The organism is Patescibacteria group bacterium, from assembly GCA_041667185.1.
Lineage (GTDB): Bacteria > Patescibacteriota > Patescibacteriia > SG8-24 > SG8-24 > JBAYFM01.
The window spans coordinates 1-56,691 of sequence record JBAYFM010000001.1 but is presented as its reverse complement, the minus strand read 5'-3'; the positions used below and the strand labels follow the sequence as shown (position 1 = coordinate 56,691).

Here is a 56,691-nt window from a genome sequence, read left to right as displayed (position 1 = left end):
TTTCAAAATCCGCAACACCCAGGACATCGAATTTTGCGCTCTGGGAGACCAAGACATCTATCCGTACGTGAAGCCCGGCCAACTCTGGCTGGAGCGGTATTTTCTGCCGGAAAAGGATTTTCTGCTGCATGTCTACAGGATCAAGAAGCGGCTCGTGAAAAAATTCGGCTGGGAAAAAGCCAAAGCCTTGCTGCGTCCGGATAAATTCAATCGCGACCTGCCGCAACGCTGCCGCCTCGAGCTTTTGGCCCGACACGGCCAGCTCAAGATCTATCTCGCGGACGGCCCGGCCGTACGCCGCCACCTGGACCCGGATTTTTTCTTCGGCGGACACAACCTGGTTTACAAGTACGTCCCGAAAAACGAGATCTGGCTCGATTCAGCGGCGGCCGGACCGGAACTGAAATACATCGCGGTCCACGAGCTGTTCGAGTATGCGCTCATGAAACGCGGCAAGTGCTACAACGACGCTCACGAATACGCCAACGCCGCCGAAAAAGAAGCCCGCCGCAAAGACGGTCTCACCGCTTACCCTAAAGACTGATATTATGCTGCTCCCCAAGCGCCTGACGCCCGACAGCCAGATCAATCTCGTGCATACTTCGTCCCCGGTCGGACGCAGCGATCTTCATGGTTTCGAGGCGGCGGTGAAAAGACTGACCAAGTCCTACCCGAAGACCAAGGTCTACGACGTCGAGCGGCACGAACTCGACCCGCGCTATCTCGCGGCCTCCGAACGCGAACGCCTCAAGCAATTCCGCGCGGCTTCGAAGAACGCCAACTGGCTCCTGCCGATCTACGGCGGCACCGGCTGCGGCGACATCGTCCGGCATCTCTCCGAAGAGGATCTGAAGGTCATCAAGAAGCAGGCGCCGATCGTGAACGGCTTCAGCGACACGACTTTCCTCATCAATCATCTTTATTTCGAGATTGACCTGCTGACGTTCCATTACGCCAACGCCGGCGGTATCTTCTCGCACGACAACCACCAGCTCTTCTTCGACGTCATCGAGGGCCGGACCCAGAATTTCTCCTTCAACGAACCCGGCAGCCGCTGGCTGACCTGTCCCCCGCCGACGAAACCGATCGAAGGCATCGCCATCGGCGGCAATCTGGAGACTTTCCGCGACATGCTCGACGTCTGCCGCTACGGCTCGGCCTCCTGGAAACCATTCATCCTGTTCATGGAGGACGTTGATCTCGACGCCGAGGATTTCCATCGCATCGTCATCGCGCTCGACCAGCGCCGCGTCTTCCGGCAACTCCGAGCGATCGTCATCGGCCGTATGGACGACAAGGACTACGCCAGCGCCGAACGCAAATATGACCAGATCTTCGGCCAGCCTCCGGCGCCCGCCGTGCCAGGAGCCGCGCCGGCGGCGAACCCCGCGCCGGTAACGCCGAACGCCGCCAACTGCGGCGAATTCACCACCGAATCGGCGCCGCATTACATCCAATATCTGCTGAGCGAGGTCCTGGAGGATCGCATCGAAAGCAACGACCCGCTGCCCGTACTCATGGTCACGAACTTCGGCCACGGCGTGACGAAGAATCCGCTGCTCATCCCTATCGGCGGCAAGACGATCATCAAGCCGGACGCAAGCATCGAGTTCGTGGGGCCGTTCGTGCAGTAGGCAGAAGATGCGAAGTCAGGGAGAGACGAAGTAAATTTAAAAAGAGCGGGATAATATCCCGCTCTTTTTTATGCGCTTTGAAGTTCTAATGACTCCGTCACTCCCTGACTCCGTCACTCCCAGCCAAATATTCGAACAACAGCGCCACCACGGCATCCTTCTTTTCCTGAGGCAGCCGCCCCGGCACTTCGGCGGTGATGATCTTGCCCGACGCCAAACGGTTGAACCCGACATACCCTTCGACCGTGCCATCGAGAACGCCGTTCGGGCGCCGCGATGTGCGGCTGAAAAAATATCCGCGTTTGATGTCATTGCCGAGCACCGGATCGTCGTCATCCAGACCCTCGTACAGGCCGATGCCGAGCGCGGCGAGTCCGGCGTACAGGCGCGCGAACTCCGGCGTCGCCGAATTATCGTCCTGCTCGTACAGATAAAATTTATCCGTGGTCAGATCCTCGTGGGCCGACAAAAAATGACGGAAGCTCCGGCCGGCAAGCAGACGCAGATTAGCCCGCACCTCGGGCTCTTCCGCATCGTCATAGAAGACCCGGTTCAAATTCACGTCCCGCGCATTCAGGCGCGTCCCGCGCGCGACCGCCGACGGACTTGTCTCCGGCACCCAGATCAGATCCGGCAAGACCCCGGCGCGCGAACGCAAATAACGCCCGACGGAATCAATGACCGCTTGCTCATCGCCGTGCGTGCCGGTATGAATGAGCCAGACCGGCTCCTCCCCTTGCTGAAGATATCTCAGCCGACAGCCGGATTGTTCGACAAACTTTTCTTGCATAACAGCGCAGGTCCGCGAATAGCGCTTTTCATATTAACACACTCCCGCAGCCGTGCCAGATACCAAACAGCCCCGCGATACGCCTCACGGGGCTGCTATTTATTCAACGGGCTGATGCCGCTCAGCGGCGCCTCCGAGCCCCGCCACTGCGTCCGAAAGTCGGCCGGCCGCCGGAAGGACGTCCGCCGAAAGGCCGCCGGGCCCGATTGCCGCCGGGGCGATGGCTGGGACGGCTGGGTTCACCCTCGTAGAAAGTATAACCGCCGGCATCCGGGCGATGGCCGCCGGACGAATGCCCGCGATCGCGGTCGTGGCCGAAACGGCGGCCTGAACCGCCATCCGAATCATGCTCCGCATGCCGGCGCGGCGGCAGGTCGGGCAGCGCGTCCGGAACATTGTTCACCGGCAGGTAGATGCCGGCCAAGTGTTCGATGTCGCGCACTTCGCCGCCCTGGTCCGGCATCGCCATGGTGATGGCTTTGCCCTTCTGGCCGGCCCGGCCAGTGCGGCCGATACGATGGATGTAATCCTCCGGGTTCTCCGGAGTGTCGTAATTGATCACGAGTTCGATGCCGAAAACGTCAATGCCGCGCGCCGCGATGTCGGTCGCGACGAGGATGCGGTATTTGCCAGATTTGAAACCATCGAGAGCTTCCTTACGCTGGATCTGCGAGCGATCGGAGTGGATCTCCGCCGCGGTGTGTCCCATGTCGCGGACGACGCCGCACACGCGCTTGGCGGCGTAACGGGTGCGCGTGAAGACCAGCGCCGTTCCTTTATATTGGTCCAGGAGCCAGCGCAACAGCCGCAGCTTCTGATCCGGCCGGACGACGTAAAGCTGATGTTCGACGAGTTCGGCGGGAGTACCGGCTGGCGCCACCTCGATGCGCTGCGGATTCTTCATCCAGCGCTCGGCGATGCGGGTCACGGCCTCGGGCATCGTGGCGGAGAACAGCAAAGTCTGGCGGTCGGACGGGACGGACTGCAGGATACGCTTGATCTGCGGCAGGAAGCCCATGTCGAGCATGCGGTCGGCCTCGTCGAGCACGAGCACTTTGACCTTGGTGAGATCGAGCGTCCGCTGTTCCAGGTGATCGATGATGCGGCCCGGCGTGCCCACGATGACGTGCGGATTGGCGAACAAGGCTTTCTTCTGCGGACCGATGGCGGCGCCGCCGATGAGCACGGCGGTGCGCAGGCCGATCGACTTGCCGAAACACATGAGCATCTCCTCGATCTGCTGGGCGAGTTCGCGCGTCGGCGCCACGACCAAGGCCCGCGCCTTGAGCTGCGCGATGCGCTGGACCATCGGCAGACCGAACGCCAGCGTCTTGCCGGTGCCGGTCTGGGCGATGCCGATGAGATCGTGCCCTTCGAGAGCGAGCGGGATCGCCTTGAGCTGAATCGGCGTCGGCTTGGTGAAACCCAAACAACTGATCGCCGCCTGCAATTTGGGCGCGATCGCGAGCTCGGTGAATAATGGTCCGGTTGACCCGATTTCTTTATCCTCGGTCATACGAAATATGCGACCCGAAGCCTTCAGGGTCGCATCTTAATTCGATGACACTCCAGAGGATCGAGTCCGGCTCCGCCGAATAGCGGAGTAATAACGTGCCTGAGCTTATACCAAGATCGCGCCCTTGTCAACCAGCCGCGCCAGTCGGCCGAGAAATCCGCCTTAAACGACGGCGCTGCCGGCCCGTCCGGTCCGCAGCCGGAGGCCATGCTTCTGCTGCCACCATTTGACCGCCTCGATGAACATGATCATGGCGGCTATGCCCAAAAACAGCAGCCCCCAATGAGCGGCTCCGAGCGGCGCCAGCTTCAAGAAATTACGCGTATACGGCACATAGGTCACGACTATCTGGAGGGTCAGATTGATGGCTACGGCGGCGAGCAGCCAGGGATTCTTCCAGAAATTGCCGTAGCGCCAGAAAGGCTTGCGGAAGCTGCGGCTGGGAATGATAAACAGGATCGAACCGAGCGTGGCCGCCGTGAGCGCCATGGTCCGCCCGAGTTCCATATCGGCCAGGCGCAAGCCGAAATACCAGAACAGCGACAGGGCGAAAGCGGCTGAGAGGAACGACGTACTGAAGATCAGGAACAATCTGGTCCGGTCCAGGATCGGCTCACTGAGCCGTTTGGGGCCTTCACCCAAGATCTCCTCTTCCTTAGGTTCGAGTCCCAGAGTGATGTCCTGCGGCCCGTCGCAGATCAGGTGGATCCAGAGGATCTGGGCGACGGAGAGCGGCATCGGCCAGCCGAAGATGATCGCTCCCGACGTGATCATGACCGCGCTGAAAGAATTGGCCAGCATGTAGAAGATGGCTTTGCGGATATTCTCGAACACGACCCGCCCCTCTTCCACGGCGGCCACGATGGTCTTGAAATTGCTGTCCAAAAGAATGACGTCGGCGGTTTCCTTGGCCACTTCGGAAGCGGTGCCGACCACGATGCCGATATTAGCCTTCTTCAGGGCCGGCGCGTCGTTCACGCCGTCGCCGGTCATGGCCACGATCTCGCCCAGGGACTGCAGGGCGTTCACGATCCTGAGCTTGTGCCGCGGCATGACCCGCGTGAACAGCACAGCCTCGGTCACCCGGGATCTCAGAGCCTCGTCGCTGAGTCCGTCGATCTCGCGCCCCTCGAGCAGACCGTTCGGACCGATCGCCAGCCCCAGATGATCCATGATCTTCACGGCCGTGTGCCGGTAGTCACCCGTGATCACTTTGATCTTGATGCCGGCTTCCCGGGCCGTCCGCAGCGCTTCCTTGACTTCCTGGCGCGGCGGATCCCACAAACCGACGAGACCGATGAATTTGAGCGTCGGCATCGAACCGACCGCGACGGAATCGAGCTCTTCCCGGGCCAGCGCGCGCCGCGCGAGCGCCAGGACCCGCAGACCTTCGCCGCCCCATTTTTCGACCTTCTTCAAGATGACCGCCTGTTCCTCCGCCGCGAGCTCGGTCATAGCCAAGACCACTTCAGGTGCGCCCTTGACCGACAGCGAACATTCGGTTGACGCGGCCGCGCAGTTGGCGGCAGCCATGAACTTATGTTCGCTATTGAAAGGTATTTCCAGGATTCGCGGCGACCGATCGTAAGTGGCCTGAGGATCGAAATTTTCCTGCCGGGCCAGATAATCCCACAGCGCGATCTCCGTGGCGTCGGAAATATTATTACAGAGACAGATCACGTCCAATCCGGACTGCCGATCGACGAATTCAGCCTCGGTCACCCGCATCTTGCCCTCGGTCAGGGTGCCGGTCTTGTCGGTGCAGATCGTGGTCACGGAACCGAGAGTCTCGACAGCCAGGAGTTTCCGGATGAGGGCTTTGCGCTTCAGGATCTTCTGCATGGCGATGGCCAGGATCAGGGTCACGGCCATGAGCAGCGCCTCGGGGATCATAGCGATGAGCAGCACGGTCGATACCCGGAACATCTGCGCCGGACCGACGCCGGTCGCGGAACCGATGATGAAGAGCAGGATGCTGATGCCGACGGCGATCGCGATCAGAGTCCGGGTGTATTTCTCCAGTCGGACCTGCAGGGTCGTCGGCGGCTGGACGGTCTCTTTGATCGAAGCGGCGATCTCACCGATCTTGGTGGCCGAACCGATCTTGGAGATCCTGATCGTCGCTGTGCCCCAGGAGATCACCGACCCCATATAAACCTCGTCGCCGGCGCGCTTGGCGACCGGTTCGGATTCGCCGGTCAGGAACGACTCGTCGGCGAAAAAGGACGCCGCTTCCAGGACCGCAGCATCGGCCGGTACGCGATCGCCGACGGTCAGAAAGACAATGTCGCCGGGCACCAATTCAGAAGCGACGATCTCCTGGCGCACGCCGTCGCGGATGACCTTGGCGGTCGGCTGGACCATCCTTTTCAGGGCGGTCAGGGTCTTTTGTGCCTTGTATTCCTGGACGAAACCGAAGACCGAATTCAGGACGACTGTCAGCAGGATGAAACCGGCGTCGCGATATTCCCGGATGGCCAGGGAGATCCCGCCGACGCCCAAAAGAATGTAGACCAGCGGATTGGTGAATTGCGCCAAAAAAATACGCAGCCCCGAAGCGACGCGTTCGGCCGGCAGGACGTTGGCTCCGAACTGGAATCGCAGATCTTTGACCTCCTGCGCTTTTAAACCGGGATATCTCATAGCTTTGAACGCGTCCGGCGTCCACAAGAGAACCGCGCAGGATGCGACCCTGATATTATAATAGTTGCCGACCGGATTTACGAGACCGTCCGGCCCAGAACGCCGCGCACCGGCTTTACATCCCTCGTCATTGTGTTAAGGTCCGACCAGCGGAACAAGACCGCTGTTGGTTCTTCGCCACAAAACAAGGAGTCCGTCATGAAGAAGCTGGGCTTTTCGCTCATCTCCCTATTCGCCCTGTTCGCCGTCAGCTGCGCCGCACCCCGGACCCGCGCCTCGGGCTCCGATCTCGGAACCCCGCGCCAGTACCAAGGCCCGCCGCCATCAGAACAGCTCCAATTGCTGATTGATGTTCCGGAAGGCTGGCTGCATCTGCAGAAAGGCCCCTCCACCACGCCCGGCGACCTCGACAACCTGGTCATCAACGAAAAACTGCAAGTCCTGATCAAGGTCGGCCTCCTGCCGGCAGCGATCGGCTCTCCGATTAAGATCGCAACGGACTTCGCGGCTGGCGTTCAAAAAAGCGGCGCCCAGGTTTCGGAAATAACCTCCGCCGAGGATGACAACCAGGCCTCGTTCATCGTGACTACGGTCTCGGGCAGGGTCGGAAAGGTCACCATCCGGATCTTGCCGGAAAACCCGCGGTTCATCTTGATCTTCGCCGGCCACTGGCCAGCTGAAGCGAACGCGCTGGTCCTGCCAATCTTCGACGCGATGGCCGCCAGCACCAAGCTCAAGTGACCCTCAATCGCGTTCTGTGACCCGTCCGCTGGACGGGTCTTTTTTTGTCAGCCGGATTTTGACTTTTTCGCCGCGGCCGCCTAAGGTAACGGCGCGCCCGACGCCCTCGCAGCTTCGGGATCGTTCTTTGCCAAAAGGAGGCTATCATGCCCAACACCATCGAAGAGATCGAACGCCGTTTCCTAGTCCGTTCCATCGATCCAGATATCCAGCGCTTTCCGAACAAGGAGATCGTCCAGGGTTATTTCGAAACCCCGCCCCAGTTCAGCCTGCGCGTCCGGATCACCCGCAAACGCGACCAGTCAGCTCGGGCCGAGATCACCCGCAAGGACGGTTGCGGTGCCGTGCGGCAGGAACACAACCAGCCCGTCACGGTCGAAGCGGCCGAATTCCTGCTGAATTCCTGCAGCGACGTCATTCGCAAGACCCGCTTCGTGCGCGACGGCTGGGAGATCGACTTCTTCCACGACGCCCTGACCGGGCTGGTGCTCGCCGAATACGAGATGCCCTCGGCTGACTTCGACCTCCGCCTGCCCGACTGGATCCAGGACGCCACCGAGGTCACGCAATCGCTCACGAACCGCCATCTGGCGCGGCTCGCGCGCGACATCGCCGACTCCGGCTCTGACCGTCCGGTCCGCGAGCTACTGCCGAACCGCAGGCCGCGGATCGTGCTCACGGGCGGCCCTTGCTCCGGCAAGAGCGCGCTCATGGCCGAACTCCAGGCACGCTTCGGCGGCGCGCTCCACTGCGTCCCCGAGGTCGCGACAATCGTCATCGCCCAGGTCGGCGTGAAACCGCCGATGAACGACCCGGTCGGCGCGCGCCAATTCCAGCGCACGATCTATCGCGTCCAGCGCGGCTTCGAAACGATCTCCGACCTGCAGGCCGCAAGCGACGACAAGAAGGCTCTGCTGCTCGATCGCGGCACCATCGACGGCGCCGCTTACATCCGCGGCGGCCTCAAGGAACTGGAGTACGCCTGTCGGACCACTCGCGAGCATGAATTCAGCCTCTACGATCTCGTGATCTGTCTCGAAACCCCGCCCCGGGAGATCTTCGAGAAAATGTCGGCCAACAATCCGGCCCGTTCCGAAACGTACGGAACCGCGGTCAGACTCGGCCGCCGCATCGCCAGGATCTGGGGTCAGCACCCGCGTTTCACTTTCATCAGGAACGACGATTCCTGGGAAGCGAAATCGCGAGCGGCCATCTCAGCCGTCGCCAGCTTCCTCAGCAGCCTCTGAACGCAAAACCGCCCCGCGCTTGACGCGAGGCGGATTTTTTTATTCCGCCGGCGATCTCAACCCTGATCGAACTTCCGGCCGGCGAAACCCCGTTCCCATTTTTCCTCCAGCCGCTCCGTCTCGGCCTCGTCAAAACCGACGTAATGCGCGACTTCGTGCCAGACCGTCTCGCGGACGATCTTCGGGATCTCCGCCGGCGTCTCCGCTTCTTCTTCGATCGCGCTCCTGAAGATCGTGATCTTCGCCGGCAGCAGACCGCTCGTCTCGATCCCCTCGTCGACGAGCGGCACACCCTCGAACAGTCCCAGGAGATCATTCTCGCCCCAATATCCGCCGTCGCAATCTTCGCCGGCGCGGCAGCGATCCTCGACGACCACGGCAACATTGCCGATCCGCCGGCGGATCGGTTCCGGTATCGCCAGGATCGCTTCCCGGATCATTTTTTCGAGGTCTGGGCGCGACAGCATAAAATATGGATATTCTCGCAGATCATTATACACCCAGGGCGGCCAAACAGGCCGCGGGATTGACAGAACCGTCTTAAAACACTACGCTCGCGACAGCTCTTTTCACCAAGCCACGGAGAACGAACATGAGGAGTTTCAAACATCAAGCCATCGCCGAAAAGGCTGCCGCCAAGATCAGGGATCTGCTCAACGTCGGACGGATCGACGCCGGACTCATCCTGGGCACCGGTTGGGGCAGCTCGCTCAAGCTCGACAACCAACGCGAAGTCGAATTCTGCCAACTTCCTGGATTCAACGGCTTGCGCGGCATCGAAGGCCACGCCCGCAAAGTCCTCGTCGGCGAACTCGCCGGCAAGACCGTGGCCGCGCTCTCCGGACGAGTCCACCTGAACGAAGCGCCCAGCGACCCTGGGCTCGCGGCGATGGTCCGGCTCCAGACCGAGATGCTCATCCAGCTCGGCGCCCAGAATCTGATCGTCACCTGCGCCGCCGGCGCTCTCGGCCGCAAGTTCGCGATCGGCAACATCTGCGTCATCGACGGCTTCGTCACCCTGTACGCGCCGGAGATGCCGCTCTTCGCCGGCGAGTTCTGTTCGCCCGAGGACACGCTCGACGAACATCTGCGCAATCTCGCTTTCGAGGCCGCTTTCGAAACCGAACCGCGCCTCGCGGCCGGCGGCGGCGGACACGTCATGGTCCGCGGCCCCTTCTTCGAAAGCCGCCGCTACGACAAGAAACTGCTCGAAGCCACCGGCGCCAGCGTCGTCGGCATGAGCGTCCTGCCGGAATGTTGCGTCGCAGCGCTCTATCCCGGAACCAAAATCCTGGCGCTCGCACTCGTCACGAACAGCGACGTCGAAGAACACTCGCACGAGACCAACCTCGAGCGCGCCAAGAATTCCTCGGCGGCTCTCGGCAGCTATCTCCGCCGGATCGTTTCCCGGCTCTGACCTCCAACCGCCCCGCGCCCAGCGCCCGGAGCGGTTTTTTTATCCGCTCCCGACACGCCGAGCGGCGTGCTGCGAAACCAGCGACGTCCGATGCTGCGGATAAAAAGAGCGCCGTCCTGAGGACGGCGCTTGGATCTTGTCACCAATCCAGATCTGGATTGGTGAAATCGATGCTCTTGTTCAGAAGATGGCGCATGATATCGGCGACGGAAAGATTCGCGAGAATATCACTGGTCATCCTGACGCCCTGGTGCAACAGACCGTCCAGCCAGGCCACGTCCTCGTCATTGAGCAACGCGAGCAAGACGGCCGGATCGTAGTCCGGAGCGGACTCGGCGAGAGCGGCGAAGACGCCTTCCAGGATCTTCTGCTCGTCGACGTCGGCGTGAACCCGGCCGTAGACCTTGTACATGCGGCTCTTCAGGTCGGCGAACCGGAGAGCAGTCTCCGATCCGCTGAAACTGACCGCGCCGGCTCCGGCCGACTCGATGCAGAGACCGGTGACGCAGGTCTGGACGCGCTCGCGATGATTCGCGCCGAACCAGGCGACAACCTCGGCCAGTCCGAGAAAATCCCCGACGAGCAGCGACTGGCCATTAGCCAGCCGGCGCGTGAACACGTCATTGAAGTCGGCGAAGATGTAGCTGATCTTGTCGGCGTACATCACGACAGCATCCTCCGGCGCGAGACCGGCAGTATGCAGCTCGCCGGACCCGCGGGAATGGTTCCGGATGCCGCTCAAGGTCTGCCAGGTCAGGTTGAGGCCGCCGCCGCGGCGCTCGATCTGCTGCGCGATCACCGCGCCGAAGATCTCGTGCCGGAAGTTCTTCCCGGTCTTGCGAGCCAGGAACGATTCGCCGGCATGGCCGAACGGCGTGTGGCCGATATCGTGTCCAAGCGAGATCGAGCGGCAAAGCTGCTCGTTCAGGCCCAGGATCCGGCCGATCATGGCGGCCGTGCTCATCACCTCGAACGAATGACTGAGCCGGTCCCGCACATGGCGATTCCGCGGTTGTGCGATGACCTGGGTCTTGCGGCCCAGACGCCGGATCGCCTTGCTGCACAGCAATTTGTCGAAATCAGCCGCGTACGGCGAGCCGAAACCCTCCAGCCAGCCGTCTTCGTCGGACGCTGAGTCATGACGGCGTCGGGCTGATCCGTCGGAAGTGGCCAAGTGGACCAGACTGTCCTGACAAGCCTTCAATTCATCTTTTCGGTCCGCGTTCATTTATTGCCTCCTGTGGTTTGAAAAAGAACTCTGACAGATCATCCTACGTCAGCCGCCGATAAAGTCAAGATAAGTAGAACAACGGACAGCCGCGCGCGCCCGCGCCGCGATCCGCCCGATAACAAAACTCCCCACCTTGCGGCGGGGAGTTTTTTGCCATTAGAACTTGCGCGGACCGTAGCTCTGGCGGCGGTTGCGGTTGCAATCGCGGCAGTAGACGGGGCGATCGGTCTTGGGCTCAAAAGGAAGTTCCTTGATGTCGGCGCCGCAATCAGCGCACTTGAGACCCATGGCCGAAACGTCGAAGATCTGGCGTGGCGGGAAACCGCCCTGGCGAGGTTCGAAAGCCATATGTGTGGCCCGCTTATCGGCGGGCATTCTTTTTAGACGACCTTTACCCGGTAAAGTTCGACATGGCCTTCGTATCGTGACGCTTGAGACGCCTTGTTTCCGGCCGGAAATCGATCGTTGTACCGTGGCCCCAAAGATAGCACGAGTCCGACAAAAAGTCAAGACTGGCTGACGTGCGAAGGCTGGCCCGGCCTCGCTCGCGCGACCCGGACCCTCCACGGCGCGCGGCGCAACCGCACCTGCCACGACTCTCCGCCGCGGCGAACTAAAAACGCCCAGCACGTTCAGCGCGGGGCATTGTTCCCTTTATCCGCTCTCCTACTTTCCTTCGACCTCGATCGCCATGCCGACGACGAGTGTTTTCACCCCGTTCTCGTAAAAACCGAAAGAGTGGAGCTCGACCCACTTCACCTCGCGGGTATCCGGACGGATGATCCGGCAGCGGCGGACGTAAGAGGCGCGCGGCTTGGTCATGGAAGCCTCGAAATCGCCGCGCATCACAGGCAGATCATCAAGATGCAGCAACGCCCAGATAGCCTGGGAGGTGGTCGGCCGCGCCCCCAGGACGCCGATGGCGTCACCCAGCATCTCTACGCGGTTGGTCTTGATATCCCAGCGCCAGGCGACCGCACGAGTCGCGGACAACGCCATCCTGATCAGGTTCTGATCCGCGGCTAGCCTCCGCTCGATCTCCTTTTGCTCGGTGATATCGACCAGCACGGCGATGCAGCTGTTATTACTGCCGTCCTGCAAAGGTTCCTCGTTGGCCAGGACATCGATGACCCGGCCATCCAACCGCACGATCCGGGTCTCATAAGCCTTCAGTTTGCGGCCATCGGCCATGGCCATGTATCTCTTCTTGATCTCGACGCGGCATTCCGGACTAGTGAGCCCCTCGAACGACCGGCCGATAATATCGGACTCTTTCTTGGCGGCGAGCAATTTCAGACCGGCGCGATTGGCGAAAGTGACCGCCCCGTTCTTCTGGATGAAGAGAGCCGCCGGAGTCATCCGGACGATCTGATCATAACGAGCCTGCGTCTGGCGGCGCACCTCGTCGCTTTTACTGACCATGAATTTCTTGAGTTCCTCAATGTTGCGGAGAAGCGGGGCGACCGACCCCTGATGCAGCGAGTAGTACCGGAACTGCCCTTCCTTGCGGGAACGGATGAGCTTAGATGCGACGAGTCGCTTCAAATTATGGGAGACCAAACTCTGATCGCGCCTAAGTTCACGGACCAGTTCGGTCACGTTCTTCTCGCCGTGATAAAGCGCGTGCAGGATGTCCAGACGGATCGGATTCGCCAGGGCGCTGAAGATCAGCTTGATGGCTCCTGAATCCATACTCGTTTCGCTGAAGATTTCTTCGACTGGTGAATTATAAACTGGTTTGATAAATATTTCAAGACTTTGGTGAGAGCGCTGATCCCGGGCGACCGCGCGGATAAAAAAAGACCGCCGTGAGGCGGCCGGTCGAACTGACGATCTTAGGGTAGGACGATGTAATCCTTGATCAACGGGTTGGCCAAGGCGTACACCACGTTGCGTCCATAGCGCTGGGTTTTCACGAGACCATGACCCTTAAGAATGCGCAACTGATGAGAAACGCGCGACAGAGTAGCCTTAAGAATTGCGGCTATATCCGTGGTTGTAAGGCCATTTTCCGAGTTCCGGAGTAACATCAGCACCTGCCAACGAGCCTGGCCAGAAATAGCCCGCAACATCCGCGCATGATGACGGACCTTCTTATTCGTCAAAACATCCCTATAAGACTTAAGCTCCGCCTTTACCATAAAAAAATACTTCAGTATTAGAATATATCAATATTATAATTACATTTTTTCATATGTGTCAAGGGGAGGGTGGTATTATGAACTTTGATCCCAGAGCCACCACCCTGAACCAGTACAACAAAAAATCGACTGGAACAGGGTTGTGGATATCTACCCGATCGACAATCCAACCGATCATTCACAGCTTCCGCGCACCAATGCCAGCCTGATCCGGAATATCTTGACCATCCGAAAGTCGATATTTCGATGTGGCCTATCAATTTCTTCTCCGCCAATGCTATTGTTACCATATATCCTATGTTAGAAATCAGCTCCTGCCTCGGCCTCCTGGCCGGTCTCATCCACTTGTCCTCTTATGCTCTTTATAATCGCCAAATGCTCACCGGAGCGTCGCGCCCCAACACCACGACCTGGCTCCTGTGGACTTTCCTGGCCGGCCTGAACGCCGCGAGCTATCTCATCATGAGCGCGGACTGGGCCAAGTCGGTCACGCCCATCGCCGGCGCCGCCGCCTGCGCCGTGACCCTGACCCTGGCCGCGAGCAAAGGAAAACTTTCCCGGCTCTCGCGCTTCGACGGAGTCATTCTCGCCATCGGTTCGACGGCCGGACTGATCTGGTGGGTCTCGCGGGACGCTGCCTGGGCCAACCTGCTCCTCCAGGTCGCTTTCCTGATCTCGAACATCCCCACTTTCCGCGGCGTCTGGCGCGATCCGCTGACCGAGAAACCGCTCGCCTGGTTCGGTTTCGGCCTGGCCTATATCATCAGCCTGATCGTCGTCGTCCTGCGCTGGCAAGGACAGTGGATCGATCTCGCCTACCCGCTCTGCAGCCTGCTCGCGGACGGCGGCGTCGGCGCGGTCTGCGTCCTGCGCCGCTGGCAGCGCGGACTCAAACTGTTCTGAATCCAAATTCGATCCCGCAACCTGATGAGTTGCGGGATTTTTTTATGAGAATACGGTAAGCAGCTTCGCGCGGCGCCAGCGATAATCGACTCGGCTCGGGGGCTTGGAATCGAACCAAGATAAGCCCGCCCCGCACTTCGTGCGGGAACCAGGGCGGGCTTGCCGCAAGCGGTGGCGGCCACCGCCGCGTATTTATAATGTCCGTCCTGACGGACGGACCTGCGGTAAGCAGCTTCGCGCGGCGCCAGCGATAATCGACTCGGCTCGGGGGCTTGGAATCGAACCAAGATAAGCAGCTTCAAAGGCTGCGGTCCTACCTTTAGACGACCCCCGAGCTGAAACGACTATCGACCGCCGGATCTCAAAAGACCAGATTATGGTCTGACCGGTCCCGCGTCAAGCGCCTATTCCTGATCCGCCGGCTCCGGAAAAACCTCCGCGCTCTTGGTCAGAGCCCAGCTCATTTCCTGATCGTAGACGAACAGGCCGCCGCTCCATTCGAAAACATCCGCCGATCGGCCCCAGGACGCCTCCGGGCCGGCGCCGCCGAAAGACCGGCGCGTGACCACCACCTCGTCAAAACCATCGCCGGTCACGTCATAAAAAGCCACCCGCGAATCGCCGTTCGGAATGGAGCCGTCAATAAAAAAGGCGGGCAGCACTTGGCCGGTCCCGGTCTTCATGCGCGCGATCTCCAGCCGGTCGCCGTTGCGCACCGCAAAAAAAATCCCTTTGGCGTTCAAATTAGCGAGCGGTGCGGTCGCCAAAAGCGCCTGCTCAGCCCCCTGGCCGAGCTCCGCAACCTCCAATTCCACCTGCGAGGTCAGGCGGGAATCCACCTGCGCAGCCAGGCGATAATCCCCGGCTTTCCGGTCCCAGACCGCCAGCTCCAAACTTCCGGCCTGTCCGTGCCGGGCGGCGAAAACCAGGGCCGGCCGAACCGGGTCGTCAAAAGAGACCTCCGAGCCGGCAACGGCGGCCCAGCCGGGCGGCAATAACCGCGTCAGATCCGACCCGCCGGTCTCGAGGATTTTATTCGCTCCCATGCCCGAACCGACGCTGAGCCACAGGACGCCGCTAAGCAGGACCAGGGACAAGGCCAGACCGAAAAGCAGGAAGAACGCGGCCTGGTTGGAGGCTTCGTGATGGGCTTTGTTGCGGAACATAGGTCAGGCGCGCAGATACCGTCCGGTCGCCAGCTTGGTCGTGACGAGCGCCATGACGACCACGGCCAGATACTGCGAACCGAAAATACGCAGATAATTAACCCGGTAGAAACCCAGCAGATCCACGGAGGTCGTGCCGAAGAATGATTGCACGAACGGCTGCAGCAGGCTGAGCAGCGGATAGATCAGGGCGGCCGCCGCCAGCATGGCGAGCGTGCTCCACAAGATCGCCTCGACGTAGAACGGTCCGCGAATGAAGCTGTCAGCGGCTCCGACCAGGCGCATGATGCGGATCTCTTCGCGATGGGTGTAGATCGAGACACGGATGGTGTTGAAGATGATGAGCAGGGTGATGAGGCCGAAGAACAGGCTGGCGCCGAAGCCGAAGGTCTCGACGCGCCGCGCGACCTGCTCGACACGACTGATCATGATTTCGCGGTCGTCGAAATCTTTTTCCTCGATCAGGGTCGAGAAGATCGGTTCGTCGAGCGCTTTGATGATCTTAGGATAACCGTCGAGCGCCTTGGCCTTGACGATCAGGGTCGAACCGAACGGATTGTCGCCGATCTCGCCGAGCGACTTCTGGATCAGCTCGTCCTTCTTGTACAGCTGCGAGAACCGTTCCAGCGACTGGGCCGGCGAAACATACTCCACTTCCTTGACCTCCGGCAGCGACAGGAGCGACACGCGGACGGTGTGTACCCGCTCCTCCTCGATCTCCGGCTTGAAATGGACCGCGACGTCGATCTTGGACTTGACCAGGTCGATCGCGACCTTGCCGAGCAGATTGACGACGACCAGGCAGTTGATGGACACGAGCGTGAGCGCCAGAACGCTCACGGTCGCGGCCGCGAGCCAGACATTGCGGGTGAAATTCTGCGCGCCGAATCTGATGACGCGGCCGAGGGAGACGAAGCTCATAGGACGTATTTCCCCTCCTCCTGATCGGAAACGACCAGGCCCTTGTCGATGGTGATGACGCGCCGCTGGAGTTCGTTCACGACCTCGCGATTATGGGTGACGAGGACCACCGTCGTGCCGAACTCGTTGATCTTCTTCAGGAGATCGATGATCTCGCGGGTGTTGATGGAATCGAGATTGCCGGTCGGCTCGTCGGCGACGATGATCTTCGGCCGGTGGACAAGGGCGCGGGCGATGACCACGCGCTGCTGTTCGCCGCCGGAGATCTGGAACGGATAGCGGTCGCCCTTGCCCAAGAGCCCGACGATCTTCAGCGCCTGCGGCACGATGCTCGCGATCTTTTTGGAACTCGCACCGCAGACCTCGAGAGCGAACGCGACGTTCTCATAGACGGTCTTCTTGGGCAGCAGTTTGAAATCCTGAAAGACCACGCCGATCTGCCGGCGCAGGAGCGGGATCTCCGAAGATCTGATAGCGGAAATATCCCAGCCGCCGATGATGATCTGGCCCTTGGTCGGGCGTTCTTCGGCGATGAGCAGTTTGGCGAGCGTCGTCTTGCCGCTACCGCTCTGGCCGACCACGGACACGAACTCGCCCGGCCGGATATGCAGGTTGACGCTCTTGAGCCCCACGACTTCGTGAGGATAAAATTTGGTGACGCTCTTAAGTCGGATCATGGTCCTCTGGGCCGCTGCCGGGGCGGCGTTCTTGCAAAGATATAGGACAAGTATATAATAATTCGCGTCTTTGACCAAGCGTGCCGGATGAGGCGGGATCAGGCTCAGCTGGGGACAAATCGCGCCTGCAGCTATCCGGGCGGGTATAGTACAATGGTAGTATGCGACCTTCCCAAGGTTGAGACACGGGTTCGATTCCCGTTACCCGCTCCACCGAGCTCAGCTCGGTTTAAAAAGCGAAAAAAGCGAGGTGAGACCAGCTTAGCTGGTCCCATCACACAGACGCCACCTTAGCTCAGCTGGTAGAGCAATGCTTTCGTAAAGCAGAGGTCCGGGGTTCGATTCCCCGAGGTGGCTCCACGAAAGACGACCGCGCAAGCGGCCGTTTTTCGTTTGCCTCATGCTCAGCTGGTAAGCCGCCGGACAGAACTTCGCGCAAAGGCGCTAAGTTCGTCCGATACTGCGGCTTGCGGCTAGAGGTGGCGGCCTTAGCCGCCTATCCAAATGTCGGCCAAGCATGGCCGACACGCCGTAGGGCAATGCTTTCGTAAAGCAGAGGTCCGGGGTTCGATTCCCCGAGGTGGCTCCACAAATGAAAGCGCCGGGCGCAAGCTCGGCGCTTTTGAAATATAGAAGCCACCGAAGGGGAATCGAAGGGTACGGTGAGGCTTGCCTAGTATGGCAAGCCGAGACGACCCGGGCTCCGGAGGAGCAGTGAGTACTTGGGGCAGGGGCCCCAAGTAACGGGCTATGGGGGAGGAGGATTCCCCGAGGTGGCTCCATCGTAAAAAGCGGCTGGGTTCATCCCAGGCGCTTTTTACGTATAGAGATAGGTCGGGGAATCGAAGGGTACGGCGAGGCTTGCCTAGTATGGCAAGCCGAGACGACCCGGGCTCCGGAGGAGCAGTGAGTACTTGGGGTAGGGGCCCCAAGTGACGAGCTGCGGGGGAGGAGGATTCCCCGAGGTGGCTCCATCATAAAAAGCGGCTGGGTTCATCCCAGGCGCTTTTTACGTATAGAGATAGGTCGGGGAATCGAAGCCGACAGCGAGCCGTGCCTAGTATGGCACGGCGAGATGCGGCGGGCGGCGAAGGAGGCGGCGCACATGAGAACTTTTCCAGCGCCGCCGGGTGAGCCGGATTCCCCGAGGTGGCTCCACAAATGAAAGCGCCGGGCGTAAGCTCGGCGCTTTTGAATATCGGCCCGTTGACTTCTCATCGGAATACTGCCAGATTATCAGCAGTTCGTTGACATCTTCTCTGCAGATTGGGCCGACAAGCTCGATCGCAACCAGGAGGAAGAACGTGAAGTTCACCGAAAAACTGGCTCTGATACCGTCTATCGTCCTCTCAGGCATCAATTTCTGGGTTCGCCCGCCGCACCGGCTGAAACTGACGGTCGACCACGACTTTGAAACGCGCCGGGAACGCGAACGCCACGAACTGGATTGGCCTCCAGTCGCAACCTGTGATCCATCGAAGGGTCACCTATATCCGCCATTGAGATGCATCAACATGGATCTGCACTACAAGTACGACGAGCAGGAGGCTCTAGAGCCATGTACGATCGCTATCAATTATGAGACGCGCCGGATCGATCATACCTACTCCAGCGCGTGGCTTCTCGACAATGGACCCGGGGGTTCCGGCGAGATCGGCGTCGCCTTTTTCTCACTGCCATTCTTAGTGCCGCTGTCGCCGTTCCTGTGGCTGGCGTATAAGTACTACCGGTCCATGGAGAAGCGGCTCGGGCTGTCCTGTCAGGGCTACGCTTTGCTCAAGGCACTCAAGGGCCAACTGGACCCGGAGACCGAGGCGCTGCTGACCGAGGCCCTGAAGAACGAATGGACGCACGACCAGGTTCACCTCCACGGCAGAAAAGAATGAAAAACAGACGACCGGCTCGGACCGCGGATGATCTTCTCCGCGGTCTTTTTATTGCCGCCCCGCGGACGCCGGAGCCTGGACTGCCGCTTTCCAAGATACCAAAAGCGCCCGGCTGATGCCGGGCGCTTTTTATATATTCTTACTCGACCATCTTCTTGACGCTGGCCGCGTCGACCAGCTTCTGCAGATACTCCTCGACAGTCATCGTCTGGATCAGGATATGAGCCGCGTTCACCTCGGTCACGGCGCCATCCTTGTCCGTCTTCACTTCCGACACTTTGATGATGTGATAACCGAACGAGGTCTTGACTGGGTCGCTGATCTCGCCGGCCTTGAGCGCGAAAGCCGCAGCCTCGAACTCCGGCACCATGAGACCCTTGGCGAACCAGCCCAGCTCGCCGCCGGTCTTGGAGTTCGACAGATCGGCGCTGTACTCGGCCGCGAGCGCGGCGAAATCCTCGCCCGCCTTGGCCTTGGCCGCCACCTCGGCAGCCTTGTCCGCGGCCTCCTTGTTGAACGCTTCATCCTTGGCCAGCACCTCGGCCAGCTTCTGCTGCAGGAGATACGGCACCAGGACCTTTTCCTTGAACTCGGGGACGGTCCAGCCGTAGAGATCCATGATCTCCTGCTCGACGCTTGAACCCTCACTCTGACTCGAAAGCTTGGCGAACTCGGCATCGACCTCTTCCGCCGTCACTTTGAGATCGTACTTCAGCGCCTGTTCCTTGAGAATCTCATTCTGGATCAGGCGGTCCAGGACGTTCTTGCGGATCTCCGGTTCCGCCGGCGCGGCCGGAGCGCCGGCATTCTCAGCCGCCAGCTTGGCATAGAAATGCTTCAATGTATCCACGTCGGCCAGAAAATCAGCGTAAGTAATGATGTTGTTGTTGACCATGGCCGCCGGATACGGAACCGCCTTGAGCACGGCCGTGGTGGCCGGACCGCTCCAGTTGTACTTGTAGATACCGATCGCGAAAACCGCCAATAGGATCAGGGCCAGCAGGATCACGCCGGCTCCGAGACCCAGCGCAAAACTCCGGGCAACGGATTTGACGGTCCTGGTTTTAACCGGTTCCGCCGACGGGATCGGCGCTTCGACTTTTTCCGGCATCGCCGGGGACTCCTGTTTCTCTTCTTCGGCCATAGGCATGGGTTATGGTTTCTGATGAAAAAAATATCGCCACCATTTCAGCGCGTTCGACTCGCGCGGCCGGGACTCTGCGGACCCGGTTGCCTCCGGCGGCTGAGCCGGCGGCGGCGGCGTAGTTTCCTTGATGATGATAACTGATTCCCCAGGCTTCTGCAAACCAAGATTGAGCCTGGCCTCGCGCTCCAGAACGTCGGCCGCGGCGAACTTCTGGCCCAGCTTGGCGATGTCGAAGTTCTCATCTTCCAGCTTCCGCGCCTGTTCCTCCAGACGGGCGACATCCCGCTTCATGGCGTTATTACGCGCCAGCTCGCCGGCAAATCCCCAGGCAACCAGAAACAACAAGACCAGATTGGCCGCGAGAATGCGGCGGCGGCCCAGAAAACTGCCGTTGGCCTTCTGATGCTGGTCCATACTTTGACCGGTGCGGCGGGATCAATCCTGCGCCGAATCATCCTTCATCAGTTTCTCGACGTCGGCCTGATCGACCGCCTCCGACCTCGGCTCCTTGTTGTTTACCGCTCCTTTGAGTTCGACTAGGAAGGCCTTGGCCTCGATATCCGTCAGGCTCGCCGCCGCCTCAAGCAGCGCCGAGACTTTCTCGTTGCGAGCGCCAGCCGGCACCGCCAGTCGCGCGGCCAAGATCTCGGAGAGCAGGTGCTGCACCTCTTTGGGATCGCGCGCGTACTCCAACTCCAGGTTCGAAGTGGTGCCGGCGGTCTGGATGATCAGCGTGCCGTAATTCAGGAGCGTCCCCCAGAATCCCTTGATCTTATACGAAACGTCCTGGACCTTGTCATACGCCGCCTCCGAAACGGTGCGCTCGAAAAAACCGCGCTGGTCGACGTCGATGACGCGCAGATTGGTGATGATGAAAGCGTTCCAATACCAGACGACAAAGGTCTTCAAAGAGTGGAGCAGGCCGGCCAGCACGGAGGCGGCGAAAATGAACAGCCCCCACGGCACGCCGAAGCCTCGCATGGCGAAGAGCGGCACCATGAAAAAGAACGGCGCGGACACGAGCAAAAGGCCAGCCAGGACCCGCGGCGCGTAGACCAGCGGAAAATGACGCAGGATCATCACGACGATCTCCCCCTCTTTCAGTTTGACGGCTTTGAGCAGCGACATAGCGAGGTTTATTTACCGTCGGCGAGCCGGCGGGCGATGAGCCGGCGCAATTCGACGCGTTCATCCCAGGGTTGTCTGGCGCCGTGCGCGCCGACGATGGCTTGCTCCGCGCCCTTGCCGGTCGCGATGACCAGGTCGCCGGGCGCGGCTAGATCAACAGCTTGTCGCAAAGCCTCGTGGCGCTCCGGAACCAGGAAGAGACTCTCCCTCTCTCGCTTGCCGGCCGCGCGCGCTCCGGCGGCGACCTCGCGGATGATCTCCAGCGGGTCGTCGTCGTACGGATCCTCGTTCGTGACGATCACAATATCGGCGTGCTCCGCGGCCAGGCGTCCGAGCACCGGCCGGCGATCGCGGTCGCGGCCGCCGCCGCAGGAACCCAGCACGTGGATGATGCGCTTCTTCGGGAACAGGGCGACCGCTTCGTATAATTTGCGGAAGGATTCCGGTTCCGGGGCGTAATCGACGAGCACGGCGAACGGCTGGCCGGCCGCGATGAATTCCATGCGTCCGGGGACGACCTCGATCTTGGCGAGCGCCCGGGCCGCGGTCGCAAGCGGCACGCCGAGGCTGCTCGTGACCGCGATGGCCGCGAGCGCGTTCTCGACATTGAAAGCGCCGAGCAATTTCAGCAAGAACGCGGCGCCGCCGACGCTGAACGCGGAACCTTCGGTGGTGACGCGGACATCGGTCGCGACCGTTGTTTCATCCACAGCGGCGGCGACGGCGCTGCGGCCGGGCAGTTCCGCGCGATAACCGATCTTCTTCGGCGCGGCGAAAGACAAGAAATATCCGGCGTGCGGATCGTTCAGATTGACGACGGAAGTTTTAACGATCTCGCGGCCGCCGAATCTCTTGACCGGCCGCGCGGTCAGATGGCGGAACAGTTCGCCCTTGGCTCGCTTGTAATTCTCGAAGCCGCCGTGCGACTCCAGGTGTTCCGGCGTCAGATTCGTGAAAACGACGGCGTCATAATTGATGGCCGCGTGGCGATGCTGTTTGACGCCCTCGGAAGAGGTTTCGACCACGGCGTAGCGGCAGCCGGCCGCGACCATCCGCGCCAGGAGCGCCTGCAGGCGCGATCGCCCGAGCATGGTCATCTTGGTGTCGTTCAGCCAGTCCTGGCCGGCGATGCGGAAATTGACGGTCGTCGTGAGACCGACCTTCTCCCCCGCTTCCTCGAGGATGCGGGCGATGAGATTCGCGGTGGTCGATTTGCCGTTCGTGCCGGTCACGCCGATGACGATCATTTTCTCCGATGGGAAGCCATGGCGCCAGGCCGCGAAATAAGCCAGGACCAGGTGGTAAACGTCAAAAAAACGGGCCGGAACCAATTTTTTCAGCTTGCTTTTCATGGCCATAGATTAACACGGAGCGGGAGTCTTGAAAACAACGCCTAAACCGGCCGCGAACGCCCCAAGCTGGATCAGCTTCGAAAAAACTCAAAATATCGCGATCAAAACATCTGGTCAATCAAACTCGCCCCTGCTGAGGGGGCGAGTTTTATTGTCAGTGACTATTGACAAGTTGGTGAACTGATGTTATATTGCCGTCTTGTGGAAGTCGTCGACGACGATCTTCACAACATGGTCCCCACACCAGTATCTCCTTTTCATCTCCGGGGACCGGAGGGTAGCAAAATGTGGCTCTTTCCAATACGACAACGCTGGCTTCTACGGCCGGTGGCTCACTGCCCCGGTGGTAGCTAACTACCACCTCTCATAAAACTAGCCAACTTCGAATCTCTTCGGCAAAAGTGGCGCTAACTCAAGCAGCCGCTTTTTTTATTTTATGGACGCCCATGCCAACTCAAACAAAACTCTTATAGTCTGTGCGATTTCCTTACTTTCGATAATAGTCCCAAAAATCTTTCCTCTATAGGAAAATGCCGCGACCTTATCACCATAAAGTGTAATCTCACCATGTAGCGGCATTTTTTCGTACGGGATCTTTTTTACCACCCAAGATGAGAACCTGGACGGTAACTCAATTTCTTTTGACTTAGACGAATAAAGGATTCTAATCGCGATACCCTTACTATGAAGACTATTACGAAATACAGCGACATCATCCGGCGATGATTCCACCTTTAATACATCATCGAGCGCGACAATATTTTCTAAAGTCTTATCGTTAGTCCTTAGGATGTCTTCATGAATCGCCTTAAGCCCTTCGATGCCTTCATAAAATAATATGTTGGGCCTATCACCCGCGGCACGAAGAAATGCAACCAAATCCGGCATTAAATCTTCTAGAAGCCGTTTTTTATTTATAATCGTTTCTCCCTCCTGATCGAGAATGTGCATCAACCTTTCTGGTGATTCTGCTACAAACATTGTCTTCTTCCCCTTTTCAAAAGTTGAAACTAATCCGCGATCACGTAGCGCCTCAATCATTACATACGTTGTTGCTCTTTTTACTCCGGCCTTTTGTGCTATAGCCTGAACTGGCGAGGGTCCCAACTCCAAACTAGCTAAATACACCCGAGCCTCCTTATCGGAAAAACCTAACTTGCTCAATTGTGCTTCGTATGGTTTCACAGACATATTATTTTGCGTTTTCCCAAAGTGACAAAAATAACGTTTTAAAAGTTGTGGCAATTTTCTGGCCATTCAATAATACGCAGCTTGCGCTTCCATCGTAAGATATCAATAAAACTTTGGTTCCGTAGATAATTACGTCACACGCGACTTTTTGCTTATCGCTTAACATTCTCGAATCGACATTTTTATGTTTTACCTCGGTCGAGCCCAACTTGCTCGAATATAAAGATTTTATTTTATATTTATCTAATATCTTTCGACGTATATCGTTCTCGTAAATAAGAGGCAAAATTTGTCTAGACTCATCCATGGACGTCAATTCAAACAATTCATTGGCAGCTGTTTGTAAAATATCGCTCTGTGCCGCTTGAATACCGGCAATACCCTCAAAAACTTGCACGGTGGGCATTGATGACTTCGGATCGATTACACTGCTCAATTGTTTTGAAATATCCTCAATTATTTGTTCCTTTCTTTTGAGCTCATTTTTTTCTTGCTGAATAATATATCCCATTTGTCGAGGACTAGAAGCAGAAAAAAACCTCTTCTTCCCTTTCTGGAACGAGCTCATGAGGCCGCGTTTGATGAGCGACTCGATCATCACGTAAGTGGTCGGGCGGTTGACTGTGGCCTTGGCGGCGATGGTCTGCGCGGTCGACGGACCGAGCTCCAAAGACGCCAGGTAGACCTTGGCCTCTTTTTCCGACAGACCGATCTGTTGCAGGTCCTTTTCCAGTTGTTCTTTCATAGATGTGAGCTCATCCCCGCTCCTGGGGCTAGACAATAAAAGTGTCATCACCATAACACTTTAGGGCTATTTTGTCAAAATCACCGGCCGCCGCAAGCCTGACTCCTGACTCAGCTATCCACAGACGCCTCTTGCGTTGCTTGACCACCTCCAACCGACCGGGTATATTTAGCCAACCGTCACTTGGGACGGCTGCACCTTAACAATTGAAAGCGACGAAATCCTTTCGATCCTCGCTATAAACGCCAGGACCACGTCAAACGCCCGCCCTAGAAAACAGCCGGTTGAAAAACAGGCTGCCGCGGTCGAAACACGAGGAAGATCATCGCTTCAGTTGTGCTCGGTCTGCTGCAAAACAGCAGGCCATCCCGGCCAAGGATATGACCCGTCAAGAACGGATCATGTGACTGACCGGCTCTGCTTTTTCCGCGGTATAGCCGCGGTTTTTTATTATAGGAGAAACGGAGTCATGGAGATGCGAAGAGACGAAGTCAAAAAGCCGACAATGACTCCGTCTCTTACTGACACTTCTCCGCTCCCACGAGCGGCCGCAGCGTCTCCCACGTCAGCTCGGCGGTCCGGCGCCAGGAATAATTCTCCAGTCGTTCCGTGCCTTTGATGATGAGTTCGGCTCGGCGCGAGTTGTCGCCCGCTAGACGGCGCATGGCTTCGGCAATGGACTCGGGTTTAGCCGGGTCGCAATATTCGACGGCGTCGCCGCCGACCTCCGGCAAGGACGCGACGCGCGACGCGATGACCGGCGCGCAGCAGGCCCAGGCCTCGATGACCGGCAGGCCGAAGCCCTCGTACCAGGACGGCAGGACGAGCGCGGTCGCGCCGGAATACAAGAAGTGGAGATCCTCCGGACAGACATAACCAGCCTCGCGCACGCGGCCTTTTCCGAACAGCTCGGCATGTTCCGACGCAGCGGCGTCATAACCCACTCCCCTTTTGCCGACCAGGACCAGCTGATATCCGGGCCGGGGTTCGTCCGCGATGAACGACGCGAAAGCCTGCAACAAGCCGCTCAGATTTTTTTTCGCTTCGAGCCGGCCGACGAACAAGAAGTACGGCCGCCTGATCCCGTAGCGCGACAGGGCGGCCGCAATCTCCGGTTCGCTCTCGGCCATGCGGCAATTCTTCGGATCATACCCGAGCGGCGTAACCGCGATCTGTTCCGGCTTCGCGCCGAAGAAGCGGATGATCTCGCTCTTCGAGAATTCGGACACGGTCAGCAGAGCGGCCGCGTGACGGACGGCGAAGCGGGCCGCGAACCGGTGATACAGCCGCTCGGCGAAAGTGTACGCCTCTTTACGGACCATGAAGGCGACGTCGTGAAGCGTGGTCGCGCTGCGGCGCGGCAAGACGAGCGGCAAGGTGTGGGCCGGAACGAAGAGCGCGGTCGGCGGCCGGCGCAACATCTCCCAGGACAAGCGCAATTGCGTCCAGAACTTGCCGGGGGGCCACTTCAGAACAGCGCTCTCCCAATTCGGCGGTAAGTTCTCCAGCCCGTCGCGCAGCGGTTCTTTAGAATACAAAACGACGCGCGTGGACGGCGGGATGACAGCCTTCAGCTCTTGGATCAGATGAAAGGCGTACCACTCGGTGCCGGTGCGCTTGGCGGCGTTCGCCCGCGAGGCGTCGATGCCGAGGGTAGGTTGGGAGCAGGATTTGGGGGGCATATTTGAGAGAGACGGAGTCAGGGAGTCATGGAGAGACGGAGTCAGGGTCGCTCGTTAACTCCGCATCTTCGTCTCTCCCTGACTCCGCAACTCTACCGATTGGCTTTTAACTCCCAAAGTGTAACACAACCGATTCTGCTGAACAGGACGAGACTTTCAGAGATGATCGTCCCCTTAGTGCCTGACACTTTGGGGACAGTCAGATCAAAGTTTTTAAGGCCGAAATTCACTTCGGTGTCAGGCACCGACACAAATGCTGATACAAAAACCGCCCGGGCGCTGGTGCCGGGGCGTTTATTTATCAGTTTTCTGCCTTGACACATCGACCTTATCTCGATAGACTGCAGACATCACGATGAAAGGGGTTCCTGAAGGGTTTCGTCCCGAAAGGTGCCCCTTTCTTTTTGTCTCAACGTTTGCCCAGCTTCTTGCTCATCCCGTTCAGAAATCGAAAAATGCTGCGTTGGGGTGTGCTGAGAGACTTCAGGAGCGAAGAAAGTTTGCGACTGTTCGGAGCGATCACGATATACAATTTCTTCTGCTCCAAAAGGTATTCCACCAGACACCGAAAATCGCCGTCGCCGGTCACGATGATGGCCTGCTCAAAATTCGGATACTCTATCATCGTGTGCAGAACCAGCTCAGCGTCAACATTGCCCTTGACCGTCCCGTCGCGTAACTCCATCGTCGGTTTAAAAACGCAAAGGTAGCCGGCGGAACCCAGATATTCATACAGTCGCTGATTCCCGGGCTTATACCCGATGAAAAGAAAGGCCTGAGCAACCCCGTATTTATCCTTCAGGTACTGCCGGAAACGGCGAAAATCCAATTCCCAGCCCTGATCTTTGACCCCTAAATGGAGGTTCTGTGCGTCGATGAACGCATAAGTGAGGCGACTTATCCGCCGGAAAATCGATCGGATCGTCAAACATCAAACGATGGGTTACGACTTAGTCCGCCTTACTTAGCTGAACCGGAATATTTGGTCAAATCAGTTTCGGTGCCAGGCACCCCGCCTGCGGGCGGTGAGCCAGGCACCGAATCAAAAAACGCGGAGCAGTTGCGCGCCCGCGTTTTTCTTTGTTCATCTATTTTGTTGTTTTTTACTCTGAGGGCGGGATTGCTTCGGCCAGCTGAGCTGGCCTCGCAATGACGGCTGATGAGGATCTTCTGACTCCCCCACTCCGTCTCTCCCTGACTTCGTCTCTCTACCTATTCCACATCCCCTTCTTCTGATTCATGGCGTCGAGACCGCCGACGAGGAGGAGTTCGGCGTATTTCCAATTCGGAAACTCGAGGTTGTGGAAAGCGAGGCCGTTCCGGACGAGATCGTAATTCAGGTTGACGTCGCCGACCTGCAGGAAGCGCAGCTTGGAGCCATCAGCGGTCTGATCCTTGATATCGCTTTCGACCATCACGGTCTTACCGGTCGTGAGCGTCTTGATCCGGTCCATGGCGGCCTGCTGCAATTCGGGATTCGTCGGCACATCGACGCTGATGAGTCTTATCTTGGTGTCGTCGTCGAGGACGACAGTGTCGGCGGAAACGACCTCCTTGATCCGATGTCCGCTGATCGACGGCTTAGCGGTCTCAGACTCGATGGCGATGGCCGCGAGCGCCTTGGCGGGAACCGGAACGCCGGTCCGCATCACGAGCCAGGCGTCGTCCGCCGTGGCGAGGCGCATCCGGACCTTCAGGGTCGGGTGCACGTACCAGCCGGCGCCGAGCATGTCATCCGGAGCCAGGACGTAACCGGCGCGATCGGCGGCATAGGCCGCGTCGCTGGTCCCTTGTCCCTCGACGGCCACGCGTGCGATGTTACCGAAGCTCACGTAGACGGCGCGGGCCGTCAATCGATCGAGCGCCTCGCTCGGACGTCCGAGATAGACGCGCATGAGCGACTGCGGATTCACGTACCAGGCCTCGCCGTGGTTCGCAGCGTCGATCAGGATCTGGCCGGCGTAAGGCTTGGCAGCGTCCTCGGCGGTCGCGGCGAAAGTGCCGTTCGGGAGAAGACAGACAGCAGCCGCGAAAGCCAGGACCCACAGATATCTTCGCATATTCAGTGTTGGTTAATTATTAAAGAGAATGCCCGTCCGTGCGCCCTTTCATGTCACAGACAGGCTAAAGTACGTTCGTTTCGATGATGAGTTTTTACCGCAAATGAGGTGGGAGGTCAATGGTGGAAGAGACGGAGTCATGGAGTGACGGAGTCAGGGAGTTTTCGATGCTCTCGGGCAAGATCGAGTTTATTGGCCAACAAAAAGATTCCCGCGCTTAACCCGCTATAACGAATTATCAGGGCATCGAGCTTATCCGCTTCGACAAATCTCAATTCTTTTGCCAGCTGTAAAAAATACTCGGTTTCTTTGGCTGATGCGCGCGCAATGGAAAGAAATTTTGCGAACTCGCGCGGACCTCTGCGGCTAAAACCCTCGACAATATTGGCTCCGACCGACGCGGCGGCCCGGCGCAGCTGCGAAGTGATCCCGAATCTTTCTTCGAGCGGGAAGATCTTCGTGACCTCATATACTTTCAGCGTCAACGAATGCGCTTCCCGCCAGACCCGCAGGTCTTTATGGCTTTTGATCTGCATGCGGCGCAGGGTGCCGAATGTGTGGGTTTTAGTCAAATGTGTGACGGAGAGATGCGGAGTCATGGAGAGATGAAGAGACGGAGTCATGAAGAGACGAAGTGGCGGAGTAGTGAATTTTGACTTTGTCTCTCCCTGACTCCGTCTCTCCGTAACTCCCTGACTCCCTGACTCCGTCTCTTAATAAAAACCCGCCTTTTCAGGCGGGCGTGTTCTTTATAGCAAATGCATCATTTCGCTCCAAGAATGGATCGCTTATACGAGGCGAGATTCTCAAGCGCGATGCCGGTGCCGCGGGCGACGCAGGTCTGCGGATCGTCGGCAACGTAGGCCGGGACGCCGGTGGCCTGCGAGAAGAGATCGGCGAGATTGCGGAGCTGGGCGGTGCCGCCCGAGAGGATCATCCCCTTCTCCATGACGTCGGCGGACAGTTCCGGCGGCGTGGCGTTCAAGACTTCTTTCAGAGCCGCGACGAGCCCGGCGAGCTCCGTCTGAATAGCCTCGGTCACGTCGTCGGACGTGACGGTGATGATGCGCGGCAGGCCGCTCGCCATGTCGCGCCCCTTGATCTCCATGGACAATTTCTCGCGCAGGAACATCGCGGAACCGATCTGGATCTTCACTTCCTCGGCCGTGCGCTCGCCGATGGCCATGCCGTACTTGCGGCGGATGAACTCCGCGACGGCCGCGTCGAGCTTGTTGCCGCCGATGCGGACCGAAGCCGACGAGACGATGCCGCCCAAAGAGATGACCGCGGCTTCCATGGTGCCGCCGCCGATGTCGATGATCATGTGGCCGGAGGCGCTGCCGATCGGGATGTCCGCGCCGATGGCGGCGACGATGGGTTCCTTGATGACGTAGGCCGCGCGCGCGCCGGCCCGGATGGTGGCGTCGACGACCGCGCGCCGTTCGACCGAGCTGATGCCGCCGGGAACGGCGACCATGACCTCGGGGCGGAACAGGCGCAGGCCGCCCAGGGCCTTATTGATGAAATACCGGAGCATGGCTTCGGTCATCTGGTAGTTGGCGATCACGCCGTCCTTGAGCGGCCGATGGGCCACGATGGTGTCCGGCGTGCGGCCGAGCATGTCCTTGGCTTCCTTGCCGACGGCCAGGATGCGCTTGTCGATGGCGGATACCGCAACGACCGACGGTTCATTGATGATGACGCCGCGTTTGGGGATATAGACGAGGACAGTGGTCGTCCCCAGGTCGATGCCGATCTTCGGTATGAACATAGCTGATTAGGTCTAGTACTCCACCCGGAAATGGCGGTCGGATCTAAATTCGGAACGGAAGCGATAACGGTCGTCGCCGAAGTCCGCCGGGTCTTCCGGCGGCTCCGCGGTCCGGATTTTCTTACCAAGACCGAGGTCCAAAGTCAACCGGCTGACCGTGCCGGGCTGCTTCTCGACATCCAGGATGTAAGTCCCGCGCTCGACGGCTTTGACGACGGAGGGCGCGAGCCTGAAGCTGAATTCGAGCGTCTTGCTCTGCCCGGGCTCGATGGCGATGAATGTGCCGAACCAGCGGCGGCCGAGCTCGTCGCCCTGGTCCGCGACGCCGGGATGGCCGGCCGGATCCTTGAGCTTGTCGTCCTTCATGGCGCCGGCGACACCGAGGAGTTCGGAGCCGGCGGGGACGTAGACGCGGGTGTAAGTCCGGTAGCGCGTCGTCTTCCAGGTGAAGGAGCCGTTGTTCTTGTAGGTGATCGCGACTTTGCCGACGTAGCCGCCCTGGCCCGGCGCGACGGAGTAAGCGATCGCGCGCTCCATGACCGCGTCGGTCTTGAGACTGGCGAGGTTGGCGTCAATGACGGCGACGTAATCCACGGCCGGCTGTTTCAGCTTGCCGCCCCAGTCGTTCTCGAGGATGAGCGTCTGCAGCCTGCTGTCGGCGGAGTAAAGCAGGACGTCGCCCTCGGCCAGCGCCTGATGGCCGAGCGCGACCACGGCGAGCAGTTTAGTGAGCGGGAATTGCGTGATCCTGTCGACGAGCGCGCGCATCAGCTTGCCGACGATGTCCTTGCGCTGCTCGGCGGGGATGCCTTGAGTCGCGAAGTCCTTTTCGACCTGGAACTCCAGCTTGTCCACGAGATTCGCGGCGGTGAAGGTCTGGCCGTCAACAGTGATCGGGCCCGCGAGTCCCAGGAGATCAGAAGCGAGACGCGGGGTGACGGCAATGACGCCATCGATGGCCGGAACCGGTCGGCCGCCGGCGCGCGCCGAGGCCTCCTGATCATAAAACTCCAGGATCTTGGCGATCGCGGTCGGAAAATCCGGCGACCAGTTGGCGTCGCGCAGATACCAGCGGTCGATCCCGAGATATTTCCGGAGCAGCTCGGGCGGCAGCGGCCGGGGCTTGTCCAAGACCGCGACATCGTAGGCATAGACATCCTCGACCTTGAGGTCGGAGAGTTCGGCGTCCTTGACGCCCACGGTCCCGATCATGCTCAGGAAGCCACCGGTCGGGCGGAGTTCGGTGTTGTTCTGGAAGATGACCAGATAATTGCGGGCGTCCTCATGACCCAGGACCGCCGGCAGGATCTCCGTGAGCGGCTGGATGCGGGCGAGGTCGGCGCGGACGCCGGCGAGTTTCTGCTGCAGGGGCAGGATCACGGCGCGGATCCTGGCGGTCGACGGATCGTCAGGCAGGTTCGAAAGCTGGGCATCGACCAGGTCGAGTTTTTCGAGCGAAGCGCGGATGCGCGGCGCGGCGGCTGCGAGCCCGGCGAGGATCTCGCGTTTCTGCACCACGGTCAGATCCTTGAACATCAGGCCGAGATCCGGCAGATTTCCGGCCACCATGCCGGAGAGACCTTCAGATTCCTCGAGCACGCCGGAGATGTCGCGCACGATGACGAGGACGTCGCGCATGGCGATCGCGGCCTCGGAACCGGCGGAAAGCAGCCGGTCGGCAAGATCAACCTTCGCGGCAATCCAAGGAACGGCCGAAAAGTAGCGCAGTTTGCTGATCTGAATCTTGGATTCGCCGAAGACCTCGATCGCCGCGTCGATGTGATCCACCGCGGCCGTGAAATCCAATTCCTGGATCGACTGCTCGGCGGCGGCGAGCTGGTCTTTGCCTTCGAGAACCTTGTCATAAGCGCGCGCGGCGGCATAACCGAAAGGCGCGGCGACCAGGAGCGTGGTCACGACGAAGATCAGCAAGCCGAGGCCGGCGAACTTCAGCCAATCCCAGCGCCCGGCGCGCGGCGGACGCAAGGCTGAACGGGCGGAAAGCAGATCGGTGAAACGTTTATGTCGGAACATCGGAGTGTTACTTTAAGATTTCCCGCGGCGACAGGCCGGTCATGGCCGCGGCGGCTTCGCCGCGAACGCGCCACTTCCGGAAATATCTGACGCAGCTCTGGATATGGACGCGCGTCGCCTTATTGAAGAGGCTGGTGAGCCAATTCCCCTGGGCTGACAGCCGCTCATGATAGTGTACCATTTCCGCGCCCGTGAAATATACGACCCGGTAGCCGGCGTCCCGGAAACGGCGGCACCAGTCGGTGTCTTCGAAATACAGGAAATAATCCTCGTCGAACGGTCCGACCTGCTCGTAAGCCGCGCGGCTGACGAGCAGCACGGCGCCCAGGAGCCAGTCGACCTCGCGAGTCTCGCGGCGGTCGTAGTCGGCCATGAGGTAGCGCGCGAGCGCCTGGCGGCCTTTCGCGGTGCGTCCCAGGGGCGTGCGGCGATAGACCGGGATGAGCGGGGTCGGCAGGCGGAAACAGGACTCGTCCACGCGGCCGTCGGGTTTGACGAGCTTGGGACCGAGGATACCGATCTCCGGATGCGCGTCGAGATATGCGACCGCGGCCTCGATCGCTCCGGGCCGCACGGTGATGTCCGGATTCAGGATCATGAGCACCCGCCCGGTCGCGGCGCGCAGTCCGATGTTGTTGCCGGCAGCGTAGCCGAGGTTCTCCTTGGCCGCGATGAACCGGACGTCCGGAAAACTCTCCTGGAGCATCGCGCCGACGCCGTCCTGCGAAGCGTTGTCCACGACGATGATCTCGTACGCGAGTTTGGGCGCGCAAAGCCTGATCGTCTTGACGCACTGCTTGGTCAGGTTCTTCGACTTGTAGTTCAGGATGATGATGGAGAGATCCATATTCGAAGTTGAAACGAGAGTGCTGGAGTGCGGGAGAGACGGAGTCACGTCGTTCGCGAACGACGTGACGGAGTCAGGGAGTCAATGAATTACTTCTATTTCTTCCTGGCTTCCCCGCTCCCAAACTCTTCGCGCTATTGGCAAATGATCATCTGGAGGCGAACCAGCGCCTCATGTCCTTGGCCGAAACTTTCGCGCGGGCCAGGTTCTCGCGCCGCTTGCGCAGAAAGCGCGGCAGCTGGCGCAATATCTCGGGCAAGGCCCTGAGCGACGACGGCTCCAAAAAAAGAATATAAAGGAATTTGACGGATTCGTACCACTTGATGAAGATCCAGTGCCGGAAATAATTCGCCGCGAACTCGTTCTTCGCGAGCACGAACAGGTGGTTGCGGTAGGAAAGATAATTGACGAACTTCGAGCGGCCGAGACGCCCCGAAGCGATCTCGCGCAATCTGGCACGCTCGCCGCCGGCCGCGGTGCGGTAATGATAGGCTCTGGCCGCGGGCGCGTAAAGGGAGGTCCAGCCGCGCAACCGCAAGCGCCAGGCCAGATCAACGTCCTCTTTGTAAGCGAAAAAATCCTCGTCGAAATACTGGCCATCCTGGGCGACATCCTCCAGGGCCGCGAGGCGATACAGCGCCACGGCGCCCGAAACTCCGAAGACCTCCTCCGGCCGGTCATAACGGCCGTCATCCGACTCCCCCGCTCCCCGGTCGACGAAACGGCGCGAGCGCAGAACGCGCAGGCCGGTCGAATCGATCGTCGCGGTGCGGACCGGTTCGCGCATGCCGCCCTCGTCGCGATCGAAGATCTTGAGCAGCTTGCCGCCGGCGCTGCCGGCGTCGAGCCGCCGATCCAGCGACGCGACCAGATTCTTCAGGAAATCCGGTTCGAGCACGATGTCGGGATTGGTGACGAGAATGAGCCGGTCTTCGCCGCCGCCGTTCGAATGCGCGACCACGTGTCCGATACCCTGATTGTGGGCGCGGCAGAAGCCGAGATTCTTGAAATTGCGCAACAGCCCGAAGGACGGATACTCGCTGCGGATGAACTCGGTCGTGCCATCGCTCGAGGCGTTATCAATGATGAGCACGGAAAAATCGCGGTAGGTCTGGGCCGCGATGGACTTCAGAGCCTCCGGCAGGAATTTCAGGCTGTTCCAGGTGACGATGTTGATGGAAACGCGAGGCATGGGGATGTGAGAGAGACGGAGTTGGGAAGAGACGGAGTTAGGGAGTGACGAAGAGACGGAGTCGTGGAGTCACGGAGATACGGAGTCCTATCGATTTGACTTCGTCTCTCCGTAACTCCATGACTTCGCGACTCTAGGATGACGGAGTGCGGAAGTGCAGGAGTTAGGGAATTACGGAGTGCTGGAGTGCTGGAGTTTCGAGTTTGCGCTTCTTTTCCGTGACGTTGAAGCCGAGGTATTTGCCGAGCATCAGCCGCGTCTGGGCGTCCACGGCCGGGATCGACCCGAACAGCACGAACGTCACCGGTACGAGCGCCCACTGCAGCAGCATGACGATGAAGTCGCGCTTGCGCCGGTGCGCCGGACGCGGCGGCAGCAGGCTCAGGCTCAGGATGGCCGACACGAGCACGCCGATCATGGAGAGCGTCATCAGGTTCTCGAGCGTGTGCGGCGTGTTCTGATACAGAGCGGTCCGCTTCAGGGCTTCGGGCGCGAGCCAGATCGGCAGGTAGCCGAGGATGAAGATCAGGAGCGGCGCCGTGGCCCAGGAATACATGCCATCGAGCTGGTTCCAGACGTAGTAGATCTTCTTGTGCAGCGGGAAATTCGGCCGGCGGCGCAGGCGATCGACGAGATACGGCAGATGTTCGACGCCCCAGGCCCAGCGGCGCTGCTGCTTGTAGAGCGCGACCAGGCTCTTCCAGAGCGTGTCGGACATGACCGTGTCCATAGAGACCGGCACATAGATTGGCGTCACCGAATAATCGCCGTCGTAATGGAGCAAGCCCTGGATGAAGATGCGCGAATCTTCGGTGACGATGTCCTTCTCCCAAAAACCGACGTCCACGAGCATCTTGAACGGCATGCTGTGCGAGGCGAACGTGAACAGGCGCTCCGGCCGCGCGAGCTCGGTCAAAAGCCAGAAGGTCGTGCCGAACGCCGCGGTGCGGATGACGGCCGACGACTCCCACATGTTGTTGTTGTAGAGCGCGACCGGCTGATACGACGAATGCGTCGGGTCCGGATGCGTCAGGTACTTGTAGGTCAGGCAGGCGAAATATTGAGGATGCACGCAAGTGTCGCAATCGAAAGACGACACGATGATGTCCTCATACGGGATCTGAAGTTCATCGATGAATTCCTGGGCGCGATGGCCGGCCCAGTTGATGTTCGAGCCCTTGCCCGGGATCTCGTCCGGCAGGCCCTTCGGATGGACGGTGACGAGAAAACGAAAGAAGTCGCTGCCGAACTCGGATTCGAGGATCGCGGCGTTCCTGAGGAAGTGTTCCCGGTCGCCCTCTTCGCCGGCGAGCACGACGATGAAGCGGTCTTTCTTCGGGTAAGCCGAAGCGACAAGGCTGCGCAGCGCCGGCCGGATGATCTCCAGCCCTTCTTTATAGGTCGGCAGGAAGATCAGGTGGTAAATGGAATTGAACCGCGGCAGGACCGAAACTTTAGCCAGCCAATCGACGCGGATGTCGTGACGGTACTGGCGCCAGGAGAGCGTGACGTAAAAAACGAAATAACAGACCCGAAACAGCCAGAACAGGTCGAAAATAATGATGAAATAGATGACCGCGAGCGGCGCCAGCCACGACAAAAGGACGGCGGCGACGAGCGTCAGCCAGACCAGGGCGCCGGGGATCATTTCCGTGAACCTAAAAAATCGCGTTTTTCGCATAACTTACAGCCTCAAAACGATAGCAATTCGGGGCCGCATAATCAACCCTCCAGCCCCAAAACGGGAGTTGCTTTTTTGGAACCTCTATAATAGGATAGACCAAATCGAGTCCGTTCTTTACAAAGAGCGATACAGGAGGCTGACATGCCGATCTTCAGCGATGAGAATAAAAAGGTGCTGCGCTTCATCCACCGCAACATCCTGATCGAGGTCTTCGAAGCTCAGATGGGCGCGACGCATTGCGGGCTTGAACATGATCCGGAAGCCTTGAGGTGCGATATCTGCCGACACCCGATCCGGCCGCTCAGGGTCTACATCGCCTATTGCAACGACCAGCAGCTCGACATGGTCTTTCATCGCGTGGCGCTGACCCGAATCAAGAACGCGCTGGAAGAGTACGTCGACAAGATCCTGGACTTTAAAGACGACGACATCAGCGACCCGTTCCAGGATGACGACGAGATCCCGCCCGAAGGATCAGCCCCGATCGACGGCAAACGCCCGAAAGATCCGCTGGCCGGACTCGACGACGATTCCGAACCGCCCAAATCCTCGGGTTCGAACAGTGGTCCTGGCCAAAACCCGGCGGACAAGATCACCAAGATCGCCGAACGGGCCAAGAAGCTGGGTTGGGCCAACAAGGCCAAGCTCATCATCAGAGAGCTTCTTGAAGAGGCCACCAAACCGACGTCCTGACGACTGATCAGCTCCTGTCTTCCACCGACCGCTTCGCACGGTCGGTTTTTTGTCTGGCCGGAGAGTGCGGGAGCTGTGGAGTGATGGAGCGGTGAAGCAAGGGAGTCAAAAAAATGTCGATTGACTCCCTGACTCCGTCTCTCCTGCACTCCCCTAGTAGACAACGCGAGTTCAAAAGCGTATGGTCATCTGACACTGTTCACGCCATCAAATTATGGATTGGTCCAAACTATTTTCGTTCACGAAACGCTATCTGCGCGATCCCCGCGTGGCGGCTTTGAGTCCCAGTTCCAAGCCGGTGATCTGCCGGATCTTGAAGCATCTGCCGCTCGAAAATATCTCCACCCTGGTCGAACTGGGCCCGGGCGACGGCGTGGCCACCAAACAGATCTTAGCCGGACTCAAAAGTGACGCCCGCGTGCTCGCGATCGAAACGAACGCTGTCTTCGCCGCGGATCTCCAGGCCTGGGGCGACAAACGCCTGAAGGTCGTCCTGGACGATGCCCGGCGTCTGCTCCCCTGTCTGGCCGAGAACAACATCAGCGCGCCCGACGCCATCATCGCCAGCATCCCGTTCACTTACCTGAGCAGAGAAGAGCGGCGTGAACTCGTCGCCGACGCCAAAACAGCGCTCAAACCGGGCGGAATCATGATCATCTTCCACCAGTACTCCCCGCTCATGGCCCCGTACCTCAAAGAAGCCTTCGGCAAGGTGAACGTCGAATTCGAACCTCTGAACATCTTCCCGTGTTTCGTGATGACGGCGGTGAAAGAGTGACGAAGTCAGGAAGAGACGGAGTCATGGAGTAACGGAGTGCGGGAGAGACGAAGTTACGAAGAGACGGAGTCAGGGAGTAATGAAGCACTCCAGCACTCCAGCACTCCAGTACTCCAGTACTCCAGTACTTCTACACTCTCCATCAAAAAACCGCCCACGGGGGCGGTTTTTGGTTGTTCTTTTTGGTCTAGACCTTTCTCGGCTGCGTGATATGCGGTTCGCCGCCATAGGCGGGCTTCAACCAAACCTGCTGACCAGGCCTGGCTTTAGATGCGGCCACGCGGGCCGCCGCGGCCAACTCACCCCGCGCCCCACTGCCATTGCAGATGATCTTCAGGACCGGCACGCCCCAGGCGAACGCCAGGGTATTGGCCGTCGCGACCGCCGAGCGCATGGCGCTCCAGGAGACCTGATCGCGGCCAGCGCCGCTGAGCTCGACCATGACCACGGCTTGGGGTCGTCCGGCCGCGCTCCGCTTCGCCCTGGGAAACAACTTGTCCACGCAGACCAAAGATTCCCTGGACCCGGACGCCTCGGACCAGATCGCCGAACGGCCGCCGATCTTGGCGGCCGCGACGCGGTCATTGCGGACATCGAGCAGCAGGATCATAGGACCGACTCGCCGGAAGCGGCCGGACCGAACTTGTTCGACAGCGCATCGATGACCACGATCTTCTTGGCTTCGAGCAGACTATAAAGGAAGCGGTCGGTGACGTCGCGGCGGTACTTGTACTCCTGAGGCGTCATCACCGTGTAGTTGACCTCGTGGCCGACCTCCTGTTCAAAATCCTTGATCAGATCCACCAACCGCTCCCGGTTGACGCGGCCGACGATGAACAGGTCCGTCGGAGCCGGATCCGGACCGACGAAAGTGCCCATGAGCGACAGGTAGCCGATGCTGCCGATCTCCGCGATCCGCCGCACGAAATCCTTCTCCAGCAGCACCCGCGACTTGAGGAACAGCGCCTTGAGTTCGGGATAAAGCAGCGCTTCGGTATTCAGGCGATAGAACTTCTTGCGGCTCGAACGACGGCCTTTTTTGCCGGTCGGCCGGGTCTTGCCCTCTTCCTCGACTTCCAGAACGATGCCCATCTTCGCCAGATTATCCAGCTCGTTGCGGACCGCGTTGATCTGAGCCCCGATCTTCCGCGTCAGTTCGCGCACGAAATAAGCGCCCTTGTGATTATTGAGGAAAAGGCGCAACAGACGCACGCGGGTTTTCGAACCAAACAGTTGTTCAAGCATAACCGGGCTGGACAGCGGGAATATTCACCTGGTGGAGCCAATAAAACGATTGTAGTATAATACCACTCATCAACATGGTCAATCACCCGAGCCTATGGCAGATCTCATGGAACGCATCTCCTATTTCGTCCGCCAGCAGCCCCGCCGCCGGGGATGCCTTTTAAGGCTCCTGAGCGTCGATCTCTCCGAGAACGCGCGCCGCGACGTCGGCCGGGTCTATGGCGCCATCAAAGCCGAGGCCGCCGACCAGGCGATCGGGACCCTGGCCGCCCTCATCGAGGACGCGCTCATGCGGGGCATCGCCGAGGCGATCAAGAAGCTGCCGCCGGATGCCGGCCAGGAAGCCGTCTTCGAGGCCGCCGTGACCCGCGTCAACGCCGCTCTCGAAGACAAACTGAACTACCGCCGCCTGGACATCGATCTCGCGACCGTGAGCGGTTTCCTGATCTCCCAGAACGGACGCAGCATCGTGGCGGCCGCCTGGGGCCGACCGGCCATCATCCTCTTCCATCCGCTAGGCGCGCGGCAGGCGGAATTCTTCGATCTGGCCGAAGCCGACAGCGCGGACGACAAAAACGGCGCGACCGGCGGCACGACGGCTTCGAGCGGTTTCCGCAGCCTGATCTCCGGCAATATCGGTTCCAAAGACAAGCTGATCCTCGCGACGAACGAGATCAACAGCCTGGTCGCTCCGGATGTCCTCAAGAACGAACTACTCGCCGCCGCGGAACCGGAGACCGCCGCCGCCAAACTTCGGGAACTCGTGAACCGCGGCGGACGCCACAACTGTTTCGCGGTCTTCATCGCCGACGCCAGCGTCGAGACCGCCGCCGGCGAAACGTCCGGACCGGGCGCCAAAAGCCGCGGTACGACCCAAGATTCCATCGAGTATCTGATCAAGACCCAGAACAACACCAAAGCCATCCTGACTCCGTCATTCTTCGGCGGCCTCGCCGACCAGATCCGAGCGCTGCTCCAACCCAAACCGGCGCCGACGGAAGAACCGGCCGAGGCGGAAAGCGAACCGGAAACACGATCCGAGATCGAGCCGGAAGAACCCGCGGCTGAACCGGAAACAGAAAAGGCCACAGCAGTGCTCTCGACCGAAGAGCCGGCACCAGCAACCGAACCGGCCACCTGGAGCACGCCAATCGACGAGGAAACCGAAGAAGTCACCGTTGAGGCTGCGACATCCGAAATTGCGGCGAAATCCGCCCAGCCGCCCGTCGGGACCGAAGAAGTTAAAAAAGAAGAAAAGGAACCAGAGGCGATCCCGGAACCGGTCGCAGCGGCAACTCCCTCCAAGATTAAGCGGCATTTCAGCGCCTTCGCCAGCAGCGTCAAAACTCTGGCCGCGACGCTCGCTGACCGCGAACGGCTGCGCGGCGCGTTCGCTGCCAAGACGGGCCGCTTCAAAAAAATGCCGTTCGCCGCCATCAACCGGTTCAACCAACTCTCGCTCACGAGCCGCCTGCTCCTGTTCGCCATCATGACGGTTGTCGTCGTGTTGAACTTCAGTCTGGCCGCAGCCGAGAGCCAGCGGCGCAAAGAACGGCTGGCCGCCGATTACGACAACGCTGTCGCCGCGGTCGGGCACAAGATCGACTCCGCCGAAGCCAGCCTGATCTATCACGATGAGCCGCGCGCCAAAGAATTGCTGCAAGAAGCCGCGACCATGGTCGAAGCCCTCCCTCAGAGGACCCAGGCCCAAAAGGACGTCCGGACCGCGCTCACGGCCAAGGTCGCCCTGAAATTCGAGGCCACGCGGCGAGCCGTGAAACTCCAACCGCCGGACATCATCGCGAACATCACCAGCCGCGACTCCCAGCCTCAGCTCGCCGAGCTGCGCCTGGCGTCCGGCAAACTGCTGGCCGCGGCCGCTTCCGGCGAACTCTTCAGTGTCACTGTGGCCACCGGCAAGACGGAAGCGATCGGCGAGATCGCGGACGGCCAAGCGCCGGCGATCTTCCTCGCAGACGGCGCCGCGTTGCTCGCCGGCGACGCGAGCGGCCTGGTGCGGACGCTGCCTAAAGGTCTGGCGCCGGACCGGCAGATCGCGCTCGGCGACGCCGCCGGCAATCTGGGTGATTCGGCCTTCTACGGCGGCCGTCTGTACCTGCTCGACGCCAGCCACAACCGGATCCTGCGCGTCGGCCTCGCGGCTTCCGGCTTCGCCAAACCGCAATTCTACATCAAGGACGCGACCGACGTTTCGAACGCCATTTCGCTCGACGTGGACGGATCGATCTTCGTCCTGCTGAAGGACGGCCAGGTCGTGCAACTCATGAGCGGCAACCGGACTGATTTCACTCTCGGTCCGGTCGAGCCGGCCATCGGCGCTCCCCGCAAGATCAGGACCTCAAGCGACTCCGGCAAGCTTTACATCCTGGACTCTTACCCCGCCCGTCTGCTAGTCTATGACAAGAAAAGTGGCCTGCTCGCGGTCCAATACGAATCGGAACTGCTCGGCAACGCCACTGATCTCGCGATCGATGAAAAAGCCGGCGCGGCGTATTTCACCAGCGGCAACCAGATCCTGAAATTCACGCTGCCGGAACAAAAATAACCGGACCTTATGTCACCAGAAAGACCGTCACCGGAAGAACCAGCGGCCGTTGCCGCGAACGTCGAGAAAGCCGACCAGAACCTCCGGCTGATGCGGGAATACGGCAAGAAATACATCGAGATCCAGATCATGATCCTGGCGGGCATGTCCTCGGAACAGGAACGTTTGGATTGGGCCGACCGTTACGGCGCCTCCTTCCATGAACTGGCGACGTCAGACAGCTCGTTCCACGATCTGGTCATGGCCGCGGAACCGAATATTGAAGAGATAAAAAAGAGGGTGGAAGAAGCGCAGACGTAAACGCCGGAAAGACCGGAGTCTCCGTCTCTCCCTGACTCCGTCACTTCTTTAACTCCAGCACTATCAAAAAACCAGCCCCTTGCGGGGCTGGTTTTTTCGACTGTGCTCTTACTTCAAAGTGACCTTGGCGCCGGCCTCTTCGAGTTTCTTCTTCCAGGCTTCGGCATCGGCCTTGGCAACGCCCTCTTTGACCATCTTCGGGGCGGCGTCGACCATGTCCTTGGCATCCTTCAGACCAATCTGAGTGATCTCGCGGATGACCTTGATGACGCCGATCTTGTTGGCGCCGGAATCAGTCAGCTCGACGTCGAAGGAGGACTTCTCCTCAGCCGGAGCGGCGGCGGCAGCCGGAGCGGCGGCCATGGCCATCATCGGAGCGGCGGCGGAAACGCCGAACTTATCTTCGAGGACCTTGACGAGCTCCGCCAGGTCGAGGACGGACATCTTTTCGATCGAGGCGACGAGATCCTTGAACTTGGCGGGGACCTCGACGTTCTTCATTTCTTCTGACATAAGATTTGATGCTTATCAGTGCCGGGTGACGGCGCTAAGCGGATTTAGAATCCTTGATCGCGTTGAGCGCGTAGACGAGCTGGCGGAGATTGCCCTGCATGACGCCGACGAGACCGGAGAGCGGAGCGCGGATCGTGCCGACCACCTGGGCGATGAGCTGTTCCTTCGAAGGCAGCTTGGCCAGGTTGGTGACCTGTTCCGACGTCATCCACTGCGAGCCGAGCAGGCCGCCGAGCAGCCTGACGTTCTCGTGCGTCTTGGCGAACGTATCCAGGACCTTGGCCGGGGCGACCTCGTCCGAGAGGCCCAGGAGAAGCGACACGCTTCCCGGGAGCGTCTTGACGTCGATGCCCGTGACCTTGGCCTGTTCGAGCGCGAGGCGCAGGAGGGTTTTCTTGGACGCGACCACGGCCACGTCCGCACCCTCGGCTTTGCGCCGAAGCTCGTTGGAATCGTTCACCTTGAGCTTGGACAGGTCAGCGAAGATCGCTGACTTGATCTGAGCCAACTTATCGGCGTAACGCGCGACTTCGTCGTTTTTCTTGGCGCGACTTTTAGCCATAAGTGTTGCTAGTGAATAGCAGTTTGGACCCGATTCGACCTTTGGGGTTAGACCACGCTGACTGCGGTGGACACCCTCCTTCGCTGAAGCTGTGGAGGGTTGTCGTTTTTTATTTGGCCGCTTAACGCGGCCAGCAGACCAAGGTGGACAAAAAAAATCCGTGGCGATGGCCACAGACAATGGGTTCCGGGGTCCGCTCAAGCATTGGGCGGGCATCCGGTACGCGGCTCGACAGAGCCGTTTCACCTCGATGGGCTTCCACCGCGCGTTGCGGAGAAATTAAGCCTTACGGGACCCATTGTCTTTGGCGATCGGTTTACTGCGGGTATCTTAAGGTGTTTTCAGGATAGCGTCAAGAGCCGCTGGTTTAAGGCGCACGACCCGGCGGATCGAGGTCTGCTGGCCAGCATCGTCCTTGATGGAAACCTCGATCGTCAGCCGGCTTTTGTCGGCGAGTTTCGGGTCGCTGGCGATGAGTCCCAGGAAGATATCCTGCCCGTATTCCTTGCCCATCATGCCCGGAATCGGCAGATCGACGGTCTTGTCGAGTTCGACCAGGCGGAAACGATAGGTCGTGAAATCCAGGGCGCGATCGTCGGAGATCGTCAGCCGGCCTTTGAAGTCGCGCAGGTCCAGCGGACCGAGCGGCGTCCAGGTCAGATCGATGACCGGCGGCAGATCCGGACCGGGCGCGGCTTCGCGGAGGCCGGCCCGAATAGCGATCACGGTCATGACCGCGAGCACCGCGACCGCCGCGATGAGCGGCAGCAATCTGATCGTCTTTTTCAACTTCTCTCCCACGGACATAATCTGCAAGCTTTTTAACTGATCACGGTGCCGATGAACGGCTTGCCGTCGAGAATCCGGCCGATGTTCGCGAGATCGCGGCCGTCGGCGATGATGACGCGGATGCCGGCGCGCTCGGCGGCTTTGGCGGCGATGGGATCGAACGGGCTGTTGAGACCCGGGCTCCAGCGCGAACCGAAGAGCTGGCGGAACTGCTTCCAGGTCATGGACTTCAAGGCCTTGGCGTCGGGGAACTTCCGCGGATCGCGATCATAGACGTAAGCGATGTTCGAGAAGTTGATGACCGTGCCAGCGCCGATCATTTCCGCGAGCAGCAGCGCGTCATAATCGGTCGAGCAGCCCGGTTCCCAGCCGGCTCCAATAATGACCTTGGTCTTGGCGGGCAGCTTCACGCGCGGATCAGTGATGATACCGTGGGCGGACTTGCCGAAGATCGCGAGCATCAGCCGGGCGTTCAGGACCGTGGCCTGGATACCGACGCGGTCGAGTTCGTCCTGGCTGAGCGTCGGAGCCGCGGACGCGGCGGCCGTCTGGTATGCGCGTGCCGTGGCGCCGCCGCCACAGACGACGACGAACTTGCTGCCGCGCTTGGCGCGTTTCAGCACGAGGTCGCGGAACGACCTGATGAACGACGGATTGATCCCCTCTTTCGGCGCGATCAGCGAACCGCCGAGAGACAAGACGAAATTCTCCTGCTGCTTCTTAGCCATAGGGATGATCGGAAATTAGCGGCCCTTACCCTTGTTCGATCTCAGGGCGATCTTGGAATTACTGTCGACCTTCAGGCGCCAGATATTCGAACGGAACATGCTCGGCGTCCGATACGAAGTCTTGCTGCTCTGGCCGTGGGTCCGGGAATGATTTTTCATAGAAACATTTCGTGATCGTGATTCATTCGTCGATGCCGCGGCGTCCGAGCTCGAGTTTGCTCACGTTATCGACGTAGCGCCTGGCCCAATCGCGCAGATCGGTCCGCATCGTATCAAGCTCCCAGAGCAGGTCAACAGCCAGAAGGACCGAGGCAAGGACAGTGCCGGCCGCGACGCGCTCCGCGACCCCCGGTCCGGCGGCGAGCAGCACCAGGGCGGAGAAGGCCATGACGAGCAGTAGGACGACGACCCAGGAATAGGCCGACAACCGCGACGACAGCAGGTCTTTGATGCGCTGGCGGGATTCAGCGATCGTCGCCGTGCTCTGGAGCAGATCCTCGTACAGCGCGCGTTCCTTGTCCGTGGCGAGTTCCGGAACGGTATAGATATGATAGCTGAGCTTGCGGAAGGCCGGATTGGTCTGATTGTACTCGGTGAGCGAGCGGCCGGAAAACTCCGACAGGTAACCGTAGAGGAAACCGTGCAGGTCCGTGAACCAGATGCGATGCTTGGAGCCGGACGCGGCCAAGTTCTTGGAGATGTGGTAGATGCGCCGGAGTTTGTTCAATTCGAGATAGACGGTCGAGAAGAGATCGCGGCGGCGCGTCGCGGCGAGTTTCAGGAGCACTGAGAGCACGGCGCTCACGATCATGGCGCCGGCGAGACTGATGCCGGCGGCGGCCGGAATCGGCGGAGTCGGGACGATCATGGCCAAAGCCAGGCCGCCGACGGTGAGAGCGGCGAGCTTGGCCGCGGTCCAACGATTGATGGGCAGGTTCATAATATTTGCTGGCCGGCCTCAGGCCGCTGTTCCTCGCGGAACTTGGATTTGATCTCGGACACGCGATTCTCCACAGCCTGCAGCCGCTCTTTGCACTGCCGGACCAGCGTCAGGCCGCGCTCGAATTTAGCCAGGCTCTCGTCCAGGTCGGTATCCTCGCGCTCGAACCAGGCGACGATGCTTTCGAGTTCTCCGTAGGCTTGGCCGAAATCGATCTCCTCGCCGGCGATTTTCTTCTTGCTCATAAATTTTCATTCGGAACGCGCGCAGGGCGGCGTTCTTTGACCTCGGCGGCCAACCGGCCGCTGGACAATTGTAACTCAAGCTCTTCGCCAATGTCCACGAGCGCCGCGTCTTTGAGCACGCGGCCGCGGGCCCGGACGATGGCGTAGCCGCGGCCGAGCAGCCGCTTCGGATCTAGCCCGCGCAGCAGCCGCTCCCGGCCTTCGATGTTGGACCGGCTCGCCAGAAGCCTCATGGCCATCCGGTCGAACAGGCGTTGGGAAGCCGAAGTCAGGACCTCGCCTGAACGAGCGAGTTTGGCGGCGAACAGGTTCAGGGCGGCGTCAAAACCGGACAAACGCTGCCGCGAGGCGGCCAGGCCGCGCCGCACCGACGCCTCCAGCCGGGAAGCGAGATCGGCGACCAGGGCCCCACGGGCCGCGACCAGCGACCGCAGCGACGAGACCAAGGTCTCGGAACGCGCCTCCACGGCCGCGCTGAGTTCGCGCCGATCCGGAACGACGATCTCCGCGGCATTCGTCGGGGTCGAAGCGCGGACATCAGCCGCGAAATCAGCCAGCGTCTGATCGCGCTCATGCCCGACGCCGCACACGACTGGGATCCGCGAACCAGCCACGGCTCGCGCCACTTCCTCGGTATTGAAAGGCTGGAGATCCTCGAGCGAACCGCCGCCGCGCGTGAGCACGAGCACGTCGGCCGCGTCCGGATGCAGGTCGAACCACTGGAAAGCGCTGGCGATCTGTCCGGCGGCCGCGCGGCCCTGGACCTGCACGTCGGCGAGGACGATCTCCAATCCGCCCCAGCGGGCGCCAAGGATCCTCAGGAAATCGCCGTAAGCAGCCGACTCGGCCGAGGCGATGAGACCGATGCGCCGGGGAAACCGCGGCAGCGGACGTTTGCGTTCGGCGGCGAACAGCCCCGCGGCGGCCAGTTTGGCCTTGAGCAATTCGAATGCGCGGCGCAAGGCTCCCTCGCCCACCGGCTCGGCGCGCTCCACCGTGATCGAGAACTTGCCGCTCTTGGCGTGGACCTTGGGCTGGCCATGGATGCGGACGCGCAGACCGTCTTCGAGCGGCTGGCGCAGCTGCCACACGGTCGCGAAACAAGAGACTGTCGCCTGTTCGTCCTTGAGCAGGAACCAGATCCATTTGTCCTGCGACACGCGATATTCGGCGACCTCGCCCTCGACGTCGACGCCGGCCGGAAAAACCGCGGCGGATAGAGCCGTATTCAGGAACTCGATGAATTCAGCGACAGACATCGCGGGCATAGGCATCGTGGTTCAAGAGATCAGGGAATATAGACCAGAGTCAGATCGCTCACCGACCAGCCGGGACGGCGGCCGCCGCCGATGATATAGACCCGGTCGTTGATCGAGGCGGTTCCGAATCCCTGAAGCGGCACCGGCAGGCGTCCGACCGACTGCCAAACATGACGACCGGCGTCATAAGCCTCGATCTGATCAAGAGCGGAACTCATGCCTTCGCCGCCGAAGACATAAAGTCTGCCTTTGACGTAGGCCGCACCGAGGTTGCCGCGCGGCGTCGGCAAGGCTTCGAGCGCGTCCCATTGCTCGGCGGCGAGATCGAAACTCTCGAAGGTCCCCAGATTCAGGGCCCGCGAACCGGACCGGCCGGCGGCGAGATAGATATGCCCTCCGAATTCATCGCCAGCCATCCCCTCGCGCACGGAGATCATATCATCCGCTTTGGACCACTGGCCGGCCAAGATATCAAAAACGAAATGCGTGCCCAGCGATCCGAAAGAATTGCGGCCGCCGAAAACATGAATCTGGTCGTCAGTCGCTATCGCCAAAGCGCCGCCGATGAGCTGCGGTATGGCCGGTCCGGCTGTCCAAGAACTGGTCTTGGGGTCGTAGATATACAGGCCGTCCGTCGGTTTCAGAGCCGCCCCCTGCAGTCCGCCGATGACGTACACCAACCCGCCCTGCGCGACCGCGGCGGCGCGATGCAGCGGCACAGGCAGACCCGGAGCCGCGGACCAGGAATTGGTGAACGTATCGAAGACCTCGACGGTCTTCACGGTCTGGCCCCAGCGGTCGACGCCGCCGATCGCATAGATCCGGCCGTTGATCTGAGTGGCCGCCAAACCGACCCGGGCCGTCGGCATAGGACGCGCCAGCAGCCAATAGCCGCCCTCGGTCCTGACCGGACGCTCGGCAAAAACGTAATTCGGCAATTCGTAGACCGGATCCGGCCACAGTCCGAACTTGTCCGATCCCAGAACCTGCCAATAATAAAATCCGGCGACCGCTCCGATGATGAGGATCAGGATGAAAAACTTCTTCATGCCGATGACTTAAGCCGCGGCGCGGCGCTTGGCTAAGGCTGCAGGACGTCCTCGGTGCGGCCATTGACGCTGATGACCACGCCGCGGACTTCCGGGAACTGCTGCAAGGTCGAAGTGATCTGGGCTCTGATGGCCTGGACGCGGCAGGAACCGGCCACGCCGGATTCGAGCGTGCGGTAGAAATCAGCAGTGACGACGCCGTCGGCGTCGGTCGCGACCGACCGGAGCGTCGCGCCGCGCGGCAAGGAAGAATACAACCCGGCGGTCTTTTCCTCAGCCGTCGGTCCTTTGAGCAGCTCGGCGATCGCGGAACGATAGACCGCACCCTTGCTCGACACGATCCGCTCGACGGCTTCAACACTGTCGCATTGGCTGGACGCCTCGACGCCCATCCGATTCAGGTAGATCTTGATCGCGAACGAATCAGGGTCGCTGAGAAACACGGTCCTGACGATCGCTTCGTCGGACAGTCCGCCGTCGGCGGTCTCGAAAGCGACGCTGACCCTGATCTCCCGGACATCAGCCGCATCCAAAGAGACGCTCTGGCTGAAGCGGCCGTAGTCATCGCCCGGATTTCCGGTAACAGGTGTGCGCTCGCGGAAAAGGACCTGGCCGCTGACATCGGTGATCTCGATCATGATCGCGCCGCCGTTCATTTTAGCGCGGCCAGCGACCTCGAAAACCGGGCTGACCGCGGCGCCATCGCCGGGAACCTCAACGATCAGCGCGGCCGAAGGTTCTTTGGCTTCGACTGGCGCAGGATCGATGGCCGCGGTCTCTTTGGGCGGCGCCGGCAGAAGCGGAAACAAACGTTTGACGATGGCTGTGTTCCCGGCCTGTCCCTCGCCAGTCAGACGGCCGGCGGCAAAACCAAGAACCACGACGCCGACGATAAGACAAATGTAGATCGCTTTATTCATGCGTAGAGCTGTCAGTCAGAATAGGTGGATACAGCTTAGCAGATTTGGAAGAAAGCGTAGAGATGGAAGCGAAAAAACGAACTCCCCCTGGACCCGTCACGTCGTTCGCAAACGACGCGGCTCCGTATCTTCGTATCTCCTCAACTCCGTCTCTTCAGCACTCCAGTACTCCAGTACTCCAGTACTCTCCATCTTCATCAAAAAAAACCGCCCCGTAGGCGGTTTTTTAACCATCACTTCAGCCTTTGAAGATGCTGACTTCCATCGCGTCAGCGCCGAAAACATGGCTCGAACTCTCATAAGCCGCGGAACTCTTGACGTAATCGAGATAACCGCGCACTTCCTTATGAAAGGAAGAGGTGCCATTGGCGATGATGACCGCCCCCGGACTCAGCCGCGACTCCAGCTTCTTCAGGCAGCCGAGATATTGCGACTTCTGGGCGTCCAGGAGCACCAGATCGATCGGACCGGCGATCTGCTTCAGGCCGACCCGGGCATCGCCGCGGATGATCGACGCCCGATCCGCGACCTCGGCGCGGCGGATATTTTCCTCCGCCCGATCCGCCAGCTCATTGCTGATCTCCAAACCAATAACGCGACAACCGGGTGAAAGCCGGTTCGCGATCAGCACCGTGGCGTAGCCGACCATGGCTCCGATGTCCACGGCCAGACAAGGCTTCTTCGCGGCCAGGAGCTGTTCGATCAGGGCACCCTTCTCCGACCCGATGATCGGCAAAAATTCCCACTTGGATCTTTTTTCAATATCCTGGAGAACCTGATCGGCGGCGGACATAGGATGTCATTCGAAGATGCTCTGGACGAACTTGAAATCCAGGCATTTGTTGAAATAAGCCAGCAGTTGCGAACGCGAGAAACCGATATGTTCTTCCGGGACATCACGCCACAGCCAGATGCGATTTGCCGCCTTGACGAGCAGGCCGACCTGCATCGCTTCGACATCGACCGGAAAATGCTTCTTGATCTCCTGGATATAGGCGGCCTGCCAGGCCGGATTGCCCCACATCATGATCCAAGCTTTCATCGCCACGAACTCCCAGGGATCAACGCCACCCACCCAGTCGGCGACCGCGACCTTGCCTTTGGTCAAAATAATGAAATTACGAGGATAAAAATCCCCATTCGTGAACATGTTGCCCTGGTAGCGCGAAGTCGCCAGGGAACTGAACAGCTCTTCAGCCTTACCGACCGTAGCCGGCACAAAGATACCACGGCTCACGAGCTCGCGGCTACGGATCTTGAAATCAGCGAGCCAGCGATCGAAATCAAAACGTCGGACGAATTCCGGGACATCATCAACATCCACCATCCGCAGATCACGCAGCACGTCAACGGAATAACGCGCCACCTCCAAGCCAATGGCTTTGCCGCCGATGAATTCCGGTTTGTAGGACAACTCCGACCATTCGTACAGCAGGTGCTTGCCAGGAACATACTTGGTGAGCACCCAGCGCAGACCGTCGTATTCGCCGTCGTTGACGTATTCAGGCAGCACCAAACGATCGAAATTCTCCTGAGCGATGGTCGTGAGCACGTCGCGTAGGATCCGCACCTCGTATTCCAGGTTGGCGGATTTGCGTTCGTCGGAACCGAACTTCAGGATAAGCAAAGGATCGCCTTCAATGGCCGTTTTGTGGCGGCAAAGCAAGACATTCCATTTGACGGCGTCGAGAATCTTAAGATCAAGCTCCTCGAGAAGCCTGGGAAGTTTGGGATGTAACGGCGGTAAAGCTGGTTCCATGAGCGCGGGGTCAGCGGCGATCTTCGATGGCGACGCTCTCCATCACGTCGTCCACGCTGATTGCGCGGACCACGTCGAGTCCGGAGATGACGCGGCCGAAGATGGAATATTTCTTTTCCAGAGAAGCCCGCAGATCCTCCAGACAGATGAAGAACTGGCTGCCGTTGGTGTCCGGACCGGAGTTGGCCATAGCCACGGTGCCGGCCAGATATTCGCCAGTGACCTGATCATCCTCGAACTTGTAACCGGGACCGCCAGTGCCATTGCCGAGCGGGTCGCCGCCCTGGATGACGAATCCGGGCACCACCCGATGGAATTTCAGACCGTCATAGAAACCGCTCTTCACCAGGGCGATGAAATTCGAAGCCGCGCGCGGACCAGCCTGACCGTCGATCTCGAAGACGATCTGACCTTTGGCGGTCGAGATCACGGCGACTTTACCCTGAAGTTCGGCCTCGGAGAGGATGCCGGGGAATTTAACCGGACGCGGCGTCGGAACGGAAATGTTATTCATAGACGTATTTTCTGCCGACTGCTCGGATACGGCCGGAGCCGACATGGTTTTAGCGCGTTCGATGGCTTCGAGCGGATTACGCGGCGCGGTCGAGAGCGCCGATTCGGTATTCATGCGATCGGGAGGAATGGCCACTTGGCCAGTTCCGACACAACCGGCGCCGACAGCCAGAAGTCCGAGGATCGCTGCTGAAAAAATGAGATCTTTTCGCATAATCATCTGTTGGTGGCGCGAAAAAGCGCGAAGATACTGATGTAATTCTATCGCACTCAGCTCCCTTTCTCAAGAGCGCCGGCCGTATAAACATTGGCGGCATTCCAAAGCAGCCAGCCGCTTGCTCCGCCATCCATCGAAGCCTTGATCTGGGCGCGCACTTTCGCGGCGTCATAAACCGCTCCCATGTTAAAATCCTGGATCCAGGGCCTGATGGTCGCGAGTTTCGGAACCTCGGCCCCGGCATCAGCGGCCGCGTCGGCCAGGATCTTCTTCGGGACCTCCTGGCCGCGCACCAGATTCTTGTAGACGACCTCGTAAGGATACAGTGCCGGGTTGGCGTAACCGTTGAAACCGGCCGGATAATGCGACGGATAGACCATCGGCGAGATGTAATCGAAGCTCGGCAGAGCCGCATCGAGACGCTGGCCGATGTTCATGTCGGTTTGGTGCTGCCACATGACCAAGCCGAACAAGTCAACCGAGATGCGGATGTTGTGTTTCAAACGGAGCTCGTGGTCCAGATAGCGGAAAAAGCCGCGCATGACTTCGGCTTTGGGCGTCCGGCCGTCATAGACGTCGTAAACGATGGTGCTCAGATCGCCATCCGACGGAAAACGGATGTAATCGAACTGGATCTCGTCGAAACCGGCCGCGGCCGCTTCCTCGGCGATAGCGACGGCGTATTTCCAGACCGCTTTGGAGGCCGGATCAAGCCAGGCCAGACCGCGATGGTCGCGCCAGACGCCGCCGCCGGCTTTTTTCACCGCGTATTCCGGATGCCGGGTGCTGAAGGTCTGGTCCTGAAAGACCGGCACCCGACCGATCAGATAGATCCCCTCCTCGTGGAGGCGCTCGGTCAATTCAGGAAGCCGTCCGAGAGGCGTCTGGGGCGCCACGAACGGACGCAGCTCGGGCCGCTCCGCCGTGAAAGCGAGCTCGCTGCGATAATTCTTCAGGTCGATCACCAGGGCGTTGATCTCGGTCTCCCCGACCAGCTTGATGATCTCGTTGAAACGACGCTTTTCGCCCACCGTATCCGCGGAGACATAGACGCCTTTGACGACCGCTGGTATCGGCCTCCGGTCCTCGCCGGGCTCCGACGGCAGCGACCGGGCGCTGACCGCGGCGAAATCTGGCCGGTCGGAAAAAAAGATCGGCCGGCGCGCTTCAATGGCCGCCTGGCGGCTGAAAAAAACCAGGAGCGGCAACGCGAAAACGATGACGGCCAGAAGCCCGTATCTGGCCGCGAGCGGCGACGCGGCTTCAGAGAAATTTTTCCAGCCGACGCGGACGCGTTTCGCCAATCCGGCCGTCAGAAGACGCCAATTCATAGGCCAGCGAATCAGTGTTTGATTTTGGGCTGATCCAATTCGTAGCCGGCCCGTCCGAGCAGGGCGCACATGGCGCGCTTGCCGGCTTCGACGCCGGGCTGGTCGTAGACGTTGATGTCCAGGAGTTCGCCCATGGCCGCGACCGCGATCTCGAAAAAGAACATCAGACCGCCGATGGCCTGCGGCGAGATGCCGGGAATGGTCAAAGTGCCGGACGGCCGGTTATTCTTCGCGAGCGCGATGGCCGTGGCCAGTCGCTCCGCATGGATGATCTCGCTGAAAGTGTGACCGCCGATATAGGCCGCGCCCTCGATCTCCGGATACGGAGCGACCGTGTCGAGATCCTCGCGGAACCTGGCCACTTCGATGAAAGTGACGGTCTTGTCGAGCGGGCCTTCATTATATAACTGGATCTGCGAATGCTGATCCGTGGCGCCGAGCGCGGCGACGGGAGTGAACCCGTGGAACATGGTCCGGCCGACGCGGTCGTGTTTCTTGCCCAGGCTCTCAGCCCAGAGCTGGCGGAACCAGAAACCAAAGTCCCTCAGGGCTTCGGCGTAAGGCATGAGCACCGTGATATGCTGCGAGCGGCGCAGATAGGCTTCCCAATGCAGGCCAGCGAAAAGCAGGGGGCCGTTCTTGGCCGCCGGGGCGGCGATGAAACTGTCGCGCACCTGCCGGGCGCCGGTCAAAATTTTCCGGATGTCGATGCCGGCGCAAGCGGCCGGGAACAGGCCCACCGGCGTCAGCGCGGAAAAACGCCCGCCGACATCGGCCGGGATCGGCAGCGTCCGGTAACCCTCGAGCTCGCAGATGCGGCGCAGGGTCCCCTGCTTCCGGTCAGTCGTCGCGACAACCTGGGCGGCGTGTCTCTTCAGACCGACGGCCTTGATCAGCCGGTCGCGCAGCAAAAAGAAGACACTCATCGGTTCGATGGTGTCGCCGGATTTGGACACGATGTTCAGCACCGTGGTCTTGAGGTCGAGTCTCCTGAGCAGCGCGGCGATCTCTTCCGGATCAGTGTTCGCGCCGATGAACTCGACCGCCAACCCGCCACTTACAGGACCCAGCGCATGCAGGATCGCCCGGGCACCGAGATCAGAACCGCCGATGCCGATGACCACGAGAGTCTTGTACTGACGGCGCAATTCGGCGGCCAGTTTTTCGGTCGCCCGGATATCGCTCAGGGCATCCGGGCTGTGAAAAAAACCGATCAGTTTAGCGCGCTTCTGGCGCAACACTTCGGTCTTCACTGTTTCCAGCCGCCGTATCAGCTCATGCATCTCGTCTTCGAGCGGCACCGAACCAGACGGCCGGCCGGCGAACATCAAAGAATGGTCGTAATTGATCAGGGGTCTCTTGGTCATATCAGGTCGCATCACAAAGAATCAATATGTTAATTATACACGAAAGACAACTTACCCGCACCCGGACCTAAAACTTGTTTTTTCGGCTAAAACACGCTACATTAGCCCTACAATGCTTAATGGACGATCTATGGCCAAATCGCGGGAACAATTCGATGACTCCGAGCGCGACCTTGGCGCGACGCCACCAGTCGGCACAGCCGGACCGGAAGTTCAGGTTGACGACCGCGAGCTGGCGGTGGAAAACGATCTCTGGAAAAAGATGGCTGATTTTGATGCTTTGCCGAGAGAAGAGCAGATCAAACTTCTGGATGAGATCGTCGAACATGACGGCGATATCATCCAAGGAAAATATTTCATCAGCGGTTATGACTTCTTCATCATCAATGAACAGGCCCTGACCGACAGCCAAAAAATCAGCGAAGCACAAGACGCGGCTCAAGAAGCCATCCTGAACGGTTATTACGAGACCGCCGGTTCCGACAGCGAAGCCACGGGCGAATATTTCCACGGCCGCGAAGCCCTGGCCAAGATTATGCGACGCGTCGGCGAGGACCTGATGTCAGAATACAAGATCCATCTCCAACCGCGGCGGGAAATGCTGGGCGAAGTCGCGAAGCGGCTGATCGGGATGTTCCGGCAGCCGGGAAATGAGCATCTACGCGAGATCGTCGGCGCTTTCAAGATCAAAGGCTCGCCCAGTGAACCTGGTGCGACCGAGATCTTCCCGGAAGTAGTCATCTACTCCCGAACAGGCGCGGCGCGCGACCGATCGGGAATGACCGCTGGCCGCCGGAACGCGGAGCAGGTCCTGGCCGCCGTCCTGGAAGCGATCCGCGGCCTGGAAGCAGCGGCCCAACCCGACGCGACGCCGCGGTACAACGCCCGGATCAACGAGCTGGTCTATATCGCCCAATCCGGCGGCGACTTCAAAAAATTTCTCGGCCACTACGGACTGCTGGATAAATACTTCGATCCTAAAACCAACTACGCCTATCGGTACGGTGAACAGCCGTTCGAACCCGCGAGCGAACACCGCGTCTCCGCCGAAGAACACGCTCTGTCCCCTGTCCAGCCCGCTCCACGGGCGACGGAAGAGCAGGTTCGAATCGAACTTGAACGGATAAAAAACGGCGAGTATGACGCGGATCAGTCGCTGGCTGGCGAAAAACCAGCTGTCGCGATGCCGCCGACGCCGCCGGCCGAACCGAACGTCTGGAACCGGATCCGCGGCTGGTTCAAAAAAATCTCTTGAACATCGTCGGGCGCGGAATGATCTGCCGAAACGAAACTGAAACTAATAACCCGGTCCGCGAGGACCGGGTTATTTTTCGATTCGTTGCTGGTCAGGACTTGGAGACCGGACTCAGATCGAGGATCAGGCCGACATTCCGGGCGTGAGCTTCCGTATATCCCCTGGATATGGCCCAGTCGAGAATGCGGATACCGTTGAACTCAGCGACCTTGCGAGAGATCGACTTGACCGCTTCATCCTGGGCCGCGGGAACAAGCTCGCGCTTGACCACTGTCCAAGAAGAGTCGCTCATGGAAAGCCTGGCGTTCTTTGCATCCTTCTTGTCCTCCTTAGCTTCCTCTTTGGCTTCAGCTTTGAGGACGCGGACGCCGAGTTTCTCGAGCTGTTTAACGTTCAAGCCTTTCTTGCCGACGAAACTTTCAGTCATGACGGATTCAATGCGACTCTGCAGTCTTTCGACTTTGCCTTTGTGGCTCACGTCCAAGTCAAAGACCGTGCCGCACTCCCAGCAGGAACCCACATCAGTGAGAGTAAACTGCAATGCCTTGTAATCGCTGGCAACCACGTCGGAGAGAACCGAGACATCGGCGACGAAACCTTCCGGCGGCATGACCGAAACCTCGACACCCCAATCACCGGACGCCTCGAAGATGTAAGGATAGTAAGCCAATGTGCTATCCCAGACCATGTATTCAGGCTCGATGATCCGAAGCTCGGAACCAGTCTTCACCGTGGTCTTACCCGAGACCGCGGCACCGTTGGCGGTAACGATGACCTGGAGGTGTTTGCTGACCAAGTCGCCCGCGACGACCGTGCCGACCGTCGAACCGGCGATCACGTTGGTCTGCGGATCAGTGGCGATAAGCAGCCATTTGCCGGTCTCAAGACCGATGCGGACATTGCCGCTCTCATTGGTCTGACCGACGCTGACCGGCGTACAACTCGCGAGAATAGCGGCGTAGTCTTTCGGACTGCTGCCGATGTTCGAGGCACAGGAGCCGACCGCCTGGCTGAAGAGTGAAATACCAGCATTCGCAATGCCGACTTTGGTGCTACCAGGCTTAGTGCCGGTCTGGACAGTGTGGCGCTCAAAGGAAGCGTCGACTGCGGCCGGGCAGCCGAAGAAATTGGCTGTGCCGTAAACCGCGGGACACTTATCCTGATCGTCAATCACACCATCGTTATCCGCGTCATTGACGTTAATATTCATGATCTCAAGCACCGTGTGCAAAAGACCAGAAGCTGTAACAACCGTACCATCAGCACTCAGCGCGACATTCACATTATGCGGACCATCAACCGTACCTGCGCCGACCGAGTACACAGCGCTCGAACCGGCCGCTGGCAGACGAATCTGCGTGCCGCCGCTCGAACCCTCGCAGAGACCTGGGGCGGAAGAGAATTCCGCACCGGCCACGTCCTTGATGCAGATATGCTGACCGAGCGTACCTTTATTCATCTCAATCATTTTGGTCGAACCGGCGGGCAAGCTGGCATTGATCTTGATCTGCGGCCGCTGATTTTCATCAACCACCGTAATGCTAATTGATGTGGCTGGCGCGATCGGTTGAGTTCCGGCGGGCAAGGTCACTTTGAACGGGTTGCCGTTGAGGCCGATGATGTCGCAAGTGATACTGCCATCCTGATTTACCGAACAATTGGATGAACCACCATCAACCACGACGACCGGGGCGATGGAGTCGCGGGTGACCGTGACCGAGGCCGTGCCGGTGTTGCCGGCAGCATCAGTGGCGGAGCGCGTAATGAGGTTGGCGCCTTCAACCAGCGTGGCCGTGAGATCCGTGGTCTGGGCGATACCATCAACCGTCCAGGCGACGGCGACGCTGCTCTGATTCGTGAGGAGACCGTCAATCGGAGCCGAGATGGCGACGACTGGGGCGATGGAGTCGCGGGTG

55 protein-coding genes, 4 tRNA genes and 1 pseudogene (1 of these 60 only partly in view) are annotated in these 56,691 nt (G+C 59.7%); 15 read left to right on the top strand and 45 right to left on the bottom strand.

Annotated features, from left to right (window positions below; genetic code table 11):
* Positions 1-544 carry the 3' portion of a hypothetical protein gene (locus tag WCT10_00300; protein MFA6603262.1) on the top strand. It extends 32 nt beyond the left edge of the window, so the window shows 544 of its 576 coding nt (coding positions 33-576); its start codon lies off the left edge, out of view; its stop codon occupies positions 542-544.
* A 4-nt stretch (positions 545-548) separates the two neighbouring features.
* The gene (locus WCT10_00295) at positions 549-1,634 is read left to right on the top strand and encodes an LD-carboxypeptidase (protein ID MFA6603261.1); all 1,086 of its coding nucleotides are present in this window, start codon (positions 549-551) and stop codon (positions 1,632-1,634) included.
* 97 nt (positions 1,635-1,731) lie between these two features.
* On the opposite strand, the gene WCT10_00290 is transcribed toward WCT10_00295, so the two are convergent.
* The 3 genes from WCT10_00290 to WCT10_00280 all read right to left on the bottom strand — a co-directional run bounded on the left by WCT10_00290 (position 1,732) and on the right by WCT10_00280 (position 6,583).
* Positions 1,732-2,424 carry a hypothetical protein gene (locus WCT10_00290; GenBank protein ID MFA6603260.1) on the bottom strand — a complete coding sequence of 231 codons (693 nt, stop codon included), beginning with the start codon at positions 2,422-2,424 and terminating at the stop codon, positions 1,732-1,734.
* A gap of 121 nt (positions 2,425-2,545) precedes the next feature.
* On the bottom strand, positions 2,546-3,940 hold the full coding sequence (locus WCT10_00285; protein ID MFA6603259.1) for a DEAD/DEAH box helicase: 1,395 nt from the start codon (positions 3,938-3,940) through the stop codon (positions 2,546-2,548).
* Between the two features lie 162 nt (positions 3,941-4,102).
* The gene (locus WCT10_00280; protein MFA6603258.1) at positions 4,103-6,583 is read right to left on the bottom strand and encodes an HAD-IC family P-type ATPase; all 2,481 of its coding nucleotides are present in this window, start codon (positions 6,581-6,583) and stop codon (positions 4,103-4,105) included.
* Positions 6,584-6,781: 198 nt separating this feature from the next.
* On the opposite strand from WCT10_00280, the gene WCT10_00275 reads away from it, so the two are divergent.
* Together WCT10_00275 and WCT10_00270 are read left to right on the top strand one after the other, a co-directional pair.
* On the top strand, positions 6,782-7,324 hold the full coding sequence (locus WCT10_00275) for a hypothetical protein (protein MFA6603257.1): 543 nt from the start codon (positions 6,782-6,784) through the stop codon (positions 7,322-7,324).
* Positions 7,325-7,470: 146 nt separating this feature from the next.
* On the top strand, positions 7,471-8,571 hold the full coding sequence (locus WCT10_00270; protein MFA6603256.1) for an AAA family ATPase: 1,101 nt from the start codon (positions 7,471-7,473) through the stop codon (positions 8,569-8,571).
* Positions 8,572-8,627: 56 nt separating this feature from the next.
* Here the strand turns inward: WCT10_00270 and WCT10_00265 are convergent, their stop codons facing one another.
* Positions 8,628-9,038, bottom strand: a complete 411-nt coding sequence (locus tag WCT10_00265) for a metallopeptidase family protein (protein MFA6603255.1) — start codon at positions 9,036-9,038, stop codon at positions 8,628-8,630.
* A 125-nt stretch (positions 9,039-9,163) separates the two neighbouring features.
* Between WCT10_00265 and WCT10_00260 the strand changes: the two genes are divergently transcribed.
* Complete coding sequence (locus WCT10_00260; protein MFA6603254.1) at positions 9,164-9,988, top strand: hypothetical protein; 825 nt, start codon at positions 9,164-9,166, stop codon at positions 9,986-9,988.
* A gap of 139 nt (positions 9,989-10,127) precedes the next feature.
* Here WCT10_00260 and WCT10_00255 read toward each other — a convergent pair whose 3' ends face one another.
* From WCT10_00255 to WCT10_00240, 4 genes and pseudogenes are all read right to left on the bottom strand, one after another.
* Positions 10,128-11,216, bottom strand: coding sequence for an HD domain-containing protein (locus WCT10_00255; protein ID MFA6603253.1), 1,089 nt, complete (start codon positions 11,214-11,216; stop codon positions 10,128-10,130).
* Between the two features lie 159 nt (positions 11,217-11,375).
* A pseudogene (locus WCT10_00250) lies at positions 11,376-11,495 on the bottom strand (CxxC-x17-CxxC domain-containing protein).
* Positions 11,496-11,885: 390 nt separating this feature from the next.
* Positions 11,886-12,911 (bottom strand): metalloregulator ArsR/SmtB family transcription factor, encoded by a 1,026-nt coding sequence (locus tag WCT10_00245; GenBank protein MFA6603252.1) that lies wholly within the window; start codon positions 12,909-12,911, stop codon positions 11,886-11,888.
* A 143-nt stretch (positions 12,912-13,054) separates the two neighbouring features.
* On the bottom strand, positions 13,055-13,324 hold the full coding sequence (locus WCT10_00240) for a metalloregulator ArsR/SmtB family transcription factor (protein ID MFA6603251.1): 270 nt from the start codon (positions 13,322-13,324) through the stop codon (positions 13,055-13,057).
* A 333-nt stretch (positions 13,325-13,657) separates the two neighbouring features.
* On the opposite strand from WCT10_00240, the gene WCT10_00235 reads away from it, so the two are divergent.
* Positions 13,658-14,263, top strand: coding sequence for a hypothetical protein (locus tag WCT10_00235; protein ID MFA6603250.1), 606 nt, complete (start codon positions 13,658-13,660; stop codon positions 14,261-14,263).
* Between the two features lie 263 nt (positions 14,264-14,526).
* Here WCT10_00235 and WCT10_00230 read toward each other — a convergent pair.
* The 4 genes from WCT10_00230 to ftsE all read right to left on the bottom strand — a co-directional run bounded on the left by WCT10_00230 (position 14,527) and on the right by ftsE (position 17,027).
* Positions 14,527-14,597, bottom strand: a tRNA-Gln gene (locus tag WCT10_00230).
* A 70-nt stretch (positions 14,598-14,667) separates the two neighbouring features.
* On the bottom strand, positions 14,668-15,429 hold the full coding sequence (locus tag WCT10_00225) for a hypothetical protein (GenBank protein ID MFA6603249.1): 762 nt from the start codon (positions 15,427-15,429) through the stop codon (positions 14,668-14,670).
* A gap of 3 nt (positions 15,430-15,432) precedes the next feature.
* Positions 15,433-16,350 (bottom strand): permease-like cell division protein FtsX, encoded by a 918-nt coding sequence (locus WCT10_00220; protein MFA6603248.1) that lies wholly within the window; start codon positions 16,348-16,350, stop codon positions 15,433-15,435.
* Positions 16,347-17,027, bottom strand: a complete 681-nt coding sequence (gene ftsE / locus WCT10_00215) for a cell division ATP-binding protein FtsE (protein ID MFA6603247.1) — start codon at positions 17,025-17,027, stop codon at positions 16,347-16,349. Before ftsE ends, WCT10_00220 begins: the two co-directional genes overlap by 4 nt.
* 139 nt (positions 17,028-17,166) lie before the next feature.
* On the opposite strand from ftsE, the gene WCT10_00210 reads away from it, so the two are divergent.
* The 4 genes from WCT10_00210 (at position 17,167) to WCT10_00195 (ending at position 18,913) form a co-directional block, all read left to right on the top strand.
* A tRNA-Gly gene (locus WCT10_00210) sits at positions 17,167-17,240 on the top strand.
* 71 nt (positions 17,241-17,311) lie between these two features.
* Positions 17,312-17,387 (top strand) — tRNA-Thr (locus WCT10_00205).
* A 122-nt stretch (positions 17,388-17,509) separates the two neighbouring features.
* Positions 17,510-17,616: transfer RNA gene (locus tag WCT10_00200), tRNA-Thr, on the top strand.
* A gap of 715 nt (positions 17,617-18,331) precedes the next feature.
* Entirely contained in the window at positions 18,332-18,913 is a 582-nt protein-coding gene (locus tag WCT10_00195) for a hypothetical protein (protein ID MFA6603246.1), read from the top strand.
* 139 nt (positions 18,914-19,052) lie between these two features.
* Here the strand turns inward: WCT10_00195 and WCT10_00190 are convergent, their stop codons facing one another.
* The 15 genes from WCT10_00190 to WCT10_00120 form a co-directional block, all read right to left on the bottom strand.
* Complete coding sequence (locus WCT10_00190) at positions 19,053-20,057, bottom strand: peptidylprolyl isomerase (protein ID MFA6603245.1); 1,005 nt, start codon at positions 20,055-20,057, stop codon at positions 19,053-19,055.
* A gap of 9 nt (positions 20,058-20,066) precedes the next feature.
* The gene (locus tag WCT10_00185; GenBank protein ID MFA6603244.1) at positions 20,067-20,474 is read right to left on the bottom strand and encodes a septum formation initiator family protein; all 408 of its coding nucleotides are present in this window, start codon (positions 20,472-20,474) and stop codon (positions 20,067-20,069) included.
* 21 nt (positions 20,475-20,495) lie between these two features.
* Entirely contained in the window at positions 20,496-21,188 is a 693-nt protein-coding gene (locus tag WCT10_00180; GenBank protein MFA6603243.1) for a PH domain-containing protein, read from the bottom strand.
* 8 nt (positions 21,189-21,196) lie between these two features.
* Entirely contained in the window at positions 21,197-22,546 is a 1,350-nt protein-coding gene (murE, locus tag WCT10_00175; GenBank protein ID MFA6603242.1) for a UDP-N-acetylmuramyl-tripeptide synthetase, read from the bottom strand.
* 423 nt (positions 22,547-22,969) lie between these two features.
* Positions 22,970-23,797: a helix-turn-helix domain-containing protein gene (locus tag WCT10_00170; GenBank protein ID MFA6603241.1), complete on the bottom strand. Its 828-nt coding sequence runs from the start codon at positions 23,795-23,797 to the stop codon at positions 22,970-22,972.
* Complete coding sequence (locus WCT10_00165) at positions 23,733-24,476, bottom strand: helix-turn-helix domain-containing protein (GenBank protein ID MFA6603240.1); 744 nt, start codon at positions 24,474-24,476, stop codon at positions 23,733-23,735. The genes WCT10_00170 and WCT10_00165 overlap by 65 nt, the downstream gene beginning before the upstream one ends.
* 518 nt (positions 24,477-24,994) lie before the next feature.
* On the bottom strand, positions 24,995-26,158 hold the full coding sequence (locus WCT10_00160) for a glycosyltransferase family 1 protein (GenBank protein ID MFA6603239.1): 1,164 nt from the start codon (positions 26,156-26,158) through the stop codon (positions 24,995-24,997).
* A gap of 409 nt (positions 26,159-26,567) precedes the next feature.
* Positions 26,568-27,086: an NYN domain-containing protein gene (locus tag WCT10_00155; GenBank protein MFA6603238.1), complete on the bottom strand. Its 519-nt coding sequence runs from the start codon at positions 27,084-27,086 to the stop codon at positions 26,568-26,570.
* A 280-nt stretch (positions 27,087-27,366) separates the two neighbouring features.
* Positions 27,367-28,218, bottom strand: coding sequence for a thermonuclease family protein (locus WCT10_00150; GenBank protein MFA6603237.1), 852 nt, complete (start codon positions 28,216-28,218; stop codon positions 27,367-27,369).
* 137 nt (positions 28,219-28,355) lie between these two features.
* Positions 28,356-28,817: a four helix bundle protein gene (locus WCT10_00145; protein ID MFA6603236.1), complete on the bottom strand. Its 462-nt coding sequence runs from the start codon at positions 28,815-28,817 to the stop codon at positions 28,356-28,358.
* A gap of 164 nt (positions 28,818-28,981) precedes the next feature.
* On the bottom strand, positions 28,982-29,989 hold the full coding sequence (locus tag WCT10_00140) for a rod shape-determining protein (GenBank protein MFA6603235.1): 1,008 nt from the start codon (positions 29,987-29,989) through the stop codon (positions 28,982-28,984).
* A 12-nt stretch (positions 29,990-30,001) separates the two neighbouring features.
* Positions 30,002-32,023, bottom strand: a complete 2,022-nt coding sequence (locus tag WCT10_00135) for a DUF4012 domain-containing protein (GenBank protein ID MFA6603234.1) — start codon at positions 32,021-32,023, stop codon at positions 30,002-30,004.
* Positions 32,024-32,030: 7 nt separating this feature from the next.
* On the bottom strand, positions 32,031-32,870 hold the full coding sequence (locus WCT10_00130; GenBank protein MFA6603233.1) for a glycosyltransferase family 2 protein: 840 nt from the start codon (positions 32,868-32,870) through the stop codon (positions 32,031-32,033).
* 148 nt (positions 32,871-33,018) lie between these two features.
* The gene (locus WCT10_00125) at positions 33,019-34,062 is read right to left on the bottom strand and encodes a glycosyltransferase family 2 protein (protein MFA6603232.1); all 1,044 of its coding nucleotides are present in this window, start codon (positions 34,060-34,062) and stop codon (positions 33,019-33,021) included.
* A 163-nt stretch (positions 34,063-34,225) separates the two neighbouring features.
* Complete coding sequence (locus WCT10_00120; protein ID MFA6603231.1) at positions 34,226-35,743, bottom strand: glycosyltransferase family 2 protein; 1,518 nt, start codon at positions 35,741-35,743, stop codon at positions 34,226-34,228.
* Between the two features lie 144 nt (positions 35,744-35,887).
* Between WCT10_00120 and WCT10_00115 the strand changes: the two genes are divergently transcribed.
* Together WCT10_00115 and WCT10_00110 are read left to right on the top strand one after the other, a co-directional pair.
* Positions 35,888-36,439 carry a hypothetical protein gene (locus WCT10_00115; protein ID MFA6603230.1) on the top strand — a complete coding sequence of 184 codons (552 nt, stop codon included), beginning with the start codon at positions 35,888-35,890 and terminating at the stop codon, positions 36,437-36,439.
* A 214-nt stretch (positions 36,440-36,653) separates the two neighbouring features.
* The gene (locus WCT10_00110; GenBank protein ID MFA6603229.1) at positions 36,654-37,217 is read left to right on the top strand and encodes an rRNA adenine N-6-methyltransferase family protein; all 564 of its coding nucleotides are present in this window, start codon (positions 36,654-36,656) and stop codon (positions 37,215-37,217) included.
* Positions 37,218-37,404: 187 nt separating this feature from the next.
* Here WCT10_00110 and WCT10_00105 read toward each other — a convergent pair whose 3' ends face one another.
* Both WCT10_00105 and WCT10_00100 read right to left on the bottom strand, forming a co-directional pair.
* Positions 37,405-37,827, bottom strand: coding sequence for a hypothetical protein (locus tag WCT10_00105; protein MFA6603228.1), 423 nt, complete (start codon positions 37,825-37,827; stop codon positions 37,405-37,407).
* On the bottom strand, positions 37,824-38,462 hold the full coding sequence (locus tag WCT10_00100; GenBank protein MFA6603227.1) for a hypothetical protein: 639 nt from the start codon (positions 38,460-38,462) through the stop codon (positions 37,824-37,826). The genes WCT10_00105 and WCT10_00100 overlap by 4 nt, the downstream gene beginning before the upstream one ends.
* A 94-nt stretch (positions 38,463-38,556) precedes the next feature.
* Between WCT10_00100 and WCT10_00095 the strand changes: the two genes are divergently transcribed.
* Positions 38,557-41,028 carry a hypothetical protein gene (locus WCT10_00095; GenBank protein MFA6603226.1) on the top strand — a complete coding sequence of 824 codons (2,472 nt, stop codon included), beginning with the start codon at positions 38,557-38,559 and terminating at the stop codon, positions 41,026-41,028.
* Positions 41,029-41,037: 9 nt separating this feature from the next.
* Complete coding sequence (locus WCT10_00090) at positions 41,038-41,328, top strand: hypothetical protein (GenBank protein MFA6603225.1); 291 nt, start codon at positions 41,038-41,040, stop codon at positions 41,326-41,328.
* Positions 41,329-41,436: 108 nt separating this feature from the next.
* Here the strand turns inward: WCT10_00090 and rplL are convergent, their stop codons facing one another.
* From rplL to WCT10_00015, 15 genes are all read right to left on the bottom strand, one after another.
* Positions 41,437-41,841 (bottom strand): 50S ribosomal protein L7/L12, encoded by a 405-nt coding sequence (rplL, locus tag WCT10_00085; protein ID MFA6603224.1) that lies wholly within the window; start codon positions 41,839-41,841, stop codon positions 41,437-41,439.
* A gap of 34 nt (positions 41,842-41,875) precedes the next feature.
* Positions 41,876-42,403 carry a 50S ribosomal protein L10 gene (rplJ, locus tag WCT10_00080; GenBank protein MFA6603223.1) on the bottom strand — a complete coding sequence of 176 codons (528 nt, stop codon included), beginning with the start codon at positions 42,401-42,403 and terminating at the stop codon, positions 41,876-41,878.
* A gap of 330 nt (positions 42,404-42,733) precedes the next feature.
* Positions 42,734-43,210 carry a hypothetical protein gene (locus WCT10_00075; GenBank protein MFA6603222.1) on the bottom strand — a complete coding sequence of 159 codons (477 nt, stop codon included), beginning with the start codon at positions 43,208-43,210 and terminating at the stop codon, positions 42,734-42,736.
* 14 nt (positions 43,211-43,224) lie between these two features.
* Complete coding sequence (gene pyrH, locus WCT10_00070; GenBank protein ID MFA6603221.1) at positions 43,225-43,920, bottom strand: UMP kinase; 696 nt, start codon at positions 43,918-43,920, stop codon at positions 43,225-43,227.
* A 15-nt stretch (positions 43,921-43,935) separates the two neighbouring features.
* Positions 43,936-44,079: a hypothetical protein gene (locus WCT10_00065; GenBank protein ID MFA6603220.1), complete on the bottom strand. Its 144-nt coding sequence runs from the start codon at positions 44,077-44,079 to the stop codon at positions 43,936-43,938.
* 22 nt (positions 44,080-44,101) lie between these two features.
* Complete coding sequence (locus tag WCT10_00060; protein ID MFA6603219.1) at positions 44,102-44,860, bottom strand: hypothetical protein; 759 nt, start codon at positions 44,858-44,860, stop codon at positions 44,102-44,104.
* Positions 44,857-45,105 carry an exodeoxyribonuclease VII small subunit gene (gene xseB / locus WCT10_00055; protein MFA6603218.1) on the bottom strand — a complete coding sequence of 83 codons (249 nt, stop codon included), beginning with the start codon at positions 45,103-45,105 and terminating at the stop codon, positions 44,857-44,859. The genes WCT10_00060 and xseB overlap by 4 nt, the downstream gene beginning before the upstream one ends.
* Complete coding sequence (gene xseA / locus WCT10_00050) at positions 45,102-46,373, bottom strand: exodeoxyribonuclease VII large subunit (protein MFA6603217.1); 1,272 nt, start codon at positions 46,371-46,373, stop codon at positions 45,102-45,104. Before xseA ends, xseB begins: the two co-directional genes overlap by 4 nt.
* 20 nt (positions 46,374-46,393) lie before the next feature.
* Positions 46,394-47,413 (bottom strand): kelch repeat-containing protein, encoded by a 1,020-nt coding sequence (locus WCT10_00045; GenBank protein ID MFA6603216.1) that lies wholly within the window; start codon positions 47,411-47,413, stop codon positions 46,394-46,396.
* A 32-nt stretch (positions 47,414-47,445) separates the two neighbouring features.
* The gene (locus tag WCT10_00040) at positions 47,446-48,333 is read right to left on the bottom strand and encodes a GerMN domain-containing protein (protein MFA6603215.1); all 888 of its coding nucleotides are present in this window, start codon (positions 48,331-48,333) and stop codon (positions 47,446-47,448) included.
* A 238-nt stretch (positions 48,334-48,571) separates the two neighbouring features.
* Complete coding sequence (locus tag WCT10_00035) at positions 48,572-49,126, bottom strand: class I SAM-dependent methyltransferase (GenBank protein MFA6603214.1); 555 nt, start codon at positions 49,124-49,126, stop codon at positions 48,572-48,574.
* A 6-nt stretch (positions 49,127-49,132) separates the two neighbouring features.
* Complete coding sequence (locus WCT10_00030; GenBank protein MFA6603213.1) at positions 49,133-50,092, bottom strand: hypothetical protein; 960 nt, start codon at positions 50,090-50,092, stop codon at positions 49,133-49,135.
* A 10-nt stretch (positions 50,093-50,102) separates the two neighbouring features.
* A complete protein-coding gene (locus WCT10_00025; protein ID MFA6603212.1) occupies positions 50,103-50,819 on the bottom strand; it encodes a peptidylprolyl isomerase in 717 nt (238 codons plus the stop codon).
* A 56-nt stretch (positions 50,820-50,875) separates the two neighbouring features.
* Positions 50,876-52,153, bottom strand: a complete 1,278-nt coding sequence (locus WCT10_00020; protein MFA6603211.1) for a putative glycoside hydrolase — start codon at positions 52,151-52,153, stop codon at positions 50,876-50,878.
* Positions 52,154-52,164: 11 nt separating this feature from the next.
* Positions 52,165-53,520: a glucose-6-phosphate isomerase gene (locus WCT10_00015; GenBank protein ID MFA6603210.1), complete on the bottom strand. Its 1,356-nt coding sequence runs from the start codon at positions 53,518-53,520 to the stop codon at positions 52,165-52,167.
* Between the two features lie 130 nt (positions 53,521-53,650).
* On the opposite strand from WCT10_00015, the gene WCT10_00010 reads away from it, so the two are divergent.
* Entirely contained in the window at positions 53,651-54,775 is a 1,125-nt protein-coding gene (locus WCT10_00010; GenBank protein MFA6603209.1) for a hypothetical protein, read from the top strand.
* A gap of 91 nt (positions 54,776-54,866) precedes the next feature.
* On the opposite strand, the gene WCT10_00005 is transcribed toward WCT10_00010, so the two are convergent.
* A partial coding sequence (locus WCT10_00005) for a hypothetical protein (protein ID MFA6603208.1) occupies positions 54,867-56,691 on the bottom strand: 1,825 nt, incomplete at its 5' end.

Excerpts from the sequence above, each read along its gene's own strand:
- WCT10_00295 (MFA6603261.1), top strand. The coding sequence starts at position 549 with ATGCTGCTCCCCAAGCGCCTGACGCCCGACAGCCAGATCAATCTCGTG.
- WCT10_00290 (MFA6603260.1), bottom strand. The coding sequence starts at position 2,424 with ATGCAAGAAAAGTTTGTCGAACAATCCGGCTGTCGGCTGAGATATCTT.
- WCT10_00285 (MFA6603259.1), bottom strand. The coding sequence starts at position 3,940 with ATGACCGAGGATAAAGAAATCGGGTCAACCGGACCATTATTCACCGAG.
- WCT10_00280 (MFA6603258.1), bottom strand. The coding sequence starts at position 6,583 with ATGAGATATCCCGGTTTAAAAGCGCAGGAGGTCAAAGATCTGCGATTC.
- WCT10_00275 (MFA6603257.1), top strand. The coding sequence starts at position 6,782 with ATGAAGAAGCTGGGCTTTTCGCTCATCTCCCTATTCGCCCTGTTCGCC.
- WCT10_00270 (MFA6603256.1), top strand. The coding sequence starts at position 7,471 with ATGCCCAACACCATCGAAGAGATCGAACGCCGTTTCCTAGTCCGTTCC.
- WCT10_00265 (MFA6603255.1), bottom strand. The coding sequence starts at position 9,038 with ATGCTGTCGCGCCCAGACCTCGAAAAAATGATCCGGGAAGCGATCCTG.
- WCT10_00260 (MFA6603254.1), top strand. The coding sequence starts at position 9,164 with ATGAGGAGTTTCAAACATCAAGCCATCGCCGAAAAGGCTGCCGCCAAG.
- WCT10_00255 (MFA6603253.1), bottom strand. The coding sequence starts at position 11,216 with ATGAACGCGGACCGAAAAGATGAATTGAAGGCTTGTCAGGACAGTCTG.
- WCT10_00245 (MFA6603252.1), bottom strand. The coding sequence starts at position 12,911 with ATGGATTCAGGAGCCATCAAGCTGATCTTCAGCGCCCTGGCGAATCCG.
- WCT10_00235 (MFA6603250.1), top strand. The coding sequence starts at position 13,658 with ATGTTAGAAATCAGCTCCTGCCTCGGCCTCCTGGCCGGTCTCATCCAC.
- WCT10_00225 (MFA6603249.1), bottom strand. The coding sequence starts at position 15,429 with ATGTTCCGCAACAAAGCCCATCACGAAGCCTCCAACCAGGCCGCGTTC.
- WCT10_00220 (MFA6603248.1), bottom strand. The coding sequence starts at position 16,350 with ATGAGCTTCGTCTCCCTCGGCCGCGTCATCAGATTCGGCGCGCAGAAT.
- ftsE (MFA6603247.1), bottom strand. The coding sequence starts at position 17,027 with ATGATCCGACTTAAGAGCGTCACCAAATTTTATCCTCACGAAGTCGTG.
- WCT10_00190 (MFA6603245.1), bottom strand. The coding sequence starts at position 20,057 with ATGGCCGAAGAAGAGAAACAGGAGTCCCCGGCGATGCCGGAAAAAGTC.
- WCT10_00185 (MFA6603244.1), bottom strand. The coding sequence starts at position 20,474 with ATGGACCAGCATCAGAAGGCCAACGGCAGTTTTCTGGGCCGCCGCCGC.
- WCT10_00180 (MFA6603243.1), bottom strand. The coding sequence starts at position 21,188 with ATGTCGCTGCTCAAAGCCGTCAAACTGAAAGAGGGGGAGATCGTCGTG.
- murE (MFA6603242.1), bottom strand. The coding sequence starts at position 22,546 with ATGGCCATGAAAAGCAAGCTGAAAAAATTGGTTCCGGCCCGTTTTTTT.
- WCT10_00170 (MFA6603241.1), bottom strand. The coding sequence starts at position 23,797 with ATGGCCAGAAAATTGCCACAACTTTTAAAACGTTATTTTTGTCACTTT.
- WCT10_00165 (MFA6603240.1), bottom strand. The coding sequence starts at position 24,476 with ATGAAAGAACAACTGGAAAAGGACCTGCAACAGATCGGTCTGTCGGAA.
- WCT10_00160 (MFA6603239.1), bottom strand. The coding sequence starts at position 26,158 with ATGCCCCCCAAATCCTGCTCCCAACCTACCCTCGGCATCGACGCCTCG.
- WCT10_00150 (MFA6603237.1), bottom strand. The coding sequence starts at position 28,218 with ATGCGAAGATATCTGTGGGTCCTGGCTTTCGCGGCTGCTGTCTGTCTT.
- WCT10_00145 (MFA6603236.1), bottom strand. The coding sequence starts at position 28,817 with ATGACTCCGCATCTCTCCGTCACACATTTGACTAAAACCCACACATTC.
- WCT10_00140 (MFA6603235.1), bottom strand. The coding sequence starts at position 29,989 with ATGTTCATACCGAAGATCGGCATCGACCTGGGGACGACCACTGTCCTC.
- WCT10_00135 (MFA6603234.1), bottom strand. The coding sequence starts at position 32,023 with ATGTTCCGACATAAACGTTTCACCGATCTGCTTTCCGCCCGTTCAGCC.
- WCT10_00130 (MFA6603233.1), bottom strand. The coding sequence starts at position 32,870 with ATGGATCTCTCCATCATCATCCTGAACTACAAGTCGAAGAACCTGACC.
- WCT10_00125 (MFA6603232.1), bottom strand. The coding sequence starts at position 34,062 with ATGCCTCGCGTTTCCATCAACATCGTCACCTGGAACAGCCTGAAATTC.
- WCT10_00120 (MFA6603231.1), bottom strand. The coding sequence starts at position 35,743 with ATGCGAAAAACGCGATTTTTTAGGTTCACGGAAATGATCCCCGGCGCC.
- WCT10_00115 (MFA6603230.1), top strand. The coding sequence starts at position 35,888 with ATGCCGATCTTCAGCGATGAGAATAAAAAGGTGCTGCGCTTCATCCAC.
- WCT10_00110 (MFA6603229.1), top strand. The coding sequence starts at position 36,654 with ATGGATTGGTCCAAACTATTTTCGTTCACGAAACGCTATCTGCGCGAT.
- WCT10_00105 (MFA6603228.1), bottom strand. The coding sequence starts at position 37,827 with ATGATCCTGCTGCTCGATGTCCGCAATGACCGCGTCGCGGCCGCCAAG.
- WCT10_00100 (MFA6603227.1), bottom strand. The coding sequence starts at position 38,462 with ATGCTTGAACAACTGTTTGGTTCGAAAACCCGCGTGCGTCTGTTGCGC.
- WCT10_00095 (MFA6603226.1), top strand. The coding sequence starts at position 38,557 with ATGGCAGATCTCATGGAACGCATCTCCTATTTCGTCCGCCAGCAGCCC.
- WCT10_00090 (MFA6603225.1), top strand. The coding sequence starts at position 41,038 with ATGTCACCAGAAAGACCGTCACCGGAAGAACCAGCGGCCGTTGCCGCG.
- rplL (MFA6603224.1), bottom strand. The coding sequence starts at position 41,841 with ATGTCAGAAGAAATGAAGAACGTCGAGGTCCCCGCCAAGTTCAAGGAT.
- rplJ (MFA6603223.1), bottom strand. The coding sequence starts at position 42,403 with ATGGCTAAAAGTCGCGCCAAGAAAAACGACGAAGTCGCGCGTTACGCC.
- WCT10_00075 (MFA6603222.1), bottom strand. The coding sequence starts at position 43,210 with ATGTCCGTGGGAGAGAAGTTGAAAAAGACGATCAGATTGCTGCCGCTC.
- pyrH (MFA6603221.1), bottom strand. The coding sequence starts at position 43,920 with ATGGCTAAGAAGCAGCAGGAGAATTTCGTCTTGTCTCTCGGCGGTTCG.
- WCT10_00065 (MFA6603220.1), bottom strand. The coding sequence starts at position 44,079 with ATGAAAAATCATTCCCGGACCCACGGCCAGAGCAGCAAGACTTCGTAT.
- WCT10_00060 (MFA6603219.1), bottom strand. The coding sequence starts at position 44,860 with ATGAACCTGCCCATCAATCGTTGGACCGCGGCCAAGCTCGCCGCTCTC.
- xseB (MFA6603218.1), bottom strand. The coding sequence starts at position 45,105 with ATGAGCAAGAAGAAAATCGCCGGCGAGGAGATCGATTTCGGCCAAGCC.
- xseA (MFA6603217.1), bottom strand. The coding sequence starts at position 46,373 with ATGCCCGCGATGTCTGTCGCTGAATTCATCGAGTTCCTGAATACGGCT.
- WCT10_00045 (MFA6603216.1), bottom strand. The coding sequence starts at position 47,413 with ATGAAGAAGTTTTTCATCCTGATCCTCATCATCGGAGCGGTCGCCGGA.
- WCT10_00040 (MFA6603215.1), bottom strand. The coding sequence starts at position 48,333 with ATGAATAAAGCGATCTACATTTGTCTTATCGTCGGCGTCGTGGTTCTT.
- WCT10_00035 (MFA6603214.1), bottom strand. The coding sequence starts at position 49,126 with ATGTCCGCCGCCGATCAGGTTCTCCAGGATATTGAAAAAAGATCCAAG.
- WCT10_00030 (MFA6603213.1), bottom strand. The coding sequence starts at position 50,092 with ATGGAACCAGCTTTACCGCCGTTACATCCCAAACTTCCCAGGCTTCTC.
- WCT10_00025 (MFA6603212.1), bottom strand. The coding sequence starts at position 50,819 with ATGCGAAAAGATCTCATTTTTTCAGCAGCGATCCTCGGACTTCTGGCT.
- WCT10_00020 (MFA6603211.1), bottom strand. The coding sequence starts at position 52,153 with ATGAATTGGCGTCTTCTGACGGCCGGATTGGCGAAACGCGTCCGCGTC.
- WCT10_00015 (MFA6603210.1), bottom strand. The coding sequence starts at position 53,520 with ATGACCAAGAGACCCCTGATCAATTACGACCATTCTTTGATGTTCGCC.
- WCT10_00010 (MFA6603209.1), top strand. The coding sequence starts at position 53,651 with ATGGCCAAATCGCGGGAACAATTCGATGACTCCGAGCGCGACCTTGGC.